The sequence below is a fragment of the Rossellomorea aquimaris genome, assembly GCF_008180865.1.
Lineage (GTDB): Bacteria > Bacillota > Bacilli > Bacillales > Bacillaceae_B > Rossellomorea > Rossellomorea yichunensis.
This window is the reverse complement of sequence record NZ_VTEX01000002.1, coordinates 1-56,758: the sequence shown is the minus strand read 5'-3', so window position 1 is coordinate 56,758 and position 56,758 is coordinate 1. Positions and strand designations below refer to the sequence as shown.

Sequence of the window (56,758 nt, the reverse complement as noted above, 5' to 3'; positions counted from 1 at the left end):
GAATGCAGACTGAGGTATACCCCAATCAGATAGAGTGCCACTAATGTGCCCATGGTGAGCATAGAGCCTTTCAATCCCAGCCCTTCGTCAGACAATGGGTGAGCCATGATGTTCCCTATAAGGAGGGCCATAACAAAATCAAGGAATCTTAACTGTGAAATCGATCTTTGTCCCATTAATTTAGCTATGATAATTAGAAAGATGAAGCCGAAAATAGCGCGCAAAATCCATTCCAGGCTAGTCAACGATTCCTGACTCATAAAGAAATCCAAACGAACACGTCCTCACTTCGATCAACTGCCAATTAGTATCTCCTAAAGATTCCTCCACAAAACAAAAAAGATGCCTACAAATGTAAGCATCTTTTGGATTTAAGCATTATATTGTTCAACGTTTTTATTGTGGGGTGAAACAGATTTCTTATTTACTAAGTATCCGATGAGTAAAACCCCAACCGTAAGACCGATTGTGATCAAATACGTAACAGGACCATGATGGATATTAAGTAAATGTAAGAATTTCTCGTCTCTAACAATCATTTCACCTGCTGTAAATGCTAGAATTCCTGCACCTAGATAGGCAATCCATCGATATTTTTCAAGTACTCTAACAATCGCCTTTGATCCAAATATCATAATCGGAATCGAGATGAATACTCCCAGGGCGATCATACCGATATGCCCATGTGCTGCACCGGCAACGGCCACCACATTATCAAGGCTCATGACGGCATCTGCGATAATGATGGTCGTGATCGCTTGTCTAAGTCCGGTATGAGATTTAATATTGGCTTCTTCTTCACCTTCAACCAGTACTTTATAGGCGATCCATAAAAGAAGGACCCCGCCGATCAGATGAACATAAGGAATTTTTAATAAGTACACAATAATGGCAGCAAAGAAAATGCGCAGGATGACAGCTCCTGCTGTTCCCCAGAAAATCGCTCTGTTTTGATGTTCTTTCGGTAACCCTCTCGTTGCCATAGCGATGACAATCGCGTTATCCCCGGATAGTATGATATCGATTGCAATGATTTTTAATAGTGCAATGATGGCTCCCGATGAAATGGCAAGTCCAAGTGGAAATAAGAAATCCATATTCAGTTCCTCCTTGATTCTACTAATCTATGAACGAAACACTAACTAATCTATAGTATCACAATTGATGGAATTTTGAACTGTTATTATTTCTAAGATAAATATTTCCAATTTGTGCTTGTACTATTTAATCAATGAAGGATAAGTACCTATAATGAAAGAAAAGCTCCATCTCATTTTTCTAGGAGATGGAGCACTTTCTTTTATTAAGATTGCGGGTAGGGAGGTGGATATGGGTAAGGGTACGGATATGGGTAAGGATAAGCTGGAACCGGTACAGGGTAAGGACCCGGTGAAGCTGCAGCCCCCACAGCTAAGCCAGTCACCGTTCCCGCCGCAAATCCAGGATAGTAGCCACCTCCGTGATAACCCCAGTTGCCTCCGTGATTCCAATTTCCTCCCTGGTTCCAACTTGTTCCGTGTCCCCATGTGGCGTGTACGTGTCCATTGCCCCAGCTCGCATGCCCTCCGCCTCCGTGTATGGGTCTGTACATACTGAATCGTTGATCAAACATCGCTCTCACCTTTCTCACTATAAGGAAGTTGCTTTATCATATGTGGATTGTTTAAAAGGGTTTAATAAGTTTTAGCTGGTAATACGACATAAGTCAATTCCATGAACTTTATAAACAATATACCCACAAAGTTCCTTTTGCCGTTTATTTACGATTTATTTTATTAAGTTTCTGAATTTTCTATAATGAAAGCGTTATCAATAATATTCAGAGGGGGAAATGGTTGATGAAAATGAAAACAGGTATCATGGCTATCATTTTATCAAGTTTACTAGTTGTCACCACGGCATGCGGAGGATCTAACACTGCAAGTAATTCTGAAAGTGATGGGGAATGGAATCCGTCTAAACCAATTGAAGTCGTTGCTCCAGCTGGTGCCGGCGGAGGTTGGGATACGACGGCCAGGACCGTTTCAAAGGTAATGGAAGAACAGAAAATCATTGAAGAGCGTATGGCTGTAGTCAATAAACCAGGGGGCGGGGGCTCTGTCGGCTGGTCATATATTGATAGTAAAAAAGGGGATAACCACACGATGTTCGTCACGTCTCCACCGATGTTCTTTGTTCCCCTAAATGGACAGTCGACATTGTCTCACAAAGACTTCACGCCTATAGCGGGGGTGATCGCTGACTATGCAGCCTTTGTTGTAGACGCCGATTCACCTTACGATACGATGAATGATCTTGTCGATGCATTAAAAAAGGATCCGACATCAGTATCCATTGTAGGGGTATCTTCACCGGGAAGCATGGATCACATGCAGTTCGTAAAAGCGGTTAAGGCAGCAGGGGTAGATGTTAAAAAGCTGAAATATGTTTCGGCTCAAGACGGATCTGGAATGAGCATGCTCCTCGGGGGAAAAGTGGATGTGTACTCGACGGGACTTGCGGAAGCTTCTGAACAAGCCCGTGCAGGCAAGGTGAAGGTTCTGGCGATTACAGCTCCCGAACGTTTGGAAGGAGATACGATTTCAGAGTTCCCGACGTTAAAAGAACAGGGGATTGATGATGAATTTGTTGTGTGGCGTGGATTCTTAGGACCAAAGGATATGGATCCCGATGCCGTTGCTTATTATGAGAAAGCGTTTAAAGACATGATCGAAACGGATCAGTGGAAGGAAATGCGGGATAAGTTTGGCTGGACTGACAACTACATGTCTTCAGAAGAGTTCAGTTCCTTCCTGGATGAAGAGTACAAAGAAATTGAAGCATTAATGGAGGAAATCGGCTTGAAAAAATAATGGGGTATGGAGCAGAAACATCTGCTCCTTCCATTTTGAATAGGAGTGAGTCACATGAGAACAAAACCAGATCGAATCATCTCAATACTTTTACTAGTTTTTGCCGGGATCTATTTAGCTCTCAGCTTTCAGCTTCCTGCATTTCCATACGCCATTATCGATAGTGACGTCCTTCCGAAAGGGCTTGGATTCCTGCTCATTATTTTAGCGGTTGTTTTGTTTTTCCAGGCGAAGGATGATACAGGAGAAGATAAAAAAAGACGATATGTCAAAAAAGAAGATGTCATCATTCTTTTATCGGTATTAGGAGCACTGCTCATATATATTTTTTTACTTGAACCGCTCGGATTTTTATTATCTACTGTTCTATTTTTGTTGGTCATCCCGTTTGTATTGGGCTTCAAAAAGAAACTCACAACGGTATTAGTGGCTTTTCTATTTTCAGGCATCATGTATTATTCATTTAACTATTTACTCAACATTACATTACCACAGGGGATTCTACCCTTTTAGGAGGTGACGGGCATGATTGAAAGTATATTATATGGATTTCAAGTAGCATTCACCCCGGAAAACTTATTTTTCGCATTTATTGGGGTGTTGGCTGGTACGATTATCGGGATGCTGCCTGGATTGGGTCCGATCAGCGCCATTGCGATCATGATTCCCCTGAGTTATGGGATGTCTCCGGCTTCCGCCTTGATCCTGATGGCAGGGGTTTATTATGGTGCCGTGTTTGGAGGCTCGACTTCTTCAATTCTATTAAATGCCCCTGGTATTTCAGGGACAGTGGCAACAGCTTTTGACGGATATCCCATGGCAAAGCAGGGGAAGGCAGGCAAAGCACTTGCCATTGCGGCCATATCATCTTTTGCAGGTGGAACGATAAGTGTAGTGGCACTTATGCTGGTCGCACCTTATATGGCTAAGCTTGCCATTACGTTTGGGCCAACTGAGTATTTCGCTCTAATGCTTCTGGGACTCACAGCGATTTCGAGTTTATCTGAAGGGTCCACCAATAAAGCATTGATTTCGGCGACGATTGGATTAATCATCGCAACTGTCGGGATTGATCAGCAAACAGGTACACAGCGTTTCACATTCGGGAACCCGGGTTTATTAGAGGGGATCGACTTTCTGATCATTGCTTTAGGATTATTTGCATTATCCGAGGTTTGTCAGTTAATTATCTCACGGAATGAAAATACGTTGAAAGGGAAGAAGGCTGTTGGCAGTTTAAAGCTTGAAAAGAAGGAATTGAAGGAGATGGCAGGACCGATTGGTCGTCATTCCGTCCTTGGTTTTATACTGGGAGTCCTGCCTGGAGCAGGAGCAACAATCGCTTCATTCCTTTCCTATATTTCAGAGAAACGTTTATCCAAAGATCCATCTTCTTTTGGAAAAGGGAATATCAAGGGACTGGCCGCGCCTGAAACGTCCAATAATGCAGCGACAAGCGGGGCATTCGTTCCCTTGTTAACATTAGGGATACCAGGGTCTGGAACCACTGCTGTACTACTTGGTGCCTTACTTGTTGTAGGGGTGCAGCCGGGGCCATTGATGCTTCAGGATCACCCGGACGTTTTCTGGGGAGTCATCGCAAGTATGTATATAGGGAATCTTTTTCTATTGATACTTAACTTACCGCTCATTCCTGTATTGGCAAAAATCTTATATATTCCGAAGCAGCTGTTGATCGCATTGATCATTGTATTCTGTTTAATAGGGGTATACGCAGTCAGCTTCAACACGTTCCATCTGTACTTGCTTGTAGGATTTGGCGTGTTAGGCTATTTGTTGAAAATGTTCAAATTCCCTGCGCCGCCATTTATTCTGGCGTTTATATTGGGGGGGATGATGGAGCAATCCTTCAGACAGGCGATGACGATCTCAAATGGATCTTACAGTGTGTTTTTTCAAAGTAATATCACCATCGGATTACTGATCGTTTCATTCCTTTCACTTGTTCTCCCTACTATTTTAGGGTTTGTGAGAAGAGGGAAGGCCACGGAAAGTCAGGATCTGAAGAAAGAAGCATAATCAATAGAACAGCAGTGAAGCCCCAATGCCTCACTGCTGTTCTATTATGCTTGAAGAAAATATTTTCTCTGAGGTCTCCCGACACCTCCATAGGTAAGCACCACTTTAATCTTCTTTTGGGAAACAAGATACTCCAGATAGCGCCTGGCCGTTGTACGGGTAACGCCGACTTCCCCTGCCATTTCCTCAGCAGTATAACCCAGGCTGTGATCGGTTTCTATCCGCTTGAGTATGGAATCCAATGTAATCGTATCGATCCCTTTCGGGGGTTGTTGAACGGTTTGAATGTTACTCGTGCTTTTCTTTCTAGTAAACAGGTTGTCCACTTCATGTTGATTTTCGACTTGAGAATCATTCATTCTCTCTTTATAGTGTTGATACTTTAGAAGAGTATCCTGAAATCGGTTAAAGATAATGGGCTTCAGGATATAATCGAATGCCCCGCCACGGATGGCATTGGAAATATGTTCGGTTTCCTTTGCTGCTGTGACCAGGATGACATCTGTACTTCGATAATGCTTTCTGATCTCCCAGAGAAATTCACTGCCGGTGCCATCAGGAAAGTACACGTCAAGTAAAATCAAATCAGGATTAACAACAGGTAAGACTTTCTTGGCTTCTGCGATGGTAGTGGCGATCCCGCCAACCTGAAATCTTTCCATTTGAGCGATGTACTGACTGTTAATCTCAGCTGTTTGAATATCATCTTCTATAATGAATACGTTCCACTTACGCAATACTTTCTCCCCCTAATGTTGCTTTGGAATACTAATCGTAAACAATGTGCCCCCAAGTTCACTATTTTCCACTGTCATGTAACCGTTCAGATGCTCCACACTTCGTTGCACCAGGTGAAGACCGATGCCTCTGTCTTTGCCGGCTTTTGTGGAATAGCCCCTTTCAAATATTGAGTCTATATCCTGGATTCCTGCACCGCTGTCTTCTATTTCAAAAATGAAATCATCACCTAAATCAGTCATAAACAATTGAACCAGCCTGTAATGCAATGGCTGGGACAAGACTTCTTCAAAGGCATTATCAAGAATGTTCCCAATGATGGTAATCAATTTTTCCTGCTGCACATCTATAAGTGGCATTGTAATTGAGCTATCAGGATGGATCGAGAACGAGACCTTCAACTCTTGAGACCGATTATACTTTCCAATGATCAGGCCTGCCAAGACAGGGTCAGGTACCGCTTTCAATAGAAATTGAATTAAGTCTTCATATCCAGAGGATTCCTCCTGTATGAGGGCTAATGCCTCTTCATGATGGTGAAGTTGAATGAGACCTGCAATCGTATTCAGTTTGTTTCTGTATTCATGTGTCTGTGAGCGCAATATGCCTGCATATTCTTGAACCTGAGAAAGTTCTTTAGTGAGCTGATCGATTTCATCTTTTCTCCTGAAACTGGCTACCACCCCGACGATTTCGTCCTCTTCAAATATAGGGAGCCTGTTGACGATGAGGTCATGATGATTTAATGAAATCTCATCATCGAGCTGGCTTTCTCGAGTTTCCAGGACATCCATCATTTTCGTATCGGGAATGACTTCTAGAATATGTCTCCCCCTATTGGAGGATTGATGATCAAGAGCCAGGATACTGTGGGCTTTAGCATTGATTTCCGTAATCGATCCATGTTGATCGATTGCAATGATTCCTTCCCGGACTGATTCGATGATGGCCCGCTTTTCCTTGAACTGCATGGCAATTTCAGCAGGTTCCAAACCGAAGATCGCCTTTTTGATTCCTTTCCCAATGAAAAATGAACCTATGATTCCAATTAATAGGATGACGGTGACGAGTATCAGTACCTTAGTACGATAGGGAATGACAATATCACGGATCCTGTCTTCAAGAAACCCGACTGACACTACCCCAATGATTTCGTTTTTGGAATTTCTTATGGGAACCTTTCCTCTAACAGATGGTCCTAATGATCCCTTTGCATGAGAAACATAAGATTCACCCCTTATTAAGGCTCTTTCGTTGTCTCCACCGACCATCTTTTTTCCGAGCCGTTCAGACATGGGATGAGAGTAGCGAACAGAGTCTCTATTGCCGACAACAATAAAGGTGGCCCCTGTTTCTTTTCGAATATCTTCTACCAGGGGCTGGATGATGTCTTCCGGCTGATTTGCATTAAAGGCCTCGATGACAGCCGGCATCTTGGATACAGATTGTGCCACTGCCAGTGCTTGTTTCCCTTTCAAGTCCGTTAATGTATCGGACAGCATCCTGAAAAAGATGAGTGATAAGGATAAAATCAATAATGAAAGAAGTGCTAATACAATAACGATAATCTTGGATTGAAGTGAGAACTTTTTCATTGCAGGTTCCTTCTTTTCGGAAAATTCTATTATTACTAGAATAAAAGAGTTGATCGGTTTGTACAAGGGGAGATGAGAATCTACTGTAGTTGAGTTTTAAACATACAACAAGTGGTATATGAAACATAGTACATGTAAGAGGAGGATTCAAACGTTTTGGCAAGCATCGTTACAATCGGAGCCATCATTTTCATCCTGGTAAACTTAATCTATTTCTTTAAAGATAAGCATTTCAAATACAGTTATTTTAGTACAACGCTTTTTTATAAGCTGTTTTTCGTACTTCTCAGTATCATGATCGCATTTGCTGTACTCTATTATGCCCTGTCGTTTGAGAATCCGATGCTGCGTGTCAGTTCACCCAGCGGCAAGCCGGTAGAGCATACGTTTCTCAATTATCTCTATTATAGCGGGGTGACGATCCTGTCTGTCGGGTACGGTGATTATATCCCGACAGGACATATACGATTCTTTGCACTGCTTGAAGCAGCCATAGGATTGCTGCTTCCGACAGCTTATTTCATGAAGGTTTTGGAGTCGAAGGGAAAAGAGAATAAGGAGAATGAATAGAAGAGAGGATCTGACTTTGGTGTGAGCGTATACTTCACAAATGTCAGGTTCTTTTTGTTCCTTGCCAGCTTCTTTCATCATGAATAGAATAGAGAGGAAATGAAGGGTTAAAAAGGAGTGGCCGTAATAAAGAAAATGAAGAAAATGATTTATATATTATTAGGTTTGTTATTTATGGGAATCGGGATTGTAGGCATCGTACTGCCTCTAATACCAACAACTCCACTTTTGTTGTTAGCATCCTTTTTCTTTGTAAGGGGATCCGAACGATTTGAGGTTTGGTTTAAAAGTACCAGTGTATATAAGAAGCATTTAGAAGGTTTTATTCGTCACCGATCCATGACACTGCGCCAGAAGGTTACGCTGCTGATTTTTTCAGACATCATGATTCTCATACCGTTGATTTTATCGGATAGTCTGATAGTGAAAGTAATCCTGAGTTTGATCATTGTGTATAAGTATTATTATTTTATATTTATGATAAGGACTGTAGCAGTTCGGGGGGATGGACAGTGATGTGGTCATGGAGACTAGTTAATTTATCTCCAAAAAATAGCGTGTACCAGGTACAAATGACATCCATTGTTACCTGGTACACGCTATGAGTCAACTCCATTACATCCACAAATTCGGCTTCACGACCATAAACCATAGCATAGCCAGTAGAAGGATTAGATAAATCCAAACGGTCCGATTCAATTTCCCCACCAGCCATTCCCGGTCAGCGTCATCTTCTCCAAATTTCCGTAGTGTCGGTGAGAACGCTCTTGCGAGAAAGAACAGGGAGCAGAACATAATGACAAGGGTCATGATGATCCATGGTGTACTCCACGTCCAAGGTCCGAGTAGCACCAGGAGGATTCCCGTTCCGACGAGCACATGTCCCGAATGCTTGGAAAGTTGGACCGTGAAGCGGAACGTGTCCAAGTACGATGGTAACACGGAATCAGAAGCGGTCCGTAGTTTTTTCATCATCGGCAATAGAACGAAAAATGGGCCTATGGAAGCCACGACGCTGATCACATGCAGGTATATGAGCGTTCTGTATAATAAATGCTCCATCCGTTGTACTCTATTCGTTCACTAATGTGAATTCGTGCACCCAGACTTTCATGCTCGGGTGCCATGGCATGCCTGGGTGATAAGAGAGGATGGCTTCTTTATATTCCTCAACAGTATTAAACCCTTCCTGCTTGGCATGATCATCTGTCAGCTCACCAAGTGATTGGGAGTAGACGCTTTCTACTATGTATTTCTTTCCTTGAAGCTCCATGATTTCTCCAATATCAGCGTATCGTCCGTTTCTGCGGGTCGCCGTTTTCTCACCCTTAATCACTTTCTCAACGTCCTCAGCTTTAGTTACCAGACGGTCGATCGTACACGTTTTTGGCGGTAGTTGTTGATTTGTCATTTTACAAAACCCCTTTCGACCTTTAACTATAGCATAGTCCGGGTTGGGGAAGATGGTGGATTACAAAAATTGTTTCACGATTCGAAGTTATTTCCTGGCAGGGAACTTTATGGGGTGCTATGATGGGTGAATACTAAATACAGAAAGAAGGCCTCAGGGAGAAGTGAAAAAGTGGCAAACGTATTTGATACTTGTGTTCATCATGTTGATTTGGGGCTTTAATGTTCCTGCACTAAAGGTTCTGGTGAGTGAATTTAAGCCTGTAACGATTACATCACTCCGCATCTTCACTGCAGGGATTACCGTATTTATCATTCTTGGTATTATGAGGAAAATAAGAAAACCAACGGCTAAAGAGTTATTGTTCATTATCTCGGGTGGCTTGTTGAATGTAGTCAGTCATCATTATTTTTTATCGGTTGGTTTAACAGGCACGTCATCGACAAACGGTGGTCTCATATTGGGAACCGGTCCGCTGTTGACTGCTTTAATGGCAACCATTATCCTGCGAAACCGGCCTACAGTGATTAAAATCCTCGGGTTTCTGTCTGGTAGTGTCGGGGTTGCGATCATTGTGTTATCAGGCGGAGAGGGATTAGCCGGACTAAAGACCGGGGATCTGTTTATCTTTATCTCGATTTTTTCACAGGCCTTAAGCTTCATTATCATCAGCCGGGCAGCCAAAACGTTGGACCCCCGATTACTTACGGGGTATATGCTGGTGTTTGGTTCCATTGTCTTGTTTGCGATCAGTCTGGTCACAGAGCCGGGGGCATTAAAAGAACTGGGGAGTGCCCCAAGCTCCATATGGCTTTTATTCTTTGCTTCTGCCATTTTAGCAACGGCAGTAGGGCACATGATTTACAACCATTCAATTGGAAAAATTGGAGCCGCCGAAACATCGATTTTCCTGAATCTCAATACCTTTTTCTCCCTCGTAGGAGCTGCCATTTTTCTTAATGAAACCGTGACGTTTTATCACCTGATCGGATTGGTGTTCATCGTGCTTGGAGTAGTGTGTGGATCCGGTACACTTGAAGAAATCGTCATTAGAAGAAAGCAAAAGAGATTCCTTGAAGGAAAACAGAGACATCTGATGTAGATGGCTCTGTTTTTTTTGTGAATCTTTTCAGCTTAATTAATGCGCATGCTCAGCATATCCTTCGCTTGTTAAGCTCATACTGTAATAAACGATTTTCAAGGGTGGTTACCAATGATATATATTTATAATGACTTTGGTGGAACTCATACAACTTCCCTGGCAGCTGCCTATCATCTGCGTCTCTTAAAACTTTCAGAACTGACAAAAAATGACATTCTTTCTGTTCCTTATTTCAACCAGCTAACAAAAAAAGAAGCGGGACAAATCCTCTATCGCGGGGTGGATGAAGAGAATAATCCCGTGTATACAATTGGAAGGAGATCTTCAAAGTATGTCGTTCCTGCACTAATTGATTTATGTACAATCCTGCTTAGAAGATATGGAGAAAAGGAGAAAGTCATCATTTCAAACACCTCGCCGACTGTTCCTCCCCTCATGACAGCCGGGGGATTCCTATCAAGGGAGCTGGGAATTGATTCGATAGGCGTTCCCCTTCTCGTGAAAGGGGCACAGCAATGCCACGATCTCATCTATCATCTCGTTGAGGAAACGAAACAAGTTTCCAAAGCTTCTCATGAGCAGGTAGTTGTGATGGAAAATAAAAAATATCAATATCAAATTGGAAAAAAGAATATATTATAGAAAAAATAAATAGTATAATAAGTAAATAATACTAGGTAAAAGGTTGGTCTAGGTGAAATTCAGGGCGAACCGGTTAGAATCATACATAAAGGTAATACTACAGTGAAAACGGAGGTGTCGACATTGGAAGGTAAACCATTTCACTATGATGGCAGTCACCATTTCGCAACAGGGGAAGCACAAGAAAACACTCCATTTGAATTAACAGATGAGATGAGAAGAAATATCGGGGGAAACCCTTTTGAAGCAGCAGGAGAAGATGAGTGAATAATCACTTGCCCTGCTCAAAACGGGATGTTGTCTATCAGACAGCATTCTTTTTTTTTGAAATGATCAAACATGGGATAATTCCTTCTTTTTCTCACAAGATAATAGAGTGAAAAATATGAGTGAAGGATGGATGAAGAATGGCAAAAGTACTATATATTACGGCACATCCCCATGATGATACTCAATCGTACAGCATGGCGGTAGCGAAAGCATTTATGGATACATACAAAGAAGTGAATCCTGACGATCAAGTGCTTCACATTGATTTGTACCGTGAACATATTCCCCATATTGATGCTGATGTGTTTAGTGGATGGGGAAAACTGCAAACTGGAAAAGGATTTGAGGAGCTTTCATCAGAAGAAAAGTCGAAAGTGAATCGTCTGAATGAGTTATCAGAACAATTTATTTCTGCAGATAAATATGTGTTCGTTACACCATTATGGAATTTCTCCTTTCCGCCGGTGATGAAAGCGTATATTGACTCTGTAGCGGTTGCCGGTAAATCGTTTAAGTATACGGAACAGGGACCGGTCGGATTACTGACAGATAAAAAAGCTATTCATATCCAGGCACGAGGCGGCATTTACTCAGAGGGACCTGCAGCCGGTATGGAAATGGGGAATCGTTATCTGGAAATCATCATGCAATTTTTCGGCGTACCTTCCTTCGAGGGGGTGTTTGTGGAGGGGCATGCGGCGATGCCTGATAAAGCCCAAGAGATCAAAGAGAATGCCATTGCAAGAGCGAAGGATGCCGCTCATACATTTTAAACAAAGGGAAGAGCCTGAACATATGCGTTCAGGCTCTCTTATTATACAATTGTAGGCTTCTCAATCTTATTTCCTTTCGGCTCAGGGACGAAGGCAAGAATCACAAGTCCTATGATAAAGAGGACGACGAGACTGAATACGCCGCTATTGGATTCACCTGTCACTTGGGCTGTGACGGCCACTAACAATGGTCCGAGGATTGAGGCGAATTTACCAAAGATATTATAGAAGCCAAAGAATTCATTGGCATTTTTCTTCGGAATTAATTTTGCAAAGTATGCCCGGCTCAATGCCTGGATGCCACCTTGGGAAGAAGCGACGAGCATAGCAAGGATCCAGAAGTCCATTGTGGTCTCTAAGAAGTATGCATAAATGCAAACGATGATATAAACGAAAATCCCTACATACAACATCTTTTTCCCCGTGAATTTCTCTGCCAGCCTCCCGTAAAGAATAGCAAAAGGTCCAGCCACCACCTGAGTAACAAACAGGATGATCAAGAGATTAGTGGGTGTGATCCCGAGATCCGTTCCATAGGCAGTGGACATCGTAATGATGGTTCCGACTCCGTCGATATAAAAGAAATAAGCAAGAAGAAACAAAAATAGTGCACGATATTTCCTGATTTCTTTCATCGTTTTACCGAGACGTTTAAAGCTATTGGCAACGGGGTTCTTTTCACGCTCGATAAAGTAGCGCTGATGGACATTTTTTATTAAGGGGATGGCAAAGAGTCCCCACCATAAAGCAGTAATGATGAACGCGATTTTGCTGGCGATGGTAACGGAGAAAGGCAGTACCCCATTTTGAGATAATATGATGATGGCGATACTTATGATAAACGGAATCGTGCTCCCGATATACCCGAATCCAAATCCACGGGATGACACCCTGTTCATTCGCTCTTCTGTCGATACGTCGGTTAAAAAAGCATCATAGAAAACATTGGAACCAGCTGAACCGACCGCTGCCACTGTATAAAAAATTAACAGAAGCAGCCACTGATCACTTGGAACGAAAGCAAGCAGGGCAGTAAATGTAACACCGAGGACAAAGAAGAAGGTGAAAAATTTCTTCTTGTAGCCTTCATAATCGGCAATCGTTCCCAGAATCGGACCGATCATAGCGAGGATAAAGGTGGCAATCGCAATGGTGTACCCTAAATAAGCAGTTGAATTGGCGGCACTGACCCCTGCATTAGTAGCGGCAGCCTTATAAAAAAGCGGAAATACGGCTGTCGAAATGATAATGGAATACGCTGAGTTTGCCCAATCATAAAAGATCCAGCTGCTTTCTTCTTTTGAAAAACGCTTCATTGTTTTTCCCCCTAAGGAAACAAAATCTCTTCTTTATATATCCAGCAAATCATCAATCACTTTTCCATCTGTTGCACCAAGGCTAAGGCCGAGAAGGCGTGCCAGTGTTGGGCCTTCATCTACTAAATGCATAAAAGGAATTTCAACATGTGAACGGATCCCTTTCCCTGAAGCCATGAAGATAGTGGAGTAGTCTTCTTTTTCAGGAGAGTATCCATGAGATCCATACGTATAACGCTTTTCTTTCACATCCTCCGGGTTGATGGTGTGAATGAAGGATCCTTCTAACGTATCTTTAAAGTAAAAACCGTGTCGTGCTTCAAGCATAAACGAACAGTGTTCATCTGCTCCTTTTCTCCCGGCTTCTTCGCCAGTGAGTATGTCTTCAATTCCGTTAGAAGGGTTACTTTGGAGCTCGTAAACAAGGGATCTGACAACCTCCATCGTTTTCTCATCCTTTGTGTACACGTAAGCCGATCCATCACATCCTTTGCAATATGCTTTCCAATCGGTTACCTTTCCCCTGGCATTCACTGTGATTAACCCATTTTCCTTGAAAAGGACGTTCAATTGAATAGCCTTCGATTCATCCAGTGCACTATGATCTCCAAGAGCGACAATGGTTGACTTATCATAAATGCCGTTTTCCTTTAATGCCCGGATGATTTTCCCTAAACGGGCATCATGACGACGAATGGCAGCATGTGCTTCTTCTGAAGAAAAACCATGGTAATGACGTTGTGTATCAAGGTCGGTAAAGTGGACAAGCAATAGGCTGGGTTTCTTTTTGATTGTTTCTACCGTCGATTCCAGAACGAAGTCATCAAGCTCCGGTTGATTAAGACCATTACGGATATGACCAAAGAGACGGTTCATGTGTAATTGATAGAGAGGACTGCCATTGAAAAGGGAAACAAGAATTTGGTTATGCCATGAGCGATTGGCGAAAATCTCGGGCATATTATAATCAATATCCCCTTTGGCTGTAACAGGCCACAGAAGAGCTGCTGTGGTCATCCGGGCTTTCTTTGCTTCATCATATAAGGTGGTACCTTTAATAGCGCTTCGATGCCAATGCCAATCAGGAGAAACACGACCTGGCTGAAGGAGAGTATTGTTTACAACACCATGGCGATTAGGGTACTTACCGGTGACGATTGTTGCATGACAAGGGTATGTCACAGAAGGGTAAATGGTCTCGACATTTTTGCAGAAGGACCCGTAAGAAAGTAATTGTTGAAAGTGGGGAAGACCTTTTAGAATCGGGTAATCCAAAGCAGACAAGCAATCGAAAGAAATGACAATCAGGTGATCCGTAAGACGAGTCATAATGGCCTCCAGCTTTCGCGTAGGATTGTACTATATACCTATTAATATAGCAGAACATTCAGAATAAAAATATGAAATTTCGATTATGCTTGTTAATGAATCGTAAAGACGGAGATTTACATAAAAAAACAGAGATGGTAAAAACCTCCCTGCCTTTAGTTAAACTATCATTTAAATCTTCACTTTTTCTCCGATTCGACTATCTTGCTTCACATCCAGGCTACCTGAATATTCAACCGTATCGATGTCACAATTCTCCCCGATTACAACATTTTTACCGCGAACCAGTTTAGCCTTTGTGTTCTCAAGATACACCTCGTCACCTTCGATCAGATATGAAAATAAGTAATCTTCCTTTTGGAGAAAGAAGTTAACCACTTGTTTAATCAGTCCATTAGAGTTATGGTGTTTCACCGAAATCGTTTCGCCACCGATTTCTTTAATGGAGGATTCGTGATTGATTTCGATTTGAATCCGGTCAGCGTTGAGCAGTCCCTCGATATGAACCGAGCCGGAAGATGAGAAGGTTTCGACTTCACAATCCTTTTCAACTCTTAAAGAGCCGCTTGCTTTAATCGAACCCCCTTGAATCTTTCCTCCAACCTTACATGAACCGCTCACCTTGAAAGTCTTAAAGATAAGGTCTTTCAATACTTTGCTTGAACCGCTTGTGTTCATTTCAGCAGCCATCACCGAGCCTTCATACTTGGAGCTTCCACTTGTAGTAATCGTTTCTGCTTTTGTATCACCTTTAATGGTAGAAGAACCGCTCGTTTTAATGTATCCAGCTTTTACGTCACCTGAAATCGTCCCGGAACCTGAAATTTTAAGCTCGTGGCAGTCGATGTCGCCTGCGATTTTTCCGCTTCCACTTATCTTTACTGCATCAAATTTTCCTCCACCGGACGTACCGGATCCACTGATCTTCAAATCATGCAGTTCTTTCTTTTCCATTGTATTCATTCATTTCTCCTCCAATTCAGGGACGTTAGATCCCTTTTGTATTCGTCAACGTGATTTTCAATTCTTCCATCATCTGTTGTAGATCGAATCTCAATACGGTCCGTGTTAAATGGTCAACAAGCAAATCGGAATGTAGCGGAAGGAGCATCCATACATACTCCTCTTCTTTACGAAGACCAACAAGTTCAAGGGAAGAATCTTTTAGTGGAGTGAACTTCTCATGAAGAAAAAGAAATAAGGTTTGCAGTTCTTCACTTGGGACCTGTATTCTTTTCGCCTTCTCAATGATCAACATATTTAATAAATCAGGAAACTCAAATCCCTTTCTTACCGGTAGAAGTGTTGTGCAGAAGGATAAGGTATGTTCCGACAGAATGTTGTACGAAGGTAATTCATCTGCACTAATTTCAATCTTAGTTGGATTTGGTGAAAAGAAATCGGATAGTTCATCCAGTGAATAGTCATCTTTCATCTCTTTGATTGTATCGATACGTGAGAGCATTTTTTCCCTGGGAAAGAACGTTTCCTGACCAGTGAAGCTGGATTTCTTAATAAACCAACTCTCCGGAATAATGTTCTTTCGCTTCCAACGGTAAAGCTGGCCATACGAAATTCCGGTCAGTTCCAATACTTCCTTCTTAGATATAAGATCTGCCTCCAATGAGGGATCACCTCTTCTCTGTAACAAAACATTGTTACGTTACTTGATGAATAGTTTAACAGAACAATGTTACGTTAGTAAAGATGAATTTGTAAAATTTTCAAAAAAGATCTCACTCCAAACCATCCAATAAATGTTTAATTATGAGCATCTAGGGTACAAAACAAACAGAAATGTTTTACATAGTAAACATTAATAACCGTTGAGAGGGATGAAAAAATGGGAGACGATCGTCGTACGAAAGTGAATGAAAAGAGCAAGGATGAACAGCTTGAACAGTATCGCGTGGAGGACGAAGGTAAGCATCTTACAACCAATCAAGGATTGAAGGTATCAGAAGATGAGTTTTCATTGAAGGCAGGAGAACGGGGACCTACCTTAATGGAGGATTTCCACTTCCGGGAGAAGATGACTCACTTCGACCATGAGCGCATACCAGAACGGATTGTTCATGCACGAGGCTTCGCTGCACACGGAGAATTCGAACTTTATGACTCTATGAAAGAATACACCCGGGCTGAATTTCTTCAGGACACTTCAAAGAAAACCCCTGTCTTTGTACGTTTTTCAACTGTTGCCGGATCCAAAGGTTCTGCGGAAACAGTGCGTGATGCACGTGGATTTGCTACGAAATTTTATACGGAAGAAGGAAACTATGATCTCGTCGGAAACAATATTCCGGTGTTTTTCATTCAAGATGCGATTAAATTCCCGGATCTTGTTCATGCACTTAAACCGGAACCACATAATGAAATGCCCCAAGCAGCTTCTGCCCACGATACGTTCTGGGACTTTGTAGCGAATAACCAGGAGTCCGCTCATATGGTCATGTGGGCGATGTCCGATCGGGCCATTCCACGCAGTCTGCGTATGATGGAAGGCTTCGGTGTCCATACATTCCGCCTTGTGAATGACGAAGGGAAGGCCCATTTTGTGAAGTTCCACTGGAAGCCGGTACTGGGAACTCACTCTCTCGTTTGGGATGAGGCTCAGAAAATCAACGGGAAAGACCCGGATTTCCACCGCCGTGATTTGTATGAATCCATCGAAAATGGTGATTATCCAGAGTACGAGCTGGGAGTTCAGCTCATTAAGGAAGAAGATGAGTTTAACTTTGACTTTGATGTTCTTGATCCTACCAAGCTATGGCCTGAAGAAGAAGTTCCTGTGAAAATCGTTGGGAAAATGACCCTTAATCGGAATGTGGACAATGTGTTTGCAGAAACGGAGCAAGCAGCTTTCCATCCTGGTTCAGTTGTTCCCGGGATTGACTTCTCAAATGATCCATTATTACAAGGACGCTTATTCTCCTATACTGATACACAATTGATCCGACTCGGTGGGCCAAACTTCCACGAGCTTCCTATTAACCGACCTGTGTGTCCATTCCACAATAATCAGCGTGATGGATATGGCCGTCAAACGATTAACAAGGGTCAGGTGAGCTACCATAACAACTCACTTGCTAAAAATACACCAGCCCCTGCGAGTCAGGAAGAAGGAGGCTACACTCATTACCAGGAGAAGATGGAAGGGCGTAAAGTCCGGGCAAGAAGTGAAAGCTTCAAAGATCACTTCTCACAGGCTACTCTTTTCTGGAATAGCATGAGTGATCCTGAGAAAGAGCATATCATTCAAGCCTTCAGTTTCGAGCTTGGAAAAGTGAAGAGCAAATCGGTTCAACAGCAGGTAGTCGACATGTTTGCCAATGTAAGTCTGGATCTGGCAAAAGGCTTTGCAGAAGCGATAAGCGCGAAAGTTCCTAGCGGAGAAGGTTCAAAAGTAACCAAATCCTCTCCAGCCTTAAGCCAGGAAAATACGATCAAGAAACCTGCTACCCGTAAAGTAGGGGTCATCGTAGGAAACGGCTTTAAAGGGGAAGAGGTGAAAATGGTACTATCCGCTCTTAAAGAAGATGGCATCCAGCCGGAAATCATCAGTGACAAGCTGGGGATGAGAAAAGGGAATGATGGTACGGAGCTTGAAGTGGACCATACCTTCTTAACCGGGGAATCTGTATTATTTGATAGCCTTTACGTAGTAGGCGGAGAAAATGTAGATAATAAATTCTCTCAAGATACAACCTATTTTGTCAAAGAAGCGTATTCTCACTTCAAACCGATCGGTGCAACGCATGAAGGGATACACTGGTTGGAACAAGCGGGTGTCAGCGGCTCTGGTGTGATAACTGGGGAAGACATGAAGTCATTTGCAAAAGAGTTCACAGTAGCCATTGCCGAACATCGTCATTGGGATCGAGAGTTAGTATAAGATTGATGAGTAATACTCTCTTTTCTATATGAGAAAGACCAGATCTGTTGTTCAGGTCTGGTCTTTTTCATATATACTTCAAGTAAAATCCCACTTTTTCATCGTCAATATCAATCACTTGATTCTCATCGTTGCACCTACTATACTCTTCAATCAACAGGCAAATCAGCATTTGAAAATGAAAAAATTCCCATAAGCAAAAATCTTGAAAGTCAAAAAAGGTCAAAGTATACTATCTGTATAAGGTCAAAGAAAGTCAAACTAAGTTTAATCGAATGTTAAACACATTGACCTTATCCACAATACAATCAAAAAATTTATATGAAACTCTACTACAGGAGGTCATGTTTAATGAAATGCCAAGTTTGTCAACACAACCAAGCAACAGTTGAAGTCTATAAGCAAGTGAATGGTCACAAGTCCAGTATGAAGATGTGTTCAGCTTGCTTTCAAAAGCAGCAAACACCTTCTGGAATACATGGAGGATTTCCCCTTGATGAGTTGTTTAAAGGGATGAGCATGGGTGGAAACTCAAATCATGGCTTCCACAATCAGCAATCATCTCCACAAACCCAAGGTGGAAATGGAGGAAATGGCGTTCTTGATCAGTATGGACGCAATGTGACAGGGGCAGCCAAAGCTGGATTGATTGATCCTGTTATCGGCCGGGACAAAGAAGTGGACCGCGTCATTGAAATTTTAAATCGCCGTAATAAGAATAACCCGGTACTCATCGGTGAGCCCGGGGTGGGTAAAACGGCTATCGCTGAAGGGTTGGCCCTTAAAATCGTAGCAGGTGATGTGCCATCCAAATTATTAAATAAAGAAGTGTATGTAATGGATGTTGCTTCACTAACTGCCGGTACAGGGGTTCGCGGTTCTTTTGAAGAACGTTTAAAAGCCATCATCAGCGAACTTCAGAATAGAAAGAACGTGATGTTATTTATTGATGAGATTCATCAATTAGTTGGGGCGGGTTCCGCAGAAGGCTCCATGGACGCAGGAAACATTCTAAAACCTGCTTTAGCCCGGGGTGATTTGCAAGTAATCGGGGCTACGACATTGAAGGAGTACCGCCAAATTGAAAAAGACGCAGCACTTGAGCGTCGTTTCCAGCCAGTCTTGGTCAATGAGCCGACAACTGAAGAAGCTATTGAGATCCTTAGAGGATTAAAAGACAAATATGAAAACTATCATGGAGTCGAGTTTACAGACGAGGCAATTGAGGATTGTGTAAAACTATCCCATCGATATATTCAGGATCGATTCTTACCGGATAAGGCCATTGATTTAATGGATGAAGCAGGTTCTAAAGTCAATCTGCAGTCAGAGGGGAAAGACAAGACTGCCCTTCTTAAAAAATTGAACGATGTAAGAGAGAAGAAGGATCTGGCAACAAAAGAAGAGAACTATGAACAAGCTGCCATCCTTCGCGATCAAGAAGCAGAATTAGAAAGACAAGTTAGTGAAGGTGGGTCAGACTCTAAAGCACTTGTAGAAAGAGAACTGATCCAGACGATCGTTGAATCGAAAACGGGTATTCCTGTCGGGAAGCTGCAAAGCGATGATCGTAAGCGAATGAAAGCACTGGAAGAAAACCTGGCGGGTAAAGTAATCGGACAGGAAGAAGCAGTAAAGAAAGTAGCGAAAGCGATCCGCCGCAGCCGTGCAGGATTGAAAGCGAAGCATCGTCCAATCGGCACTTTCCTCTTTGTAGGACCAACAGGTGTAGGTAAAACAGAATTAACGAAAACACTGGCAGAAGAGTTATTCGGATCTAAGGATTCGATGCTTCGATTAGACATGAGTGAGTATATGGAAAAACACTCTGTTTCAAAACTGATCGGTTCACCTCCAGGTTATGTAGGCCATGAGGAATCCGGTCAATTGACTGAAAAGGTAAGAAGAAACCCTTATTCAATCATTCTCCTGGATGAAATCGAGAAAGCCCATCCGGATGTTCAGCATATGTTCCTGCAAATTCTTGAAGATGGACGTCTCACCGACAGTCAAGGTAGAACGGTCAGCTTTAAAGAGACTGTGATCATCATGACAAGTAACGCAGGTGTGACGGACAAGAAGGAAGCAGTGGTCGGTTTTAACACAGGTGGCACAGATGCTATTAAAGAAACGACTATTCTTCAATCACTGGGTGCCTACTTTAAGCCTGAGTTCCTGAACCGTTTTGACAGCATCATTGAATTTGAATCTCTTGACAAAGGAGAGCTTCTTCAAATTCTTGACCTTATGCTCGACGAGTTGAAGGTTGAACTTAAAGAACAGGGGATTACTGTAACCATCGACGAAGATGCGAAGAGTAAACTCGTTGAACTGGGATATCATCCTGAATTCGGTGCACGCCCATTACGTCGTGTGATCCAGGAAAGAGTGGAAGATAAAATTGCTGATTTACTTCTTGATGAAGACGGCATAACGAACGTAGTCATTTCACTCGAAAACGACGAGATCATTGTTAAATAGGAAAAGAAGCATCCTTTGATGGGTGCTTCTTTTTTCTATTCTTTCCTCTTTAAAAAAGCGATATATGCTGCCATAGCGAAATAAACACCCAAAACCAAGACAATAAAAACAGGTGTAGAATAAGAAATCATAGAAACACCCTCACTTTAAATCATGGTACGATGGATGGAATATCAATAAAAGGATAGCGATAATTGGAATGGATAATATGATGGCAAGTAATGGCCTTTTATGGTGCAATCCTAATATTGAAAACATGATGACATTGAAAATTGCAGACCATCCTAAATTCCAGCCATTTTCATAAAGGAACAGTCCTTTTTTATGAAAAAGGTATTCCAATAACGTGAAGTAAGCAATCCAGCAGGCAAGATACAGCCATTTCTTTTTTCTATATGGAAAATAACGAAGAAAGATCATGATGACGACAGGAATGATAAAGAAAGTGAAAACGAGATCAATAAACGTATGATTTAGCCAATCTACTGTCACAGCTTTATATTCCCAAAGTGTGTGGTTATAAAAGATCAAGTTATAGGAGAGATTGCAAATAATATAATATTGAACTGTTGGATAATACTCTCTCCAGCGTTTCCAATCAATAAAGAGCTTGGCGAAAATCAGATAAACAACCACTACCAGAATTAGATACATATTAAGTACAATCCTTGTTTTTGTTACTCAGTATGGACGTAACGTAAATAGAATAGACATTCTGGACAGATAAAGTGCCTGATTCACATTGAATCAGGCACTTTAATTGAAGTATTTATTCCAATTCTGACAGTACTCTATCAATCGCCTGGGCAACACCATGATCTGTATTGATGCCAGTGACCCAGTCAGCGGCTTCTTTCACTGCTTCCTGTGCGTTCCCCATCGCAACTCCGAAACCAGCTTCACGAATCATGGCTATATCATTCATACTGTCCCCGACCGCCATGACTTGTTCCATGGACAGGTCCAGCCATTTGCAAACCTTCACCAAAGCCGCTGCCTTATTGACCCCTGCAGGATTGATTTCGATATTCGTCGGCGAAGAATTTGTGATTTCCAGTGCTTCATTTTTCACCAGCTCGTCCATCATGACTTTGCGGACGTCATCATCCTGAATATCGAATCCAAACTTCAGCCAGTTATAGGTATCGATTTCCTGATCAAAAGGCTTATTCGTATTGAAAAGTCCTTGGGAAGTGGAAGACCAGAAGTATACATCATGCTCTTCTTTTAATTTCCAAAGCTGTTTCACAAGATCAAGATCAAGTGGGATGCTGTCTACCAGATTGTATTCATGATCGTAAATTTCCCCGCCATTCACGGTCACCAGATAAGATGAACGCCCAAGCTCATCTGAAATGTCGCGGCATGTGAAAAGGGAGCGGCCAGTACTTAACACCACATGAATACCTTTCTCCTTTGCACGCTGAATGGCTTGTGCGTTTTCAGGAGATACTTCTCCTTCGTGATTGACCAGTGTTCCATCCATATCCAAGGCAATTAATCTTATATCCATTATACCTATCACGTCCTTCTATTCATTCATATCCAGTGTAATATAATTTGAGCTAATCTTCTAGGAAGCCGACTTGATGAAGGTATTATTTCCTAAGTACTGTACTTCATATTACAATAGAAAAGAGTATCTATTTGAGAGGAAGAGAACAATGGAGTCTACATATGAAAAGGGTAAGTGGAAGCAGCTTATTACTTTAATAAAGGAAACCGATCCACCGAAAACCCTGTTTGGCATTTCTTTATTCTTGAGCCTGCTTACAACGATTGCGGGACTTGCTATACCTTTATTAACAAGTAAGTTGATCGATGACTTCAGTTTAGATTCGTTAAGCAAAGGGGTCATCATAGGGATGATCGCTGCCTTTTTTGTTCAAGCGATTGCGGGAGGAGTGTCTGTTTACATATTGGCGAGGGTCGGGCAGCACGTGATCGCTTCATTGAGAGAGAAGCTTTGGAGAAAATTGCTGGTTCTGCCCGTTCCTTATTATGATTCGCATGAAACGGGTGACTCGGTCAGCCGTATGACCAGTGATACGGGAGTGATCAAAAACTTGATAACCGAGCATCTGACAGGCTTTATTACAGGGATCATTTCTGTAATAGGTGCCATCATCGTGCTGTTTTATTTAGATTGGCCTCTTACCTTGGTGATGTTTTCAATCATTCCACTATCACTATTATTTCTTATCCCGATTGGCAAAAAGATGGCTGATATCTCAAGGGGATTGCAAACCGAGACTGCAAGTTTCTCGGCTATCTTAACGAGAGTCCTTTCGGAAATCCGTCTGGTGAAGTCATCCAATGCGGAGGAGATTGAATTTCAAAAAGGTCAAACAGGAATCAAGAAGCTTTATGTCCTCGGATTAAAGGAAGGAATCATACAAGCGTTAATGTCGCCGGTCGTTTCTTCTTTAATTATCATCGTTCTTGTCCTAATCATTGGGTTCGGCGGTATTCGAGTGACCTCTGGAGCCATGACGGCCGGGGAGCTTGTTGCTTTCTTTATCTACCTCTTTCAGATTATCATGCCGATCACCCAGATCATCGTGTTTGTAACTCAATTCCAGAAAACTGTGGGAGCAACAGAGAAAGTGTTATCGATTCTCAATTTAGAGGAAGAAAACCTTGAGGATGGAAGGTCCGTCCCTCAAACAGATCGTGCCCTGGTCCTTGATGGCGTGACGTTTGGGTATGAAGAGGGGGAGAAGGTGTTAAAGGATGTGACGATAAGGGCTGAAAAAGGGAAAGTGACGGCCATCGTTGGTCCGAGTGGAAGTGGGAAAACGACACTTTTTTCATTGATAGAGCAGTTCTATAAGCCCCAGCAAGGAGCCATTCTCTTGGGAGAAGATACAATCAGCTCATACTCGCTAAAATCATGGCGGGAACTTCTTGGCTACGTCTCCCAGGAGAGTCCGATCTATTCAGGCACGATAGGGGACAATATCTCTTACGGGCTCGATGGGGATATATCAGAGGAAAAGATGATTGCCGCTTCAAAAATGGCGTATGCCCATGAATTTATTAAGGAACTCCCTAACGGTTATCAAACAGAAGTAGGAGAAAGAGGAATCAAGCTTTCAGGAGGACAGCGACAACGACTTGCCATTGCAAGAGCCCTATTGAGGGACCCTGATATCCTCATGCTGGATGAAGCCACTTCAAGCCTTGATAGTCAATCAGAAATTGTCGTTCAGGAAGCCCTAAAGAACTTAATGAAGGGACGAACCACCCTTGTGATTGCCCATCGCTTATCCACCATCGTGGATGCCGATCAAATTGTCTTTTTAGAAAAAGGAAAGGTGACTGGAGTCGGGACACATGAGGAATTGTTTACATCCCATGCTTTATACCGCGACTTTGCGAGACAGCAGTTAAGGATAGGGGAGCATCCTGATGCGGGAAGTGAATTAACATGAAACCTTTTACTGAACGAGTTGTGAGAATCATACAGAGCATCCCTTCTGGAAAAGTGATGACGTACGGTCAAATCGCTTCATTTGCAGGCAGTCCAAGAGCTGCCAGGCAGGTCGTACGGATTCTTCATTCCATGAGTGAAAAGTATAAACTTCCCTGGCACCGGGTTTTGAATAGCAAGGGGGAAATTGGATTCGGGGATGAAGAGCAAGCGATGAACCAAAGGCTATGTTTGGAAGCAGAAGGGGTTCATTTCATAGGGAAGAATCGGATTAGGTTAGAGGAGTTTCGGTATGAGCCCGAACCGGAGTGGGACATTTAATGATAATGGTGTTAAATTCCAATAATTTCAAAATGATTGATAAATTACTCCTTAGCTCAAAATTGCATAGCAAAAGCTAATTTCTACTGGTTCAGGTTAACGGTACCGGCCGATTCCATTATGGGATCTCTATGTCTAAATCTTAACCAGGTTTCAATCAAGAAAGCCGAAAACAATGACAAATAAAGATGTAAGGGCTATGAATCCGATGATCACGTATCCGATGATCCGGATTCCCAATGGCAGACTCCCAGTTTCGGGTTTACTCATGGGGGCTCCTTCGATTTTTGACATATGGTCAGTCACATCATTAAACGGTTTTTTAAGATTTGTCATAGTATCCCTCCTTTCTATATTTTACCATAAAAAAGGTAACCTAAATTTAAGGTTACCTTTTTTTTTTTAATTCAGCTGTCCATTCCTAAGTCTTTTCAGCCAACGTTTTTGTCGGGAGCTGATAAAGAAGTAACCAACTAGACTTAATCCAGATACCACGAAACTACCTTGCCAAATGAGGTTCACATCCAACCCCAATCCTGTGAAGGCACCAACGCCACCGAAGAGCAAAAGGATGAAAGCCTGCTTCTTTTGGTTTTCAAATACTGCGAACTGAAACTCATTTTGCTGATGATGGTCCTTTTGTTCAAGCGCTTTTTCTGGTACATCCAACAACTGCCGGACTTTCTGAACAGTCTGAAAGAGTGGTTGGGCACTGACCCATTTCATAAGGAGCTCCCATTTGTTTGTGTTACTGTCCTTTACCCAATCCATGAAAGCGGGTTTGACGACATCGAGGATTTCTTCATCGGGACTCAATGTATGAACAAGTCCTTCTATAGTTGCAAAAGACCGGCCTAAAAAGATGAAACGGGTAGGCACTTGTACAGGTAATGATTTCACCATATCATTTATTTCTTTCTTCACGGTTAGCAGATCCATCTGTTTGAACTGCTCCATATCGAGTGTGACAAATTCCTTCAGCACGGGTTCGATCGTTTTCGGACTTGCATCAGGAAGCAAGAAACCTAATTGAGCCAGCGCTTCTGCTGCTTTCCGGAAGTTCTTTAGTAGGATTCCTTCCAGAAGATCTTGAAAGTGAGTGGAATCTCTCTTGGAAATTTCCCCGATCATTCCGTAATCCAGGAGAACGAAGGTACCATCCGGCTGAAGAAGTATATTCCCTGCATGTGGGTCGGCATGGAAAATTCCCGGCTCGAGCCATTGGGGAAGGAAGAGGCGAAACAATTCCTGAGCTAGCTTCTGCCCGTCCAATCCATACGACTCAAATGCTTTTTTGTCATTTAATCGAACGCCATCCACCCACTCCATCACCAATACTTTATCTGTGCAAAGTTCAGGATACATAGCAGGAATCTTCACGTTAGAATGGTCCTTGAATCGTTGTTTGAACGAAATAGCGGTGTGCATTTCTTTTGAAAAGTCGAGCTCTTGTTCGATGACTTGCTTTAATTCCTGATAAAGCATCTTGAAATCAATGAACCCTTTGGGAACTGGAGCGAATCGTCGAGCGAACCAAATAATGATGGAAAGGGAACGGAAATCCGTCTTCACCAGGGAAGGAATCTCAGGGCGCTGCACCTTTATAGCCGCTTGGGTACCATCTAACAGAGTCGCTTTGTAAACTTCTCCTATTGAAGCTGAAGCAACAGCTTCATGGTCGATGGCCTGTACCTTGGTAGTCACAGAGCTGTTCCATTCACGTTCCAGAACCTTTTCAATCTCCTTCCATGGTGAAGGAGGAACGTGATCGACCAAATCCTGTATTTGATTGATAAATCCTCTCGGAAGCAAATCCTCACGTATACTAAGGAGCTGTCCAACCTTGATCAAAACGCCATTTAACTCAAATAAAGTTTCTTTAAACTCTTTTCCAATGCGTTCCCAGAGCTTCTCTTTCTCCCATTGGGACTTACCGCGGATACGGTACCAATAGACTCTCACCACGATGGAAAGCGCCAGTGATAATACCTTCCACATTCTCCAAAGCTTCTTCTCTGATTTCATCGTTTCATCCCCCGTAACTGGACTGTCTAGTTCTATTATGTAATACGGATAAAGAAGAAGAAAGTTTCTCTGCCTTATCATCAAAAAAATTCATTTTCCGCTGGATTTTCATGGTAATATATACACAATTCAATATATTGAATAATATCAGTAAAAAGTTTCTAACGATACCAAGGGATGTGAATCACAGAACAAGCGGGATTTTAAACAATTTATCTTGAAGAAATAACCAGTTAGTAGCTGAAAGGAATTCACCCCAAAAAGTTAAATCACAAAGAAGTGAATGAAATTATAAAATGTTTTTTCCCGTTTTTGACACCTTTGTGAACTGCTTAAAAGCCTATTGCAATAAGGATGGAGAAGGGGTATATTATAAGTGTAAAGAACATGTGAAACATTTCACAAATAAAACAGCTATCATATCAAAACCATCACAAACTTTGATCAACTGTTTTTTTAACCACAATTGTGAAATATTTCACAATACAAATCCAAAAGGAGATGATCCATCATGAGATGGTGGGAAAATCAAAAGGTGAGCATGGTTTGGACAGTGATTAGAATTTGGTTGGGCGTTCAGTGGCTGGAAGCAGGGTGGCATAAGGTGAACGATGGTTTTGATGCAAGCGGCTTCTTGCAAGGAGCATTGGCTAAGGCGACAGGAGATCATCCAGCCGTTCAAGGGTGGTACGCAGAATTTCTAAAAGGGTTCGCTATTCCCAATGTAGATTTATTCAACATCTTGATTCCTTGGGGAGAAGTGCTGGTGGGAGTTGGCTTGATTGTCGGATTCATGACAATACCGGCACTACTCGCAGGTGCATTCATGAACTTAAACTTCTTATTAGCGGGAACAGTGAGCACGAATCCCGTTCTCTATACAGTTGCCATCATCCTTCTTTTTGCCGGCAGAGGGGCTTTCTGTTGGGGAGCTGACCGTTGGGTGATACCATACCTGAAACATATGGTTCTTCCTAAAGGCAAACAGCATAAAAAGCCGATCGTGGTGTGATAGTACGTATAATTAAAACCACCCATGCTGGTCTCTCATGGGTGGCTTCTTAATGAATTCCTCTTGACCTAGCTTTTTTACCTACCGGGATTGCTCTATTGGTTTTTCTTCACTCGTGCACGCTGGTTGGCAGCATTGGCGCGAGCTTGTGCTTCCATATCAGCCTGGTCGGCAAGTTCACGTGAGAACTCTTCGTCAACACCGTCAGATTTGAGCTGAGCGGGTGTTTGAGGCAAGCTGTTTTTATTTCCTCGTTTACTATTTCCGCGTGATCTGCCCAATATGAACATCCCCTTTTCAGTTGGTTAAAAAATAAAGGTACAGACTAAGGAGTCTGTACCTTTATTCTTCTTCAAAGTAAGGGGTTTTAGTTAGGTAATAATTGTCTATCTATGGGCTTTGGAACTGAAGCCGCCTGCACGATCGGCTGCTTTGAATTCTCGTGAATACGTTACTTCCTGCGCACTGGATAGAACCGATTTGTTTTTGTCTTTCTTTTTCTTATTATCCATTCGTATGTACATCCCTTCTTTTCAAGATTAATACTATTTTTGCCTTGAAAAGAAAGGGGCATACCTGTGATTTAATGATAAATGTCAATCAGTGCACTTTTTAATTCAGGGTATTCAAATTGAAAACCGTTTTCTGAAAGGACACTCGGAAGTACTTTTTGGCCTTCTAGCACTAAGGCGCACATTTCACCCATTGCTACTTTTAAAGCAAGGGATGGGACAGGGATCCAGTGTGGCCTGCCAAGCACCGCCCCGAGGGTTTTCCCAAAATCTTTCATGGAAACGGGAGAAGGTGATGTCACATTTACCGGTCCCGAGATGGATTCTGTTTCAGCAATGAAATGCACAGCTCTTGCGATGTCTTTTATATGGACCCACGACATCCATTGGTCCCCGGATCCAACCGTTCCTCCCACGAACATTTTATATGGAAGAGCGATTCGGGGGAGGGCGCCTTCGTCTTTCCCGAGAATAATACCAAAGCGTGCATATGAAACCCGGATGCCCAGCTGATTCGCTTTGCTCGCTTCTTTTTCCCATATTTGAACGGTTTCTCCTAAAAAGTTGTCCGCCGTTTCCGTTGAGGCTTCCGTATACGTATTCGTTTTGGAAGAAGGATAGTAGCCGATTGCACTTGCGCTAATAAGACACGCGGGTTTTTCTTTCAGTGCTTTAATAATATTCATTACCTCTTGGGTTGAGTTGATTCGGCTATTGATGATTCGTTTCTTACGCTCATCCGTCCAACGGCCGCTGTTGATGGATTCCCCTGCAAGGTTAATGAAGGCTTGGATTCCTTCGAGCTCCTCTTCGGGTTTCGCACCGTCAGATAGCCATTTTACATAGGTAACACCTGAACGATTGTCGTATTTATCCGGATTTCGGGTAAGTATCATTACTTCGTGATGGTGTTCAAGAAGTTCCTCCGTCAAAGCCTGACCGACAAAACCCGTACCACCTGTTATAGCGATCTTCATCATCATCCCTCCAATATACTTATTATTTTACCTATCTACAGAATAAAAAACATATGCTGAATGTGTTAGGATTACTATGAGGTGGAAAAAATGGGTAAGATTACGAAAATAACGAAGCAAGTAAAGAACGATGAGCGTTACAATTTATTTATAGATGGAAAATATTCTTTCAGTGTCGATGAAGCAGTATTGGCGAAGTTCCAGCTCAGAAAAGGCTTGGAAGTCGATGAGCTTGAGATTTCCGAGCTTCAGTACGAAGACGATGTGAAAAAAGCATTCAATAAAGCCATCCAGTATTTAGCCTATCGAATGCGTACGGAAAAAGAAATCAGGGACCATTTACAAGAAGGTGATCCTGAAGATGGCGTCATACAGGAAGTGATTCATAAATTAAATGAAATTAAATACATCAATGATTTAGAATTCGCTCAAGCATTTGTCGGGACTCACATGAATACCTCCGATAAGGGGCCGACCTGGATTCGGGGGGAATTAAGAAGAAAAGGGGTGGATGACCCTTATATCGAAGAGGCTCTTGCTGTATTCACAGAAGAGAAGCAGGTCGATAAAGCGGTCGGTCTCACCGAAAAACTTCTTCAAAAATACCGGAAAGATTCAAAGATGATCGCCAAGCAAAAAATTGAGCAGAATTTGATGCGAAAAGGATATCCGGGTTCTGTCATGAAAATTGTCTGGGAGACAGTAGAATCTGATCGGGATGATGATGAAAAATGGGATGCCGTCTATCACCAAGGGTTAAAGGCTCATAGAAAGCTGAGTTCAAAGTATGAGGGATACGAGTATGTCCAGAAAATGAAACAGACCTTGTATCGAAAAGGTTTCTCTATGGAGGACATCGATAGACTTTTGGAAGAATTAAAAGAAAATGAAGAATGATTTGATGTTTTCAAGATAGATTGAATTATAGGGGTATGACAAGGGGGAGTTCGTGTGGAGATTTTCACGCTTCTGTTTGCTGGTTTAACACTTCTGCTGCTCATCGGTACGACAAAAAAATTCAAGCTTTACACAGGTGGAATTGTCGTGGTGGCGGCAGCACTATTTATCATTGGTGAAATCATCATTAAAGTCCAAACCGGATTCTATACACTGGGGAAACAAGAATGGTATAACCAAGGGTACGCCGAAACCATGGGGAAATGGGTGATGCCATTTTTTCTCTTGGGGGTGGCAATTTTCCTCATTCTCGTGAACATCCGGATAATCCAGCAGTTTCTCAAAAGAAAAGACGGTATCCGCTGGGTGTGGATGGCATTTGTCGTTGTTATTGATGCCTTCGCTGTATTTTTGGTGCCTGTTCTATTATTTGTGGTGGCCTTTATGTTCTTCCCGTTTGCTCCATAATTGAGAAGGCAGTCTTCCTTTAGGGAAGGCTGCCTATTTAGGTTTATTTTTTTGATTCAATGACGATTTCGTCTTTTTCTTTGTATTCATTCACAATCAATTCCGCAACATCTTTAGGAGAGCGAAGTCTTGATGGATCACTGATATGGTCACTGTTCTCCCAAAATGGGGTATCCATTCCACCCATATATGCATTCACGATGCGAAGATTCGAGTCCTCGTACTCCTTCTGTAAACTTTCACCAAATCCTCTGAGGGCAAACTTGCTCGCTACATACAATGATTCGTTCATTTTACCTCTAAGGCCAGCTGTTGAAATGATGTTAATGATGGTGCTATTTTGTTCCAGTTGATTTAGAAGTGCCTTGGTAAGTCGAATGGGGCCAAGTGCATTTGTTTCAAACATGCTTACTAATTCCTCATCGCCTGAATCCTTGAAGGGACCGAAATAGCCTACTCCTGCGTTATGTATGAGTAATTCAACAGTATGATCATGTAGATGATTTTTGCCGAATTGTTGAATGTCATGAGTTGAACGGATATCCAATGTGGTAAATGAAACCTGTCCGCCTAAGCTTTCAATTTCTGTTGCAGCTTCTTTTAAGCGGTCTTCCGTTCGGCCAAGAAGCAAGATATGATATCCTTGCTGGCTAAGCAGTTTTCCTAATTCTTTTCCAAGGCCGGAGCCTCCGCCTGTGATGATGGCTGTTTTCATGATGGTGTCATCCTTTCTGGTGAATTTGGTTAGATGATTGTCTTGGAATAAGGGGCCGTCTTATGCTTGTCGGGGCTGACCAAGCCGCTTCCGCTTTTCTTATTGTATCATTTTCTCTATACTACTATTAGTAGAGGTGATGAAGAATGGAACAAGAGAGAAGATATAGTGAGATGACGGAGCATGAGTTGAAGCAGGAAATTGCTTCGTTGAAAGAAAAGGCAAGAAAAGCTGAACAGTTGGGGATTGTGAATGAGTTCGCCGTTTTGGAGCGGAAGGCTCTTATGGCACAGGCTTATTTAATGGATCCCGATAGCTACAAGCCAGGTGGCATCTACGCGATAGAAGGGGATCCCGGTACATATTTCAAAGTGGACTATCTAAACGGGGTATTTGCCTGGGGATATCGCCTGGGAGGAGACGGAAAAGAAGAAGCACTGCCGATTTCGCTGTTAGCAGGGGAAAAGAAATAATGAAGAGGTCCGTCATGGGGACGGACCTCGGAAACAGTCTAGGAACGCTTGCGTGTCTGGTTCTCTAGAATGATTAAGTCTTGAGTTTGTGTGGTTTGTCCATTAGCTTGGGAATGGGCATGCTTTGGATTGTAGAATGCCTTGTTAAATGGACTACTGTACTTATTTCGGTAGAAGTTGTTTTTCATGTTTGCCATCGTAACTACCCCCTAAACAAATTTCACTTCATTAAAGTGAGTCGTGATCTCTTTCTCCAGAAGCTTTCATACGTTCTTGAGGATGGGTATTGATGGTGCCGTTAGCCCTTTTAGATGCAAATTCCGCTTTAGCTCTTGGTTCACCTTCGAATTTATTGTTATTCATGTTAGGGAACCCTGTCGATTTATTTCGCATAAAGTGCCTCCTAAAAGGTGAATTTTCTGACTCATACCGTGAAGAAGCAAAGATTCACAACTAAGCTTAACCACGTACTAATAGTATGGGTGAAATGGTGTACATTATCATAAAAGCGGGAACTAAATATATGGAAAAGGAGGAGACAAAATGGAGTCAACATTCCACGAATTAACACAATTGTTAATTGAAAAAAACAATAAACTTTCGTATGAAAAAGCGAGAACCTGGATCGAACTTGTATGGGAGGATTTCGAAGCTACATATGCAAAAGCAGGTTACGATTATAAAGGGAAAGCAGTAACGGAAAAAGTCGTTCGCCAATGGGTAAATACATACGGAGAACAAATCCACGAATTTGCTGCACAAAACCCTAAATACAAACACCTGATCGACGATACAGAAGGTGATGATTTAGTGCATTAAAGTGATGAGGGACGGACCTTGAAAAGGTCCGTCCCTCACTGCTTTAATCGATTAAAATGTCGATGTCGACTTTTGAGCGGAGTTTTTCTTCGCTGAAGACCCATCCTGTGTAGGAGCTGACGATGGTCAGATCTTTGTCGAGCTGTACCAGGGCGACAAATGGATAGTGTCCGTTATTTCTGTAGCGAAGATCGATGAAGCGAACTTCAAAATGATCTTCGTATTCATCCACTTCCCAGCGGAAAACAGGCGAAAAGGAAAGAAAAGCGGCCAGATTTTTATCTTTTTTAGCGGCATTGATTACTGAATTCTCTGGTATCGGTATCCGTTCAAATTTATCAAAAATCGTAATCGACCGTCTGAATGCCCGGGCGACATAGTAATGCTCCTTGGTTACGATCGCAAGTCGCCATTGGAAAAACCGGATCGTCGGAGAAACGATTATTTTCTCCGCTTTAGGGATTCTTCGCTTAACAGCATTTTTTACGGCTTTTTGAACCTGGAATCTTAATACATAATAAGCAAAAATCACAATGTACATGACCAAAAAGGTTTTTCCGGGCGGTAATCCGATGCCCCAAAGAATCAATCCTCCAATATGAATCCCGAAAATAATCGGGTCAAACGTGTTAATGACCCCTAAAGCGACCCATTTCGACGAGATCGGCCTGATGGCTTGTGTCCCATAGGCGTTGAAAATGTCGACAAATACATGGAGGAATACGGCCACAAATGTCCAAATCCATAAATGAAGCAAATCTGCCCCCGGGAAAAAAGGATAAAGACAAGCGACAATTAAAAGCGGCCACAGAAATAAAGCTGGAATGCTGTGGGTGATGCCTCGGTGATGACGTATATAAACGGCATTATTGCGTAATTTCAAAACGGTATCAATGTCTGGTATTTGAGAGCCGATGACTGCTGCAACGAGCACACTTTGAGAAGTGGCTGCACTTTCAGCAACAACGGGATCCAGGGTGGCTAAGCCCCCAAGAGCGAAACCCATGACGATATGAGTGCCTGTATCCAAAAAAAGTCCTCCCTTGGCTCGCATTTCTTTGTTTTCTTTATGACTTGTATTCATTTTTGAACATGATATGGTTAAAAGGAGTTTATTTCAATGAAAAACACTTTACACATTTACTTAGAATATGAAATAAAACAAAACTTCAAACCTCAATATAAGCAGATTATGAATAACATCGTCGAGACATTACCACAATACGACGCCTGTAATATCCAATGGGAAAAGTCTGATGCCGGCTCTAATCGTTACATCGAACGGTTTATTGTGCCAACAGAATCCCATTTCCATGTTTTGAAACGTTTACGAACTTCCCGTCGTCATTTATTATTTGGATTATTGGACGAATGTATTTGTGGAGGGTTAAAAGAAATAAACCTTGTTGGCTTAAAAACATAGCCTTAATTATTTATTCCCTATTCAATGTAACATTTAACATCCTGGAGGTACAAAATTGACTGAAGAATCTTTGAAACATTTACAAACCATCAACCGTGAGGAATTTCAGAAAGATTTACTATCATGGTTTTCAAGGGAACAGCGCGATCTTCCATGGAGGAAGGATCAAGATCCATATAAAGTGTGGGTATCAGAAATCATGCTTCAACAAACAAGAGTGGATACGGTCATACCTTATTTTAACCGATTCATCGAGAAATTTCCTACCATAGATGCTCTTGCTACAGCAGACGAAGAAGATGTGCTGAAAGCATGGGAAGGTCTCGGCTACTATTCGAGAGTCAGAAACCTTCAATCTGCTGTAAAAGAAGTGAGTGAAAAGTATGAAGGAATCGTCCCGGATACACCGAAAGAAATATCGTCATTAAAAGGTGTGGGACCATACACTGCGGGGGCGATTTTGAGTATTGCCTACAGCAAACCGGAGCCTGCTGTCGACGGAAATGTCATGCGGGTATTTTCAAGGATCCTCTCTATCTGGCTGGATATTGCCAAACCTGCTTCACGCAAGGTATTTGAACAAGCAGTCAGAAATTTGATTTCTGAAGAGAATCCATCGTATTTCAATCAAGCATTGATGGAGCTTGGGGCACTGATTTGCACACCGACATCACCATCCTGCTTACTATGTCCTGTCCGGGAGCACTGTCAGGCATTTGAAGAAGGAGTGCAAACAGAACTTCCAATTAAATCGAAAAAGAAATCTGCACGTAAGCTGAATATGGCGGCAGCCGTTCTGTTTACGGAAGATGATCGAGTGGTTATCCACAAACGCCCGAGTAAAGGACTGCTTGCTAACTTATGGGAATTCCCTAATTTTGAAGTGGGAAGTAAAAGCGGCGGACGAAAGCAATTGCTTGATCAAATGGAGGAAGAATACAAGGTAGATTGCTCATTGAAAGCAGGGGTTGTCACGAAAATCCAGCATATATTCTCACACATTGTTTGGGATATTGAAGTATATGTTGGTTCTATCGACAGTACTACTCTTGATGCCAGCGGTCTGATTGCCGTAACGACTGAAGAATTAGAGAAGTATGCCTTTCCTGTTTCCCACCAGAAAATCTGGAAGGAGACAGGTGAAGGGATACTACAGAAATAAAAAAAGAGCAGCCGGGAAGGTTGCTCTTTGTCTATTGCCATTTCAATCGTAACTAACCTTTGTGCCATGTGTATAATCGGCTTCGCCTCGCTTCAATCCGCCTCGGTTTTCAATTTCTTCAACAATTTCTCTGTGAATCGATTGTCCTTCTGCGTTCAAATAGGGTACTATTTGTTGTAGTGAATGATGAAAGAAGGCAAGCTCGCTTTTCTCCCATTCATTTTTAGGAATCATTGAAAGCTCTGTCATATCTCTACCTACATACATAACTCATTCCTCCATTCAACTGACGTGCTCTTATTAGTGTGCATGTTCAAGGCCTGATTATGCTTTACACCGAATGGAAAATGAAATTGAAAGGATGATCAACATGAGTCAAAAAGTAGCATTAGTCACAGGGAGCAGCCGCGGACTTGGGCGGGAAATTGCGATTCAACTAGCAGAAAAAGGATACGATATCGTCATTAATTACGCACGAAGCAAAAAAGGTGCACTCGAAACGGCTGAACAGGTCGAAAAGTTGGGACGAAAAGCATTTGTCGTAAGGGCAAATGTAGGAGACGTCGATAAAATCAAATCGATGTTCGAACAGATCAAAGAAGAGTTCGGCCGCTTGGATGTGTTGGTAAGTAACGCAGCATCCGGGGTTCTTCGCCCGGTCATGGAACTTGAGGAATCTCATTGGGATTGGACGATGAACATTAACAGCAAGGCACTACTATTCTGTGCCCAGGAAGCGGCAAAATTAATGGATAAAGGCGGACGCATTGTAAGCATAAGCTCATTGGGATCCATCCGTTATTTAGACAATTATACAACTGTGGGAGTATCCAAAGCTGCAGTTGAAGCATTAACGCGTTATCTTGCAGTTGAGCTTGCACCGCGTGACATAATCGTAAATGCAGTTTCCGGTGGTGCGATCGATACAGATGCACTCAAGCATTTCCCTAATCGTGAAGAGCTCCTGGAAGATGCACGCAGTAAAACACCTGCAGGACGGATGGTGGAAATTGATGATCTTGTAAAGTCAGTGATGTTCCTCGTTTCAGACGATTCTTCCATGATCAGAGGTCAAACGATCATCGTCGATGGCGGTCGCTCTCTACTCGTTTAGTGGAATGTATTTCCTGAAAAATATCGAATAGTGAAATCCACGCTTGGTTATCTTAATAAGCGTGGAGGTGATTACAATGGCAAAACAACCAAACAAAACTCAAGCTGGTACAAGCGTTCAACATGTGAAACAACAAAACGCTCAAGCTGGTCAAGCTCAACAACAACAATACGGTACTGAGTTCGCTTCAGAAACAACAGCAGCACAACACGTGAAGCAACAAAACCAACAAGCAGAAGCTAACAAAGCGAAAGCTTCTGGTAAATACGGTCAACAACAACAATAATTGAATTGTTCTTGACGGAAAAAGCACCCATTAACTTGGGTGCTTTTTCGTTTTTGAGGGACGGACCTCTCAAATCGCTACATATAAAGGGACGGACCTCCCATGAATCCTATCATGTCAACGCCAATCAATCATCATCCTTTGAAAAATGGAGGTCCGTCCCTCCATCGACAAAACTGGTGGGATTGTGACAGAAGTTGTCAAAGGGTTTGGAGGGTGAAAGGAGAATGTTTAGGAGAGCTTGTTTAGGGGAGTGGTGGAAGTGATGCAGCAACGGTTTAATGAGTTGGTAACAGAGCAGTTGGAGACCATGGATAAGTTGTTATATCTTCAGTCTGAGATCGAACGTTGTCAAGAGCTTGAAGAGGAGCTGCTTCAGCTTCAAGAGATGACGAAGGTTGAGTCTATAAAGAGAGAGATTGCTTCAAAAAAGATGGAACTTAAAGAGATTCAAAACATGTTTCAAAAACAAACCGATGAAGTGATTCGCTCCTATCAAAAGGAACAAAACAGCGTTACAACATAAAAAGATATGAATGATAAATCCCATTTTTGAAAAGAAACCGGGCGATTCTTAAAGGATTTTTTCTTTAAGGATAGCCCTTTTGTTTTAAATTTTCTGAGGAAACGTTATAATGATAGAATAGATAAGTATATATAAGGGTAATTTTGAAATGAAAGAAGGGGATACGATGGCGGTTCCCACTGAAGGAAAATCAGTACAAATACATAGCTTTAAGCATGATGGCAACATTCACCGGATATGGAATGAGACGACGGTTCTTAAAGGAACAAGCAATCAGATAATCGGTGGAAATGATCGAACGATGGTGACGGAATCAGACGGAAGAACGTGGATGACCCGTGAACCGGCAATATGCTATTTTCATTCAGAGCTATGGTTTAACATTATTTGTATGATTCGTGAGGACGGTATTTATTATTATTGTAATTTAAGCTCACCATTTGTATATGACCATGAAGCGATCAAGTATATTGATTACGACTTGGATATTAAAGTGTTTCCTGATATGACATATACATTGCTGGATGAGGATGAGTATGAAGCTCATCGCAAGCTGTATGGTTACCCGGATGTGATCGACCACATCCTGAAGCGAAATGTCGACAAGCTTGTTCGCTGGATCCGACAAAGAAAAGGGCCATTTGCTCCTGACTTTATTGACATTTGGTACGAGCGTTATCTTACTCACAGGGGGTAACACAGCTGGAAAACTGTATAGGCATTAAAGGGCTGACCCAGTAAGGAGCAACCCTTTTCATTTCCTGAAAGGACTTGAAGAGGAACATTGCTGCGTTCCATACAGGGTCATCCCTTTTTATTGGGGGCAAAATAAATACTCACATCTTAGAAAGGAGTAATCACTTGGATAGTATCAAACGCTACCTTCAATTTGTAAAACCTTATCGGTGGCAAATTATTGGTACATTAATTATAGGTATTATTAAATTTACGATTCCCTTATTAATCCCGATTTTAATCAAGTATGTCATTGATGATATAGTAGGGGCTTCTGGCCTGTCTTCGGAAGAAAAGACAAATCAATTACTGATGATCATGGGGATCATGCTTGGCCTATTCTTACTGGTAAGACCACCTGTAGAGTATTATCGACAGTACTTTGCTCAGTGGACGGGAAACAAGATCTTGTATGACTTAAGGGACCATTTGTTTTCACATATACAACGACTCAGCTTTAAATATTACTCGAATACAAGAGCAGGGGAAGTCATTTCCAGGGTCATCAATGATGTAGAACAAACGAAGAATTTCGTAATCACCGGTCTGATGAACCTCTGGCTGGATGCCGCTACCATTGTCATTGCTCTATCCATCATGTTTACGATGGATGTTTCATTAACACTTGTTTCTTTAATAGCATTTCCTTTCTATGCTTTTTCTGTCCGTTATTTCTTTGGCAGACTTAGAGGGTTGACGAGAGACCGTTCTCAGGCACTCGCGGAGGTACAAAGCCATTTGCACGAGAGAGTTCAAGGGATGGCTGTCATCAAGAGTTTTGCCGTAGAAGACTATGAACAAAAACAGTTTCAAGATCAAAATAGCAATTTCTTAACGAAAGCCTTAAAGCAAACAAGCTGGAATGCGAAAGCGTTCGCTGTTGTGAATACCATTACGGATATATCTCCGTTAATCATCATCGGATATGCGGGGCTGCAAGTTATTAATGGAGATCTGACCATTGGGACAATGGCTGCCTTTATCGCATATATCGATCGTCTCTATGGTCCGCTTAGACGACTGGTGAATTCTTCTACAACCTTGACTCAATCGATCGCTTCCATGGACCGTGTATTTGAGTTCATGGATGAGAAGTATGATATTGATGATGAGCGAGGGGCGATTCCTTGTGAAAATGTACGCGGAGATATTCATTTTAAAAATGTTTCCTTTCGTTATGAATCTGAAGAGGAAGACGTTCTGCGTAAACTCAACCTTGATATTAAAACGGGTGAAACCGTCGCTCTGGTCGGCATGAGCGGTGGAGGAAAATCATCCTTCGTCAGTCTTATTCCCCGTTTTTATGATGTCACAGCTGGTGAAATTCTTTTAGATGGAACAGACATCAGAAGATTTCAGGTAAGGTCTTTGCGGGACAATATCGGAATGGTGCTTCAGGATAATATTCTCTTTAGTGAATCGGTCAAGATGAATATTAAATTCGGTAATCCTGATGCAACGGATGAAGAAGTAATAGAAGCTGCCAAGGCGGCAAATGCACATGATTTCATCATGAAATTACCTCAAGGCTATGACACCAAAGTAGGAGAAAGAGGTGTGAAACTATCCGGAGGACAGAAGCAGCGTGTCGCGATTGCCAGGGTGTTCCTTAAAAATCCACCGATTCTCATACTGGATGAAGCAACGTCAGCCCTTGATCTGGAAAGCGAACACCTGATCCAGGAATCTCTTGAAATCCTGGCAAAAGATCGAACGACCTTCATAGTGGCTCATCGATTATCAACGATCACTCATGCTGATAGAATCATTCATATGGAGCACGGAGAAGTTGTCGAAATGGGCACACATGAAGAGCTGATGGCAAAACAGGGTCATTACTATAAACTCTTCCAAGTACAGCAGCTCGATCAATAAACTAAGAAAGTCATGACTTATCACGATATACGTGATAAAAGTCATGATTTTTTTGTTTTCCTAAAAAAAATATCAAACTTATTTCAGGTGTTCGGTGAAAGAAGTAGGGCTAAATAACTTTATCTGGAAGGAATGAAAAGAATAATTGGACATATATTGAATTGAATTAGGAATGAAAGAGTAAATGGGTTTTGTGTAGAAAAATTCTGAAAATAGATTGCAACATTTGTAACATCTTGTATAATAAGAAACATATAAAATTTAGAAAATAAGGACTATTAAGAAAAGAGAGAAAGTTTCAAGAGGAGGATTTGAATGAGCGAAGCGCGTCCTTTACTAAAAGTGGAAGATTTGAGGACCTCCTTTTTTACTGATGACGGAGAAGTTCCTGCAGTCGATGGAGTTAGCTTTCATGTAAATGAAGGGGAGGTGCTCGGGATCGTTGGGGAGAGTGGTTGTGGTAAAAGTGTTACATCCCTATCCATAATGGGCCTGGTACCGAAACCACCGGGGAAAATAGTAGGTGGAAAGATTCTGTATAAAGATGAAGATCTGACACAAGCATCTGAAAAGCGAATGAGAGATATCCGGGGCAATGATATAGCGATGATCTTCCAAGAGCCAATGACATCTTTAAACCCTGTTTTTACTATAGGTGACCAATTAACGGAAGCAATAAGAATACATACGAAGGTTGGAAAGAAACAAGCAAGGGATAAAGCGATTGAAATTATGAGGATGGTCGGTTTACCGAGGTCTGAAGAGCTTATCAAGGAATACCCCCATCAGCTATCAGGCGGTATGAGACAAAGGGTCATGATTGCCATGGCCATGGTTTGTGATCCACGTGTGTTGATAGCAGACGAGCCGACAACCGCTCTTGATGTGACGATTCAGGCCCAAATTTTAAAATTGATGAAACGATTAAATAAAGAATTGAATACAGCGGTCCTCTTGATTACTCATGATTTAGGAGTAGTTGCTGAAACATGTGAACGGGTGGTCGTTATGTACTCAGGTAAAGTGGTGGAAGAGGGGAAAGTAGAAGAAATCTTTAAAAACCCTCAGCATCCTTACACGAAAGGCCTGATTCAATCCGTACCGGATATGAGAATCAAGCAGCAGCGACTGCACTCGATTCAGGGGAATGTTCCGAAACCGGGGTCCATTAAGACAGGATGCCGATTTGCAGCCCGCTGTGAATATGCCTTCGATCGCTGTTTAGTTGAAACACCGGAATTATATGAAACATCACAAGGACATTGCACACGATGCTTCCTGTTCGATGAAGTGGAGGAGGGAGTTTATGACGGAACCGTTGCTAAAGGTTGAGAATCTTAAGAAACACTTTCCAATTACAGGAGGAGTTCTTGGACGACCCGTCAGTTCGGTAAAAGCAGTAGACGGGGTATCTTTTACAGTGAATAAAGGAGAGACCCTAGGAATCGTAGGTGAAAGTGGATGTGGCAAATCTACGACTGGCAGAATGCTTATGAGACTCATCGATCCATCCGAAGGAAAAGTGACATTCGAAGATCGAGAGCTTACGAGTCTATCAAACTCAGAAATGAGGAAGATTCGCCGGGAGATGCAAATGGTCTTTCAGGATCCTTTTGCTTCCTTAAATCCAAGGCATACTGTTGAACAGATTCTCGAAGAACCATTGAAGGTCCATGGAATGGGTTCAGCAAAGGAAAGAAAAAAGAGGGTTCATGAACTACTTAATATTGTCGGGTTGAGCAGCTATCATGCGAAACGTTATCCACATCAATTCAGCGGTGGACAAAGACAACGTATCGGGATTGCAAGGGCTCTCATGACGAAGCCGAAGCTTATCATAGCCGATGAGCCTGTTTCAGCTCTTGACGTATCCATTCAATCCCAGGTCCTGAACCTGATGCAGGATTTGCAAAAAGAGTTCGGACTCACCTATATCTTCATTGCGCATGATTTAGGTGTAGTTAGACATATAAGTGACCGGGTAGGCGTGATGTACCTCGGAAAAATGGTAGAGCTGAGTAATAGTGAAACACTCTATGAAAAACCGCTTCATCCATACACCCAGGCACTTCTATCAGCGGTACCGGTACCGGATCCGGATTTCAAAAGGGAAACGATTCTCTTGCAAGGTGACATTCCCAGTCCGTCCAACCCGCCAAGTGGCTGTACATTTCACACCAGATGTCCACATGCAACGGAGATCTGCAAACAGAAAGTACCGGAATTCAAGGAACACCAACCAGGGCATTATGTAGCTTGTCATCTTTACTAGAAGACAAGTCTCATAAGTATATAAACATTATTCAGGAGGGGATTTAGTTGAGAAAAAAAAGCTGGTCAATTTTAATGCTGCTCATCCTACTCGTATCATCTGTTCTTTACGGATGTGGAGGGAATGAAAGCTCTTCAGGCGAAGGCAGCGACAGTAAAGATAGTGGCGATCCAAAAGTATTGATCTTTGGTCGCGGGGGGGACTCGGTAGCACTTGATCCTGCTGCGGTTACAGATGGAGAATCATTTAAAGTAACAAAGAATATCTTCGAAACTTTAGTTGAATTTGGTGAACAGGATACAGAACCAAATCCAGGATTAGCTGAAGAGTGGAAGGTATCTGAAGACGGTTTAACGTATACGTTCACACTTCGTGAAGGTGTTAAATTCCAAGATGGTACAGATTTCAATGCTGACGCAGTAGTGAAGAACTTTGAGCGTTGGATGAATGGTAATGAAGAAGCATTCTACTACTATAAATCTATGTTTGGTGGATTTAAAGGTGATGAAGGTCACGTTATCAATGAAGTAAAAGCGGTTGATGAGAATACAGTTGAGTTCGTTCTTAAGCGCCCTCAAGCTCCGTTCTTAAAGAACATTGCGATGAGTCCTTTTGCGATTGTAAGTCCTAAAGCTCTTGATGAGTTAGGTGATAAGTTAGGCGAAGCACCGACTGATGCAGGTACAGGTCCTTTCAAGTTCAAAGAATGGAAGCGTAATGACAAAATCGTTTTAGTTAAGAATGAAGACTACTGGAATAAAGATCTACCGAAATTAGATCAAGTTGTCTTCAAATCAATTCCTGAAAACTCTGCACGCCTTAACGCGCTGGTTTCTGGTGAAATCGATCTTGCAGATGGTATCAATCCAAGTGATGCTGCACAAGTTGAAGGGAACGACCAATTACAATTATTCGAACGTCCTTCTATGAACGTTGGATACTTAGGGTTAACTTCGACTCGTAAACCTTTTGATAATCCAAAAGTACGCCAGGCAATTAACTATGCAATCAACAAGCAGGAAATCATTGATGCATTCTTCGAAGGAAGAGCAGAAGTAGCGAAAAACCCAATGCCTCCAGTTATTGGCGGCTACAATGATGCACTTGAAGGATATGAATACAATCCTGAAAAAGCAAAAGAACTTCTTGCTGAAGCAGGACTTGAAGATGGATTTGAAATGGAATTATGGGCAATGCCTGTTCCACGTCCGTACATGCCGGATGGTCAAAAAGTAGCTGAAGCGATTCAGGCGGACCTTGAAGAAGTAGGGGTAAAAGCTAAAATCGTGTCTTACGAATGGGCAACCTACCTAGAGAAAGCCCGTAACGGAGAAGCGGATGCGTTCTTACTTGGATGGACTGGTGACAACGGTGATGCAGATAACTTCCTATATGTATTACTTGATAAAGACAATATCGGAAGTAATAACTACACGTACTACAGCAATGACGAGCTTCATGATTTATTAATTGCTGCTCAATCTGAAACAGATCAAGCAAAACGTGAAGAGATGTACAAACAGGCTCAGGAAATCATCCATGAAGATGCTCCTTGGGTACCTTTGGCTCACTCCACACCATTATTAGCTGGTAGTGCGGCTGTGAAGAACTTCCAACCGCATCCAACAGGATCTGACTTCTTAGGTGCAGTAGACATGGAATAGTCCTAATAAGATTCAACCTAGGGGAGATGACTTTAAGTCTCCCCTTTGTACATAGAAAAGCGGAGGCGGCTTGGTCAGAGGCGACAAGCATTTCAGGACGATCAGAAGAAGGCGTACTTTGCCTTCAGCTGATCGATCTGAAATGACCTCGAGCCTCGAGCCACCGCAGCTGGACAAGAAGAAAAGCGGAGGCGGCTTGGTCAGCCCCGACAAGCATATGGCGAGCTTGCACAAAAGGCGCTTTATGCCTTTGGGGCAAGATGGACTTATGACCTCGAGGGGCTAGCCGTCGTAGCTCGACAAGAAGAAAAGCGGAGGCGGCTTGGTCAGAGGAAACAAGCATGATATGAAAATGATTTAAGCAAGCTTCCATGAATACTAGAATCTCCTTTCAGAGAGGTGAACAAAATGTTTCAATACACCATTCGAAGATTACTTCAATTAATACCCGTATTATTAGGGATGACTTTTATTGTATTCTTTATCATTCGGGCGATACCTGGAGACCCTGCCCAAGTGATCCTGGGTCAACAGGCTTCAAAAGAAGCCATTGAACAGCTAAGAACACAGTTAGGTCTTGATAATGCCTGGTATGTTCAATATTTCGAGTACCTAAAAGGCCTTTTAACAGGTGATTTAGGCAGCTCTATTCGTACAAAAACAGAAGTTTCAAGTGAAATATGGCCATACTTGGCTGCAACAGCCGAATTGGCGATTGTAGCTATCATCATTGCCGTGGTCATTGGGGTGAATGCGGGTATCATCAGTGCCTGGTTCCAGAACTCATGGTTTGATTATACGGCCATGATACTGGCTTTGGTCGGGGTGTCTATGCCGATCTTCTGGCTTGGTTTGATGGAGCAGTGGATCTTTGGTATTCAACTTGACTGGCTTCCAACCACAGGAAGGGAAAACATTCGTAATCCGATCGATGCCATTACGAATCTCTATATTATAGATACCATCATACAAGGACGTTTCGATCAATTAGGTGAAGTGATGAGGCATCTGATCCTTCCGGGTATTGCACTTGCCACGATTCCTATGGCGATCATTGCCCGAATGACTCGTTCAAGTATGCTTGAGGTCATGCGTTCGGATTACATTCGAACTGCTCGTGCGAAGGGTCTGAAAATGTTCTGGGTTGTGTACAAGCATTCTCTTAAAAATGCCATCATTCCAGTATTGACGGTAATCGGTTTGCAAATGGGGCTCCTATTGGGTGGAGCGATATTGACAGAGACGATTTTTGGATGGCCTGGAATTGGTCGCTATATTTATGAAGCGATCGGCTTCCGTGATTATCCTGTTGTACAGTCAGGCATTCTCGTAGTGGCCACTATCTTTGTCACAATCAACTTAATCGTCGATTTACTATATGCTGCTGTCGATCCGCGCATTAAATACAACTAACATCAATAGAAGAAAGAGGTGAACTCTCATGGCAGAATTAGCAGAACCGCAAAAGGAGCTTCATCCTTCCCTGCAGGAGGAAACGGTTTCTCCCTGGAAGGAAGCGTGGAAAAGCTTTCGAAAAAACAAAATCGCTTTAGTTGGATTTTTTATCGTGCTATTCTTTGTCGTCTTAGCTATCGCCGCACCAGTCATTGCCCCACAAGGCATCAATGAACAAGATTTATCTAAAAGACTGCAGGCTCCATCTTCTGAACATTGGCTCGGGACAGATGACTTTGGACGGGATATATTATCCAGAATTATTTATGGGGCTCGAATTTCATTATGGGTAGGTTTCTTTGCAGTAATCGGTTCAGCAGTAGTAGGAAGTCTTCTGGGAATCGTGGCAGGTTATTATGGAAGATGGGTGGATACGATTATTTCGCGAATCTTTGATATCATGCTTGCATTTCCAAGTATCCTGTTAGCGATAGCTGTTGTAGCTGCTCTTGGGCCATCCCTGAGAAATGCTTTAATTGCCATTGCGATTATCAATATCCCTAACTTTGGGCGACTCATTAGGTCACGGGTGTTGAGTGTAAAACAGGAAGAGTATGTGATGGCTGCGAAAGCCATTGGGATGAAAGATAGTCGTATTCTATTGAGTCATATCCTTCCTAACAGTATGGCGCCGATCATTGTACAAGGAACTCTTGCCATTGCGACTGCTATAATCGAAGCCGCGGCACTTGGTTTCCTTGGTTTAGGAGCACAAGCCCCTCAGCCCGAATGGGGGAAAATGCTGGCTGATGCACGTACGTTCATGCTGCAAGCCCCGTGGACAATGATCTTCCCGGGACTTGCCATCATGCTGACGGTACTGGGATTCAACTTGATGGGGGACGGACTTCGGGATGCCCTTGATCCTAAAATGAAAAACTAAATAAAACAAAAAAACGGAGCAAAGGAAATCACATCCTTTGCTCTGTTTTTATTCCTCTTCTTCCCCGATCATCACTTCATTGTCTTCTTTATGATACGATTGGAAGCTTGTGATGAGTTTTTCCAGATGCTCTAAATGCTCATCGTATTCAAAGATAGCCGAGAAAATATGCAGCAGATGGAAATTATGAATATTATCATCTTTACTGTGCTGTTTTACTTCCTGGATCATGATATTCATCAGTTCTTTTCGATGCATGCACACATCCTGCTGGGCTTCTGACTCAGTATGGGGATGCATCTTACCCAGGAACTTCAATAGAAGCTGTTCGTGGTAAGTAAGGAGACAATCAAGCTGTCCCTTGATGACTCCACGTAATTCATCAGGTAACTGGAAAATTTCATTTTCATACCGGTTCAATCGCTTCAAGATGTCAAAGCTTCGATTCGTTGATGAAATCATTTGACGGAAAATGACAAGCTTACGACTTTTGACAATTGAATTTTTCTTGAAATAATCCCGTTCTTCTTTATAAAGAAGATACAATTGGTCGACCTTTATAAGCTTTTCTTTAATGCGCTCCAAGTCTTTTTTCAAGAGGTGGAACTCTGTTGCGTGCCTTGAACTTAATCGAATCCACTTTAAGATTTCTTCTGTAGAATCAGATATTTTATGGTAAAGCTTCGTTTCGTATTTTGGCGGCAGGAAGATCAAGTTAATAATGAACGATGAAAATACTCCAATCATGATGGTTGAGAAACGTATAAATGCAAATTGAATAAAATCCTGATCCGTCACTTCCATAATCGCGATCAACGTTACGAGGGCAAGGCCGATCGTGTTTTGCAGCTTTAATTTAAGAATGATGGCAATCGCTATGACAGCAGCGAGACCCACAATAAGAGGATTGCTGCCGAATAAAAGAACAAAAATAACGGCAATCCCGGCACCTATGAGGTTCGCTTGAATTTGTTCGATAATCGATAGATAAGACCGATAAATGGTGGGCTGGACGGCAAACACTGCCGCGATTCCAGCAAACACTGGAGACGGTATATTCAATAGCTGAGATACAAGTAAAGCTAATACAATCGCAATTCCCGTTTTAAGGATGCGAGCACCAAGTTTCATGGAATTAGGATCCTTTCTTGTGTAACTTTTTTATAAACAATACTGTACTATACATGTACTTACAAGCAATATCAATAGGGAAATTTAAATATGTTTCTACAAAATATGTACCTTTTTGATGAAGGGAATAAACAGATAGGGAAACGGAATTCCTCTGCCAAATGAATAGATATGCCAGGAAAGGAAGAGTTATTCATACCAAGTGAACCAAAAAGACTGCTCCGCCATGGTGAAATTCCGGTGGAGCAGTCTTTGACTGATTCTTATTCGATTATAATTGTGCAAATGCACGATCGACAGCTTCGATCGTTTCCTGTATATCTTGTTCAGTATGCGCAGTTGTAAGGAACCATGCCTCATATTTAGAAGGAGCAAGATTGATTCCTTGATTCAGCATCAGCTTAAAGAACCTGGCAAACATTTCCCCATCTGTTGCTTCCGCTTGATCATAGTTCTCCACTTTTTCTGTAGTGAAGTAAAGAGTGAGAGCTCCTTTCAATCTGTTAATGGAGATCGGTGTGTTATGTTTTTCAGCTGCAGTAAGGATCCCTTTTTCAAGCATTTCACCGAGTTTATCAAGCTTCTCATATACGCCTTCTTCTTTTAATACTTCAAGGCAGGCAATTCCTGAAAGGATGGAAGCGGGATTTCCTGCCATTGTACCTGCTTGATAGGCAGGTCCTAACGGGGCTACCTGTTCCATGATTTCTTTCTTGCCACCGTAAGCTCCGATTGGAAGACCGCCGCCGATGATTTTCCCCAGCGCCGTTAAGTCAGGCTTTACCTTTAGCATATCCTGAGCCCCGCCGTACATGAATCGGAATGCCGTGATGACTTCATCATAAATAACAAGGGAATCGGCATTATGAGCTATCTCATTCACTTGCTCAAGAAACCCTTCTTTAGGTTCTACAATTCCGAAGTTCCCTACGATAGGTTCCACGAGGACTGCTGCAATTTGATCTCCCCATTTTTCCATTGCTGCTTTAAAGGGCTCGATGTCGTTGAATGGAACCGTGATGACTTCCTGGGCGATACTTTTAGGAACACCGGCTGAATCAGGAGTTCCTAAAGTAGATGGTCCAGATCCAGCTGCAACCAGGACCAGATCTGAGTGACCGTGATAGCAGCCTGCGAATTTAATGACTTTGTCTTTCCCAGTGTAAGCTCTTGCAACACGAATCGTTGTCATAACCGCTTCAGTACCGGAGTTTACAAATCGAACCTTGTCCATGTAAGGCATTGCTTCTTTGATCATTTTGGCAAACTTCACTTCATGACGGGTAGGGGTTCCGTAAAGGACTCCGTTCTCCGCCGCTGTTTTGATCGCTTCTGTAATATGTGGGTGGGCGTGACCGGTAATGATAGGTCCATATGCTGCCAGATAATCGATGTATTTATTTCCGTCTACATCCCAGAAGTATGCGCCTTGACCTCTTTCCATTGCAACCGGGGAGCCTCCGCCCACTGCTTTGTATGAACGTGACGGGCTGTTCACTCCTCCTACGATATGTTCCAATGCTTCTGTATGTAAAGTTTCTGATTCAGTATATTTCATGTTTTCCTCCTATATATGTGTATTTAGCTATCTACTACTCTTCTATTGTAGTACGGTAATTTCCACTTTAGCAAATAGGGAATCATTGGGCACACTAATTTTCAAGCAGACTGTTCTAAGGGAAACAGATCTCTGTGGTACACTATTCTTTGTTTGTAAAAGAGGGACCGAAACTTTTTTGAAATTAGGAGGACGCAATATGAATGCAATCGAAGTACATCACTTGCGTAAGGAATTCAAGGCTTTTTCCAGTCGTTCCGGATTAAAAGGGGCATTCAGGGATTTGTTTACGCGTAATTATAAAATCGTTCCTGCGGTGAACGATATTTCATTCAATGTGAAGCAGGGTGAGATGGTCGGGTACATCGGTGAAAATGGAGCCGGAAAATCCACTACCATCAAGATGCTGACGGGGATCTTGACACCGACCGGGGGAGAGTTGCACGTCAATGGAATGAATCCTCATCGTGATCGGGAAAAATTCGTTCAGACGATCGGGGTCGTGTTTGGGCAGCGCTCCCAGCTCTGGTGGGACATTGCGGTTCAGGAATCCTTCCAGCTCTTAAAGAAAGTGTACAAAGTCCCCGATCAACAATATAAAGCACATATGGATCATGTGATTGAAACACTGGATATCGCGCCGCTACTGGACAAGCCGGTCCGTAAATTATCATTGGGGCAGCGAATGAGATGTGAATTGGCAGCGGCTCTTGTCCATAATCCGCCTTTACTGTTCTTGGATGAACCGACAATTGGATTGGATGTTCTGGTGAAACTGAAAATCCGCCAATTTTTAAAAGAAATAAACGAGAAGTACAATACTACGATTCTTCTAACCACCCATGATTTAACCGACATCGAAGCTCTTTGTGAACGGGTCGTGATGTTGGATGAAGGGAAAATCATTTATGACGGGGCTCTGAGTCAGCTCAAGGAAAATTGGGGAGATCAAAAGGAAGTCGTGTTTCAATTTCTGGACGAAACGTCTATGTCCGCTTTATCCGAAATTACTAAGAATCAAAACATCTCCTGGTCCTTTGATGAGAAAAAGCAGAGCTATTCAGCATTAATTGAAGCGGATGATGAAGTCATCTCACAACTGATAACGAAAATCGTTGCGAGTTTCAAAGTGAAAGACATGAAGATTGAAGAAACGACTACGGAGGAAATCATACGGAACATCTATGAAAAAGGGGCTGTGACGAGATGAGTGTGGGATTAGAAGCTACCGGTTCAGCTCCAGTGTGTCTGGGAGGGTATCATGGCTAAGTATATAGAAATGATTCGCATCCGCTTCCTCATGATGCTGGCGTACCGAACTAATTATTATAGTGGAATATTAATATACAGTATCAATATTGGAGCTTACTATTTCTTATGGCAGGCCATCTACGGAGGAAAAAGTGATATTGAAGGATTATCGATCATTCAAATGACGACCTATGTGGCCGTTTCATGGATGGCGAGGGCATTTTACTTTAATAATATCGACCGTGAAATCGCTCAGGAAATCAAGGAGGGGAAAGTGGCGGTTGAGTTTATCAGACCCTATAACTATCTGGGGATGAAGACGATGCAGGGACTCGGAGAGGGAGTCTTCAGACTGTTGTTTTTCTCGTTCCCGGGAATGATTATTGTCAGCCTCATCTTCCCGCTGCAATTCGGGACAGGGTTTGATACATTGGGCTTATTTGCGATTTCAATCGTGTTTAGCTTCATTATCAATACACAAATCAATTTACTGACGGGTATCACGACCTTTTTCTTATTTAATAATGATGGCCTCATCCGGGCGAAACGGGTGGTCATTGATTTGTTTTCCGGCTTATTGCTGCCGATTCATTTTTTTCCCATTTGGGCGCAAAATGTGATGGGATACTTACCGTTCCAGAGTATAAGTTATGTTCCCAGCATGATTTTTACCAATGGCTTTACGACTTCTGAATCATTCAACGCAATTCTTATGCAGGGCGTATGGTCATTGATTCTTCTCATACCAATTAAGATACTCTGGATCATGGCAAAAAAACAAATGATTATTCAAGGAGGGTGACGGATGTTTTATGTAAAGATGTTTTTCCAATATGTCGCCCAATATATGAAAATCAGGCTGCAATACAGGGCCGACCTGGTAGTAGAGATTCTTTCTGATTTACTGTTTCAGGCTGTTAACCTCGTATTTATCCTGGTCGTGTTTGGCCATACTCAGCTTCTGAGCGGATGGACAAGAGACGAAATTATTTTCATATATGGTTTCTTCCTGGTCCCGTTTGCACTATTCAGTTCGTTCTTCAACATTTGGGACTTTAACGACAGGTATGTGGTGAAAGGTGAGTTCGACCGGATCCTGACCCGTCCCATACACAGCTTGTTTCAAATTATCTTAGAGCGAATGGAACTGGAGTCGCTTTTCGGAGTGATAACGGGTCTCTCGGTTATGTTCTACGCCGGGGGAAGACTGGATATTACCTTTGAATGGTACGAACCCGTTTTATTTATCCTCTTTGTAATCGGGGGAGCTCTAGTGTATGCAGGAATCTTCATCGCTCTTGCAAGTATCGGATTCTGGTCGGATGCGAAAACGTCGATCATGCCGATGATGTACAATATCGGAAACTATGGAAGATACCCCGTGGATATCTATAATAATGTGATTCGTTTCGTGTTAACGTGGATTCTTCCATTCGCTTTTGTTGGAGTTTATCCATCTGCCTTTTTCCTGGAAAAGACGGAATGGTATCCATACTCGTTTCTGACTCCATTTGTGGGCATCGGATTTTTCATCTTCTCGATCGTGTTATGGAATGAAGGAGTGAAACGATACAGAGGTGCAGGTAACTAGAATGAATCTGAAGTATTAAGCGTACATATAGGAAGACAAGCAGAAAAAAGAGGGTATGTACATGCTTTATATCATTGGTTTTTTCATTCTGTTCTGCATGGTGATGAGTTTACGGGCCTTATTTTATCCTTCAAGGTGGAAAGAGCATCACGTTTCACTTCATCATTTTCTCTTTTTAGGAATGAGCTATATCACGATCATGATTGGATTCGGTCTTCTGTTCACACTCTTTGAGCTTGAAGGGATTCCGATTCTCGTTGAAGGAGGGGAACCCTTAACCGGGAACTTTCTAGATCATTTTTTCACTACGATGTATTTCAGTGGTATCACCCTTTTCTCGGTAGGATACGGGGATGTAACCCCTGTTGGTATCGGGAGGGGGATTGCCCTTATTGAGTCATGGCTCGGTTACACCATACCTGCCGCGTTTGTCGTGAAATCATTTTTAAACTACGAAAACAAGTAGCATATGGTTTGAGTTTTTCCCTCCTATTGGGTACGCTAAAGTTAGAAATAATCAATGGAGGGGAACATACATGACAGTGGGTCAAAAAGCACCGGAATTTGAATTACTTGCAAGTAATGGAGAAAAGGTGAAGCTTTCAGATTACAAGGGGAAAAACGTGGTCCTTTATTTCTATCCAAAGGACATGACCCCAGGTTGTACGACAGAAGCATGTGATTTCAGGGATCAGCATGAAAACTTTGAGAATCTCAATGCCGTTATCTTAGGGGTGAGTCCGGATCCCGTTGATAAGCACGAAAAGTTTGTAGACAAACATGGACTTCCTTTCCTTCTGCTTGTGGATGAAGATCATAAGGTGGCAGAGGAATACGGTGTGTGGAAGCTGAAGAAGAACTTCGGGAAAGAATATATGGGAATTGAACGTTCTACCTTTATTATCGATAAAGAAGGAAACCTGTCCAAGGAATGGAGGAAGGTGAAAGTGAAGGGACATGTGGAGGAAGCTCTTCAATACATTCAAGAGAACCTTTCCTGAACCTATTTTTTAGCCTATTTTAAGAAGCTTGAGGCTTTTGTCCATTCACAAGAGAGGTAAAGACATATAGTAAGAGTAGGGCAACCTCCTCAAATAAGTCAGTCTCATCCGTGTAAGGATCGACCAGGTCGATCCTCTTTTTTTATGCTTTTAAGGATGCTGAATATAGGGTGATGCGGTACAAATATGGTAAAATAGTGGGCAATAGGGATGGGAGGCAGCTACATGAAAATTATCTTCACATTTCAACCGAAGGAAGAGTTTGTCTCAGATTTAAAGAATAGCTTCCATGAGGTTGAATTTCTTTTTTATAAAAAAATCAAAGAAGCGGAAAATGAACTTCCAGAAGCAGAAGTGATTGTCACCATGGGGGAAGATTTAACCGACTATCACATTGAAAAGAGTACGAAATGCAAATGGATCATGGTCACCTCGGCAGGCCTTGAGAAGATGCCATTTAAAGCTATCAAAAAAAGAGGCATCCTGGTGACCAATGCAAGGGGAATCCATAGAATTCCTATGGCTGAGTTTACAATCGGATTGATGCTTCAGCATGCAAAACAGCTTCAAGCAGTATGGAAGCAGGAAGAGGATAGCGTGTGGAGCAGAAGACTTCCAACCTCAGAACTCCATGAAGCCTCACTCCTTATTCTGGGGGCAGGAGCCATTGGAGGAGAAATCGCACGATTGGCTAAAGCGTTTCACATGAAAGTGACGGGTGTGAACTCTTCCGGGTCTCCAGTAGAACATTTTGACAGCATTTTCACCCTGAAGACATTTCAGAAGGAGCTGGCAAATGCCGATTACATTCTATCCGTTCTGCCCAGTACTGAGAAAACGAAGCATCTCCTGCAGGTTGAGCACTTTGAACAAATGAAGGACACGGCTGTTTTCATCAATATTGGTCGTGGGGATCTCGTGGAGGAATCCGTTCTCCTTGAAGTAAGTGACAAGAAGTTAATTCAACATATGTACCTTGATGTATTTGAAAAGGAACCATTACCAGAAGATCACCCGTTCTGGAAGAATGAAGGCATAACGGTGACGCCTCATCTTTCAAGTATCACAAAAAAATACATGCCAAGAGCACTTGAAATATTTAAAAAGAATTTAACTACATATCGTAAGAATAGTGAAAACTATATCAACGTAATCGATGCAGAGAGGGGATATTAGGATGAAAATTTATACGAAAACCGGAGATAAGGGAACAACGTCATTGGTATATGGAACGAGAGTGTCAAAAAAAGATCAGCGGGTTGAGGCATACGGGACATGCGATGAAGCGAATTCGATGATTGGTTTAGGTCTAAGCTACATTAAATCAGAATACTTTGATGGAAAAGAAAAGTTTGAGGAGTTCTTTCATAAGGTGCAAACGATTCTCTTTCATGTTGGAGCGGAACTGGCTACGCCTGCAGGAAAAGAAGTGAAGTGGAAGCTTGAACAATCACATATCAAAGAACTGGAAGAGCAAATTGACTTTCTTGATGGTGCCCTTACGCCCCTTAGCAATTTCATCCTTCCAGGAGGTCAGCCTGCTGGAGCTGCACTGCATACGGCAAGAACAATCGTGAGAAGAGCCGAAAGAGAAGCGGTTGGAATTGATGAAGACATTAATCCGATGGTCCTTTCTTATCTGAACAGACTTTCTGACTATCTATTCGTGGCAGGACGCTATATAAACCAGCAGCTCGGGGAACAAGAGAAAAACTTACATGAGTAACTAGGGAGAAAGATTGACAAAAGGGACCGTAGATTAGTACACTATTTATAAAGATTATAAAATAATAATTCTTATGAAAAGAGGTGCATGACGATGTCTGAAGAAGGACAATTAAAGGAAGCGATTTCGACATTGAAGGAAACGGGAGTCCGTATTACTCCTCAACGTCATGCGATATTAGAGTATCTCATTGATTCAATGGCTCATCCAACTGCTGATGACATATATAAAGCACTCGAAGGAAAATTCCCGAACATGAGTGTAGCTACTGTTTATAACAACTTACGTGTATTCCGTGAAGTAGGCTTAGTGAAAGAGTTGACCTACGGTGATGCTTCCAGTCGCTTCGATTTTGTGACAACCGATCATTACCATGTCATCTGTGATGGCTGCGGGAAAATCGTTGACTTCCATTATCCTGGATTGGATGAAGTTGAACAATTGGCTTCCCATGTGACAGGTTTCAAGGTGAATAACCACCGAATGGAAATCTACGGAACATGTTCTGACTGCTCAATAAAGGAAACCCACTAGGTAAGGATGGTCCTAATATCAGGGCCATCCTATTTTTGATGCTAAAAAAAGACCTTCAGTAGAAGGTCTTTTCTCGTTTGGGTTATCTTTTCTTTTTATTATAGTCCTCATCAAACTCTTCGCCTTCCAAATTCGGATCAAGAGTCAATGGTTCATTACAATACATACACATATCTACCCGTCCAAGGACTTTTGTGACCTTCCCGCAATTAGGACATGTGACTTGAACAGCCTTAGTGGATAGCATCCCGATCCAGAAATAGACAACCGTGCTTCCAATGATCGCCAGAAAACCCAGCAGCATGAATGTTGTCATAACCCATGGATGTTCTCTAAAATATATACCTACGTACATAATGATAAATCCGATGAAAACCAAACTTAAGGCAAACGTACGGATTTTATTAATTTTACTCGAATACTTAGCCATTTGTTTGTCCCTCCTAAAAAAATACTATACCATAATTGTTGTAAGAAGAGGGATACGAAACCGTTTTGTCGAAAAATGACTATATTCAGAGAAGGAAATCGCCTTTGAATGTCGAAATAGTAACCAACCAATGAGTGATGTGGAGGAGTATGAAATGGAAGACATTTTACGACCGTTATACCAAGAGCGTACAAGTCACCCCAATACTTTAGGAGCACTTTTAATAGAACAAAGCAAGAAATCCAGTCCGTTGACGGATACTTTTGATATTGTCCTTTTTCTAGTGGTGAAAGAAGCTGAAGAGCCAGTATTCATTAAACACTATTCTTATAAAGAACAGAAGGCAGCCTTACATATCGTAACGGAAGCTAAGTTGAATGAGTGGATATTACTCGGGTCCAACCGCAAAGTGATCGATTGGTTATTTAATGGCAAGGTACTGTTCGATCGCAACGAATATATTCATAATCTTAAAACAGAGTTAAGAGATTTCCCGTTCTATGGTAGAAAGATAAAGATGGGGATGGAATTTGCCAAGCTGATTCGTCGTTACATGGACGGTAAAGAGTTCTTTGAAAGTAAGCATTATTTAGATGCCTATAATCACATCGTCCATTCCTTACACCATCTCGCCAGGCTTGCAGTTATCGAAAACGGATTTCATCCTGAGGTTACAGTATGGAACCAGGTAAAACAAATAGAGCCTGAAATCTACAAGTTGTATGAAGAACTCGTAACAAGTGATGAAGAGATCGATAAACGACTTGAACTGCTGTTTCTGGCAAGCGAGTTTCTCATTCACTCAAGAACGAAGGTTTCAACGGAACATCTATTAAGCGTACTGGACCAGAAAGAACATTGGACATTCCAGGACCTCCTCAATCATTCAGAGGCCAAACATTATTCAGTGGATTTAAGCATGCTCATTGAATATCTGACAGATAAAGGATTCGTTGAAATTGTAAATGTAGAGACAAAGGGACAGGGGATTTATCACCGTTATTATCGAGCAGTAAAATAATTATAGTGAAATATTAATTATTCGTTGACTTCAATATGAAACCTTGTTATATTAGTAAATGTCGCTGCTGAACGACGACAACGAGCGGTCAGTGGCGACTTAAAAGTCTTAAAAAGTTGTTGACATTAACTCCATAACTTGGTAAGATAAAAAAGTCGCTTAAACGAAGCGGTTGCACATTGAACCTTGAAAACTGAACAAAACAAGACAATACGTCAACGTTAATTCTAGATTTATTTTTAAAGAGCTATTCAAACTTTTATCGGAGAGTTTGATCCTGGCTCAGGACGAACGCTGGCGGCGTGCCTAATACATGCAAGTCGAGCGGATTGATGGGAGCTTGCTCCCATCAGTCAGCGGCGGACGGGTGAGTAACACGTGGGTAACCTGCCTGTAAGACTGGGATAACTCCGGGAAACCGGGGCTAATACCGGATAACTCATTTCCTCGCATG

General features: G+C 42.2%; 65 protein-coding genes and 1 rRNA gene (1 of these 66 cut by a window edge). 40 read left to right on the top strand and 26 right to left on the bottom strand.

Annotated features, from left to right (window positions below; all coding sequences use genetic code 11):
• From FZC88_RS07885 to FZC88_RS07875, 3 genes are all read right to left on the bottom strand, one after another.
• Positions 1–272 carry the 5' portion of a DUF421 domain-containing protein gene (locus FZC88_RS07885; RefSeq protein WP_148994352.1) on the bottom strand. Its footprint begins 433 nt before the window's first position, so the window shows 272 of its 705 coding nt (coding positions 1–272); its start codon is at positions 270–272; its stop codon lies off the left edge, out of view.
• 99 nt (positions 273–371) lie between these two features.
• Positions 372–1,097, bottom strand: coding sequence for a TerC family protein (locus FZC88_RS07880; protein ID WP_148968078.1), 726 nt, complete (start codon positions 1,095–1,097; stop codon positions 372–374).
• Between the two features lie 206 nt (positions 1,098–1,303).
• Entirely contained in the window at positions 1,304–1,612 is a 309-nt protein-coding gene (locus FZC88_RS07875) for a hypothetical protein (protein WP_148994351.1), read from the bottom strand.
• 232 nt (positions 1,613–1,844) lie between these two features.
• On the opposite strand from FZC88_RS07875, the gene FZC88_RS07870 reads away from it, so the two are divergent.
• The 3 genes from FZC88_RS07870 to FZC88_RS07860 are packed head-to-tail and all read left to right on the top strand — an operon-like array spanning position 1,845 to position 4,892.
• Entirely contained in the window at positions 1,845–2,852 is a 1,008-nt protein-coding gene (locus FZC88_RS07870) for a tripartite tricarboxylate transporter substrate binding protein (RefSeq protein WP_148995122.1), read from the top strand.
• A 54-nt stretch (positions 2,853–2,906) separates the two neighbouring features.
• Positions 2,907–3,365, top strand: coding sequence for a tripartite tricarboxylate transporter TctB family protein (locus FZC88_RS07865; protein ID WP_148994350.1), 459 nt, complete (start codon positions 2,907–2,909; stop codon positions 3,363–3,365).
• A gap of 12 nt (positions 3,366–3,377) precedes the next feature.
• Entirely contained in the window at positions 3,378–4,892 is a 1,515-nt protein-coding gene (locus FZC88_RS07860) for a tripartite tricarboxylate transporter permease (RefSeq protein ID WP_148968081.1), read from the top strand.
• Between the two features lie 44 nt (positions 4,893–4,936).
• On the opposite strand, the gene FZC88_RS07855 is transcribed toward FZC88_RS07860, so the two are convergent.
• Together FZC88_RS07855 and FZC88_RS07850 are read right to left on the bottom strand one after the other, a co-directional pair.
• Complete coding sequence (locus tag FZC88_RS07855) at positions 4,937–5,629, bottom strand: response regulator (RefSeq protein ID WP_148994349.1); 693 nt, start codon at positions 5,627–5,629, stop codon at positions 4,937–4,939.
• A gap of 12 nt (positions 5,630–5,641) precedes the next feature.
• Entirely contained in the window at positions 5,642–7,225 is a 1,584-nt protein-coding gene (locus FZC88_RS07850; RefSeq protein WP_148994348.1) for an ATP-binding protein, read from the bottom strand.
• Positions 7,226–7,381: 156 nt separating this feature from the next.
• Here FZC88_RS07850 and FZC88_RS07845 point away from each other — a divergent pair, with 156 nt between their 5' ends.
• Together FZC88_RS07845 and FZC88_RS07840 are read left to right on the top strand one after the other, a co-directional pair.
• Positions 7,382–7,795 carry a potassium channel family protein gene (locus tag FZC88_RS07845; protein WP_148968084.1) on the top strand — a complete coding sequence of 138 codons (414 nt, stop codon included), beginning with the start codon at positions 7,382–7,384 and terminating at the stop codon, positions 7,793–7,795.
• A gap of 117 nt (positions 7,796–7,912) precedes the next feature.
• Positions 7,913–8,311 (top strand): YbaN family protein, encoded by a 399-nt coding sequence (locus tag FZC88_RS07840; RefSeq protein ID WP_262371793.1) that lies wholly within the window; start codon positions 7,913–7,915, stop codon positions 8,309–8,311.
• A 99-nt stretch (positions 8,312–8,410) separates the two neighbouring features.
• On the opposite strand, the gene FZC88_RS07835 is transcribed toward FZC88_RS07840, so the two are convergent.
• On the bottom strand, positions 8,411–8,857 hold the full coding sequence (locus FZC88_RS07835) for a hypothetical protein (protein ID WP_148994347.1): 447 nt from the start codon (positions 8,855–8,857) through the stop codon (positions 8,411–8,413).
• Between the two features lie 10 nt (positions 8,858–8,867).
• Entirely contained in the window at positions 8,868–9,206 is a 339-nt protein-coding gene (locus FZC88_RS07830; protein ID WP_148968086.1) for an ASCH domain-containing protein, read from the bottom strand.
• A 163-nt stretch (positions 9,207–9,369) separates the two neighbouring features.
• On the opposite strand from FZC88_RS07830, the gene FZC88_RS07825 reads away from it, so the two are divergent.
• From FZC88_RS07825 to FZC88_RS07815, 4 genes are all read left to right on the top strand, one after another.
• Complete coding sequence (locus FZC88_RS07825) at positions 9,370–10,308, top strand: DMT family transporter (RefSeq protein ID WP_148994346.1); 939 nt, start codon at positions 9,370–9,372, stop codon at positions 10,306–10,308.
• 111 nt (positions 10,309–10,419) lie between these two features.
• Positions 10,420–10,950, top strand: coding sequence for a DUF3189 family protein (locus FZC88_RS07820; RefSeq protein WP_148994345.1), 531 nt, complete (start codon positions 10,420–10,422; stop codon positions 10,948–10,950).
• 123 nt (positions 10,951–11,073) lie between these two features.
• Entirely contained in the window at positions 11,074–11,217 is a 144-nt protein-coding gene (locus FZC88_RS23940; protein ID WP_187443545.1) for a hypothetical protein, read from the top strand.
• Between the two features lie 140 nt (positions 11,218–11,357).
• Entirely contained in the window at positions 11,358–11,993 is a 636-nt protein-coding gene (locus FZC88_RS07815; protein ID WP_148994344.1) for an FMN-dependent NADH-azoreductase, read from the top strand.
• A gap of 41 nt (positions 11,994–12,034) precedes the next feature.
• On the opposite strand, the gene FZC88_RS07810 is transcribed toward FZC88_RS07815, so the two are convergent.
• The 4 genes from FZC88_RS07810 to FZC88_RS07795 all read right to left on the bottom strand — a co-directional run bounded on the left by FZC88_RS07810 (position 12,035) and on the right by FZC88_RS07795 (position 16,262).
• Positions 12,035–13,309: an MFS transporter gene (locus FZC88_RS07810; protein ID WP_148994343.1), complete on the bottom strand. Its 1,275-nt coding sequence runs from the start codon at positions 13,307–13,309 to the stop codon at positions 12,035–12,037.
• A 33-nt stretch (positions 13,310–13,342) separates the two neighbouring features.
• Positions 13,343–14,641, bottom strand: a complete 1,299-nt coding sequence (locus FZC88_RS07805) for an alkaline phosphatase family protein (protein ID WP_148994342.1) — start codon at positions 14,639–14,641, stop codon at positions 13,343–13,345.
• 168 nt (positions 14,642–14,809) lie between these two features.
• The gene (locus FZC88_RS07800; protein WP_148994341.1) at positions 14,810–15,601 is read right to left on the bottom strand and encodes a polymer-forming cytoskeletal protein; all 792 of its coding nucleotides are present in this window, start codon (positions 15,599–15,601) and stop codon (positions 14,810–14,812) included.
• A gap of 25 nt (positions 15,602–15,626) precedes the next feature.
• On the bottom strand, positions 15,627–16,262 hold the full coding sequence (locus tag FZC88_RS07795; RefSeq protein WP_148994340.1) for a DUF4004 family protein: 636 nt from the start codon (positions 16,260–16,262) through the stop codon (positions 15,627–15,629).
• Between the two features lie 219 nt (positions 16,263–16,481).
• On the opposite strand from FZC88_RS07795, the gene FZC88_RS07790 reads away from it, so the two are divergent.
• On the top strand, positions 16,482–18,533 hold the full coding sequence (locus FZC88_RS07790) for a catalase (RefSeq protein ID WP_148994339.1): 2,052 nt from the start codon (positions 16,482–16,484) through the stop codon (positions 18,531–18,533).
• A gap of 351 nt (positions 18,534–18,884) precedes the next feature.
• Complete coding sequence (locus tag FZC88_RS07785; RefSeq protein WP_148994338.1) at positions 18,885–21,014, top strand: ATP-dependent Clp protease ATP-binding subunit; 2,130 nt, start codon at positions 18,885–18,887, stop codon at positions 21,012–21,014.
• A 141-nt stretch (positions 21,015–21,155) separates the two neighbouring features.
• On the opposite strand, the gene FZC88_RS07780 is transcribed toward FZC88_RS07785, so the two are convergent.
• Entirely contained in the window at positions 21,156–21,668 is a 513-nt protein-coding gene (locus FZC88_RS07780; protein WP_148968096.1) for a CBO0543 family protein, read from the bottom strand.
• Between the two features lie 115 nt (positions 21,669–21,783).
• Positions 21,784–22,527, bottom strand: a complete 744-nt coding sequence (locus tag FZC88_RS07775; RefSeq protein ID WP_148994337.1) for a Cof-type HAD-IIB family hydrolase — start codon at positions 22,525–22,527, stop codon at positions 21,784–21,786.
• A gap of 151 nt (positions 22,528–22,678) precedes the next feature.
• Between FZC88_RS07775 and FZC88_RS07770 the strand changes: the two genes are divergently transcribed.
• Together FZC88_RS07770 and FZC88_RS07765 are read left to right on the top strand one after the other, a co-directional pair.
• Positions 22,679–24,448, top strand: coding sequence for an ABC transporter ATP-binding protein (locus FZC88_RS07770; RefSeq protein ID WP_148995120.1), 1,770 nt, complete (start codon positions 22,679–22,681; stop codon positions 24,446–24,448).
• The gene (locus tag FZC88_RS07765) at positions 24,445–24,768 is read left to right on the top strand and encodes an MGMT family protein (protein ID WP_148968098.1); all 324 of its coding nucleotides are present in this window, start codon (positions 24,445–24,447) and stop codon (positions 24,766–24,768) included. The genes FZC88_RS07770 and FZC88_RS07765 overlap by 4 nt, the downstream gene beginning before the upstream one ends.
• Positions 24,769–24,921: 153 nt before the next feature.
• Here the strand turns inward: FZC88_RS07765 and FZC88_RS07760 are convergent, their stop codons facing one another.
• Both FZC88_RS07760 and FZC88_RS07755 read right to left on the bottom strand, forming a co-directional pair.
• Positions 24,922–25,104, bottom strand: a complete 183-nt coding sequence (locus FZC88_RS07760; RefSeq protein ID WP_148968099.1) for a hypothetical protein — start codon at positions 25,102–25,104, stop codon at positions 24,922–24,924.
• 66 nt (positions 25,105–25,170) lie between these two features.
• Positions 25,171–26,793 carry an ABC1 kinase family protein gene (locus tag FZC88_RS07755; protein WP_148994336.1) on the bottom strand — a complete coding sequence of 541 codons (1,623 nt, stop codon included), beginning with the start codon at positions 26,791–26,793 and terminating at the stop codon, positions 25,171–25,173.
• Positions 26,794–27,304: 511 nt separating this feature from the next.
• Between FZC88_RS07755 and FZC88_RS07750 the strand changes: the two genes are divergently transcribed.
• The gene (locus FZC88_RS07750) at positions 27,305–27,805 is read left to right on the top strand and encodes a DoxX family protein (RefSeq protein WP_148994335.1); all 501 of its coding nucleotides are present in this window, start codon (positions 27,305–27,307) and stop codon (positions 27,803–27,805) included.
• A gap of 95 nt (positions 27,806–27,900) precedes the next feature.
• Here the strand turns inward: FZC88_RS07750 and FZC88_RS07745 are convergent, their stop codons facing one another.
• From FZC88_RS07745 to FZC88_RS07735, 3 genes are all read right to left on the bottom strand, one after another.
• A complete protein-coding gene (locus tag FZC88_RS07745) occupies positions 27,901–28,086 on the bottom strand; it encodes a YfhD family protein (protein ID WP_044339722.1) in 186 nt (61 codons plus the stop codon).
• A 105-nt stretch (positions 28,087–28,191) separates the two neighbouring features.
• A complete protein-coding gene (locus tag FZC88_RS07740) occupies positions 28,192–28,317 on the bottom strand; it encodes a YfhE family protein (RefSeq protein WP_079531092.1) in 126 nt (41 codons plus the stop codon).
• A 71-nt stretch (positions 28,318–28,388) separates the two neighbouring features.
• On the bottom strand, positions 28,389–29,294 hold the full coding sequence (locus FZC88_RS07735) for a TIGR01777 family oxidoreductase (RefSeq protein WP_148994334.1): 906 nt from the start codon (positions 29,292–29,294) through the stop codon (positions 28,389–28,391).
• A 90-nt stretch (positions 29,295–29,384) separates the two neighbouring features.
• On the opposite strand from FZC88_RS07735, the gene recX reads away from it, so the two are divergent.
• Positions 29,385–30,191, top strand: a complete 807-nt coding sequence (gene recX, locus FZC88_RS07730; RefSeq protein ID WP_148994333.1) for a recombination regulator RecX — start codon at positions 29,385–29,387, stop codon at positions 30,189–30,191.
• 54 nt (positions 30,192–30,245) lie between these two features.
• Positions 30,246–30,659 (top strand): hypothetical protein, encoded by a 414-nt coding sequence (locus tag FZC88_RS07725; RefSeq protein WP_148994332.1) that lies wholly within the window; start codon positions 30,246–30,248, stop codon positions 30,657–30,659.
• Positions 30,660–30,702: 43 nt separating this feature from the next.
• Here FZC88_RS07725 and FZC88_RS07720 read toward each other — a convergent pair whose 3' ends face one another.
• Positions 30,703–31,374 (bottom strand): SDR family NAD(P)-dependent oxidoreductase, encoded by a 672-nt coding sequence (locus tag FZC88_RS07720; RefSeq protein WP_148994331.1) that lies wholly within the window; start codon positions 31,372–31,374, stop codon positions 30,703–30,705.
• Positions 31,375–31,520: 146 nt separating this feature from the next.
• Between FZC88_RS07720 and FZC88_RS07715 the strand changes: the two genes are divergently transcribed.
• Complete coding sequence (locus FZC88_RS07715; protein ID WP_148968106.1) at positions 31,521–31,847, top strand: YfhH family protein; 327 nt, start codon at positions 31,521–31,523, stop codon at positions 31,845–31,847.
• Between the two features lie 38 nt (positions 31,848–31,885).
• Here the strand turns inward: FZC88_RS07715 and FZC88_RS07710 are convergent, their stop codons facing one another.
• Positions 31,886–32,044: a YpzG family protein gene (locus FZC88_RS07710; protein ID WP_082051311.1), complete on the bottom strand. Its 159-nt coding sequence runs from the start codon at positions 32,042–32,044 to the stop codon at positions 31,886–31,888.
• A 31-nt stretch (positions 32,045–32,075) separates the two neighbouring features.
• On the bottom strand, positions 32,076–32,240 hold the full coding sequence (locus FZC88_RS07705) for a small, acid-soluble spore protein K (RefSeq protein WP_148994330.1): 165 nt from the start codon (positions 32,238–32,240) through the stop codon (positions 32,076–32,078).
• Positions 32,241–32,390: 150 nt separating this feature from the next.
• On the opposite strand from FZC88_RS07705, the gene FZC88_RS07700 reads away from it, so the two are divergent.
• Positions 32,391–32,666 (top strand): YfhJ family protein, encoded by a 276-nt coding sequence (locus FZC88_RS07700; protein ID WP_148994329.1) that lies wholly within the window; start codon positions 32,391–32,393, stop codon positions 32,664–32,666.
• A gap of 43 nt (positions 32,667–32,709) precedes the next feature.
• On the opposite strand, the gene FZC88_RS07695 is transcribed toward FZC88_RS07700, so the two are convergent.
• The gene (locus tag FZC88_RS07695) at positions 32,710–33,696 is read right to left on the bottom strand and encodes a metal-dependent hydrolase (protein WP_148994328.1); all 987 of its coding nucleotides are present in this window, start codon (positions 33,694–33,696) and stop codon (positions 32,710–32,712) included.
• Between the two features lie 90 nt (positions 33,697–33,786).
• On the opposite strand from FZC88_RS07695, the gene FZC88_RS07690 reads away from it, so the two are divergent.
• Together FZC88_RS07690 and mutY are read left to right on the top strand one after the other, a co-directional pair.
• Complete coding sequence (locus tag FZC88_RS07690; RefSeq protein WP_148968109.1) at positions 33,787–34,089, top strand: hypothetical protein; 303 nt, start codon at positions 33,787–33,789, stop codon at positions 34,087–34,089.
• A 55-nt stretch (positions 34,090–34,144) separates the two neighbouring features.
• On the top strand, positions 34,145–35,251 hold the full coding sequence (gene mutY / locus FZC88_RS07685; RefSeq protein ID WP_148994327.1) for an A/G-specific adenine glycosylase: 1,107 nt from the start codon (positions 34,145–34,147) through the stop codon (positions 35,249–35,251).
• A gap of 42 nt (positions 35,252–35,293) precedes the next feature.
• Here the strand turns inward: mutY and FZC88_RS07680 are convergent, their stop codons facing one another.
• Positions 35,294–35,518 carry a hypothetical protein gene (locus FZC88_RS07680; RefSeq protein WP_148968111.1) on the bottom strand — a complete coding sequence of 75 codons (225 nt, stop codon included), beginning with the start codon at positions 35,516–35,518 and terminating at the stop codon, positions 35,294–35,296.
• 103 nt (positions 35,519–35,621) lie between these two features.
• On the opposite strand from FZC88_RS07680, the gene fabL reads away from it, so the two are divergent.
• From fabL to nikC, 10 genes are all read left to right on the top strand, one after another.
• On the top strand, positions 35,622–36,365 hold the full coding sequence (gene fabL / locus FZC88_RS07675) for an enoyl-[acyl-carrier-protein] reductase FabL (protein WP_148994326.1): 744 nt from the start codon (positions 35,622–35,624) through the stop codon (positions 36,363–36,365).
• A gap of 76 nt (positions 36,366–36,441) precedes the next feature.
• The gene (locus FZC88_RS07670; protein ID WP_113970044.1) at positions 36,442–36,651 is read left to right on the top strand and encodes a gamma-type small acid-soluble spore protein; all 210 of its coding nucleotides are present in this window, start codon (positions 36,442–36,444) and stop codon (positions 36,649–36,651) included.
• A 265-nt stretch (positions 36,652–36,916) separates the two neighbouring features.
• Positions 36,917–37,177 carry a YgaB family protein gene (locus tag FZC88_RS07665; RefSeq protein WP_148968224.1) on the top strand — a complete coding sequence of 87 codons (261 nt, stop codon included), beginning with the start codon at positions 36,917–36,919 and terminating at the stop codon, positions 37,175–37,177.
• A gap of 166 nt (positions 37,178–37,343) precedes the next feature.
• Positions 37,344–37,874, top strand: coding sequence for a nucleoside tri-diphosphate phosphatase (gene ntdP, locus FZC88_RS07660; RefSeq protein WP_113970149.1), 531 nt, complete (start codon positions 37,344–37,346; stop codon positions 37,872–37,874).
• Between the two features lie 164 nt (positions 37,875–38,038).
• Positions 38,039–39,787, top strand: coding sequence for an ABC transporter ATP-binding protein (locus tag FZC88_RS07655; RefSeq protein ID WP_148994325.1), 1,749 nt, complete (start codon positions 38,039–38,041; stop codon positions 39,785–39,787).
• 315 nt (positions 39,788–40,102) lie between these two features.
• A complete protein-coding gene (locus FZC88_RS07650; RefSeq protein WP_148994324.1) occupies positions 40,103–41,119 on the top strand; it encodes an ABC transporter ATP-binding protein in 1,017 nt (338 codons plus the stop codon).
• On the top strand, positions 41,094–42,059 hold the full coding sequence (locus FZC88_RS07645; RefSeq protein WP_148994323.1) for an ABC transporter ATP-binding protein: 966 nt from the start codon (positions 41,094–41,096) through the stop codon (positions 42,057–42,059). Before FZC88_RS07650 ends, FZC88_RS07645 begins: the two co-directional genes overlap by 26 nt.
• A gap of 74 nt (positions 42,060–42,133) precedes the next feature.
• Entirely contained in the window at positions 42,134–43,723 is a 1,590-nt protein-coding gene (locus tag FZC88_RS07640) for an ABC transporter substrate-binding protein (protein ID WP_148968225.1), read from the top strand.
• Positions 43,724–44,131: 408 nt separating this feature from the next.
• Positions 44,132–45,136 carry an ABC transporter permease gene (locus FZC88_RS07635; RefSeq protein WP_148968116.1) on the top strand — a complete coding sequence of 335 codons (1,005 nt, stop codon included), beginning with the start codon at positions 44,132–44,134 and terminating at the stop codon, positions 45,134–45,136.
• Between the two features lie 28 nt (positions 45,137–45,164).
• Entirely contained in the window at positions 45,165–46,061 is an 897-nt protein-coding gene (gene nikC, locus FZC88_RS07630) for a nickel transporter permease (protein ID WP_044339707.1), read from the top strand.
• Between the two features lie 48 nt (positions 46,062–46,109).
• Here the strand turns inward: nikC and FZC88_RS07625 are convergent, their stop codons facing one another.
• Positions 46,110–47,192 carry an FUSC family protein gene (locus tag FZC88_RS07625; protein ID WP_148968117.1) on the bottom strand — a complete coding sequence of 361 codons (1,083 nt, stop codon included), beginning with the start codon at positions 47,190–47,192 and terminating at the stop codon, positions 46,110–46,112.
• Positions 47,193–47,463: 271 nt separating this feature from the next.
• Positions 47,464–48,750 (bottom strand): glutamate-1-semialdehyde 2,1-aminomutase, encoded by a 1,287-nt coding sequence (locus tag FZC88_RS07620; protein ID WP_148968118.1) that lies wholly within the window; start codon positions 48,748–48,750, stop codon positions 47,464–47,466.
• 199 nt (positions 48,751–48,949) lie between these two features.
• On the opposite strand from FZC88_RS07620, the gene FZC88_RS07615 reads away from it, so the two are divergent.
• The 8 genes from FZC88_RS07615 to perR all read left to right on the top strand — a co-directional run bounded on the left by FZC88_RS07615 (position 48,950) and on the right by perR (position 54,853).
• Entirely contained in the window at positions 48,950–49,960 is a 1,011-nt protein-coding gene (locus FZC88_RS07615) for an ABC transporter ATP-binding protein (RefSeq protein ID WP_148994322.1), read from the top strand.
• Between the two features lie 51 nt (positions 49,961–50,011).
• On the top strand, positions 50,012–50,803 hold the full coding sequence (locus FZC88_RS07610; RefSeq protein WP_148994321.1) for an ABC transporter permease: 792 nt from the start codon (positions 50,012–50,014) through the stop codon (positions 50,801–50,803).
• A gap of 3 nt (positions 50,804–50,806) precedes the next feature.
• Complete coding sequence (locus FZC88_RS07605) at positions 50,807–51,592, top strand: ABC transporter permease (RefSeq protein ID WP_148994320.1); 786 nt, start codon at positions 50,807–50,809, stop codon at positions 51,590–51,592.
• A gap of 61 nt (positions 51,593–51,653) precedes the next feature.
• Positions 51,654–52,058 carry an ion channel gene (locus FZC88_RS07600; RefSeq protein WP_148968122.1) on the top strand — a complete coding sequence of 135 codons (405 nt, stop codon included), beginning with the start codon at positions 51,654–51,656 and terminating at the stop codon, positions 52,056–52,058.
• 70 nt (positions 52,059–52,128) lie between these two features.
• Positions 52,129–52,593 carry a thioredoxin-dependent thiol peroxidase gene (bcp, locus tag FZC88_RS07595; RefSeq protein WP_148994319.1) on the top strand — a complete coding sequence of 155 codons (465 nt, stop codon included), beginning with the start codon at positions 52,129–52,131 and terminating at the stop codon, positions 52,591–52,593.
• 225 nt (positions 52,594–52,818) lie between these two features.
• The gene (locus FZC88_RS07590; protein ID WP_148994318.1) at positions 52,819–53,769 is read left to right on the top strand and encodes a D-2-hydroxyacid dehydrogenase; all 951 of its coding nucleotides are present in this window, start codon (positions 52,819–52,821) and stop codon (positions 53,767–53,769) included.
• A gap of 1 nt (position 53,770) precedes the next feature.
• Positions 53,771–54,319 (top strand): cob(I)yrinic acid a,c-diamide adenosyltransferase, encoded by a 549-nt coding sequence (locus FZC88_RS07585; RefSeq protein ID WP_148968125.1) that lies wholly within the window; start codon positions 53,771–53,773, stop codon positions 54,317–54,319.
• Positions 54,320–54,412: 93 nt separating this feature from the next.
• Complete coding sequence (gene perR, locus FZC88_RS07580) at positions 54,413–54,853, top strand: peroxide-responsive transcriptional repressor PerR (protein ID WP_397540941.1); 441 nt, start codon at positions 54,413–54,415, stop codon at positions 54,851–54,853.
• Between the two features lie 82 nt (positions 54,854–54,935).
• On the opposite strand, the gene FZC88_RS07575 is transcribed toward perR, so the two are convergent.
• Positions 54,936–55,283 carry a YgzB family protein gene (locus tag FZC88_RS07575; RefSeq protein WP_148968126.1) on the bottom strand — a complete coding sequence of 116 codons (348 nt, stop codon included), beginning with the start codon at positions 55,281–55,283 and terminating at the stop codon, positions 54,936–54,938.
• A 154-nt stretch (positions 55,284–55,437) separates the two neighbouring features.
• Here FZC88_RS07575 and FZC88_RS07570 point away from each other — a divergent pair, with 154 nt between their 5' ends.
• Positions 55,438–56,304 (top strand): nucleotidyltransferase-like protein, encoded by an 867-nt coding sequence (locus FZC88_RS07570; protein WP_148968127.1) that lies wholly within the window; start codon positions 55,438–55,440, stop codon positions 56,302–56,304.
• Positions 56,305–56,563: 259 nt separating this feature from the next.
• A 16S ribosomal RNA gene (locus tag FZC88_RS07565) occupies positions 56,564–56,758 on the top strand; the annotation flags it as partial.

Bases quoted from the DNA above. Each gene is read 5' to 3' on its own strand.
- FZC88_RS07880 (WP_148968078.1), bottom strand. From the start codon at position 1,097: ATGGATTTCTTATTTCCACTTGGACTTGCCATTTCATCGGGAGCCATC.
- FZC88_RS07875 (WP_148994351.1), bottom strand. From the start codon at position 1,612: ATGTTTGATCAACGATTCAGTATGTACAGACCCATACACGGAGGCGGA.
- FZC88_RS07870 (WP_148995122.1), top strand. From the start codon at position 1,845: ATGAAAACAGGTATCATGGCTATCATTTTATCAAGTTTACTAGTTGTC.
- FZC88_RS07865 (WP_148994350.1), top strand. From the start codon at position 2,907: ATGAGAACAAAACCAGATCGAATCATCTCAATACTTTTACTAGTTTTT.
- FZC88_RS07860 (WP_148968081.1), top strand. From the start codon at position 3,378: ATGATTGAAAGTATATTATATGGATTTCAAGTAGCATTCACCCCGGAA.
- FZC88_RS07850 (WP_148994348.1), bottom strand. From the start codon at position 7,225: ATGAAAAAGTTCTCACTTCAATCCAAGATTATCGTTATTGTATTAGCA.
- FZC88_RS07835 (WP_148994347.1), bottom strand. From the start codon at position 8,857: ATGGAGCATTTATTATACAGAACGCTCATATACCTGCATGTGATCAGC.
- FZC88_RS07830 (WP_148968086.1), bottom strand. From the start codon at position 9,206: ATGACAAATCAACAACTACCGCCAAAAACGTGTACGATCGACCGTCTG.
- FZC88_RS07820 (WP_148994345.1), top strand. From the start codon at position 10,420: ATGATATATATTTATAATGACTTTGGTGGAACTCATACAACTTCCCTG.
- FZC88_RS07815 (WP_148994344.1), top strand. From the start codon at position 11,358: ATGGCAAAAGTACTATATATTACGGCACATCCCCATGATGATACTCAA.
- FZC88_RS07810 (WP_148994343.1), bottom strand. From the start codon at position 13,309: ATGAAGCGTTTTTCAAAAGAAGAAAGCAGCTGGATCTTTTATGATTGG.
- FZC88_RS07800 (WP_148994341.1), bottom strand. From the start codon at position 15,601: ATGAATACAATGGAAAAGAAAGAACTGCATGATTTGAAGATCAGTGGA.
- FZC88_RS07790 (WP_148994339.1), top strand. From the start codon at position 16,482: ATGGGAGACGATCGTCGTACGAAAGTGAATGAAAAGAGCAAGGATGAA.
- FZC88_RS07785 (WP_148994338.1), top strand. From the start codon at position 18,885: ATGAAATGCCAAGTTTGTCAACACAACCAAGCAACAGTTGAAGTCTAT.
- FZC88_RS07780 (WP_148968096.1), bottom strand. From the start codon at position 21,668: ATGTATCTAATTCTGGTAGTGGTTGTTTATCTGATTTTCGCCAAGCTC.
- FZC88_RS07775 (WP_148994337.1), bottom strand. From the start codon at position 22,527: ATGGATATAAGATTAATTGCCTTGGATATGGATGGAACACTGGTCAAT.
- FZC88_RS07770 (WP_148995120.1), top strand. From the start codon at position 22,679: ATGGAGTCTACATATGAAAAGGGTAAGTGGAAGCAGCTTATTACTTTA.
- FZC88_RS07765 (WP_148968098.1), top strand. From the start codon at position 24,445: ATGAAACCTTTTACTGAACGAGTTGTGAGAATCATACAGAGCATCCCT.
- FZC88_RS07760 (WP_148968099.1), bottom strand. From the start codon at position 25,104: ATGACAAATCTTAAAAAACCGTTTAATGATGTGACTGACCATATGTCA.
- FZC88_RS07755 (WP_148994336.1), bottom strand. From the start codon at position 26,793: ATGAAATCAGAGAAGAAGCTTTGGAGAATGTGGAAGGTATTATCACTG.
- FZC88_RS07750 (WP_148994335.1), top strand. From the start codon at position 27,305: ATGAGATGGTGGGAAAATCAAAAGGTGAGCATGGTTTGGACAGTGATT.
- FZC88_RS07740 (WP_079531092.1), bottom strand. From the start codon at position 28,317: ATGGATAATAAGAAAAAGAAAGACAAAAACAAATCGGTTCTATCCAGT.
- FZC88_RS07735 (WP_148994334.1), bottom strand. From the start codon at position 29,294: ATGAAGATCGCTATAACAGGTGGTACGGGTTTTGTCGGTCAGGCTTTG.
- recX (WP_148994333.1), top strand. From the start codon at position 29,385: ATGGGTAAGATTACGAAAATAACGAAGCAAGTAAAGAACGATGAGCGT.
- FZC88_RS07720 (WP_148994331.1), bottom strand. From the start codon at position 31,374: ATGAAAACAGCCATCATCACAGGCGGAGGCTCCGGCCTTGGAAAAGAA.
- FZC88_RS07715 (WP_148968106.1), top strand. From the start codon at position 31,521: ATGGAACAAGAGAGAAGATATAGTGAGATGACGGAGCATGAGTTGAAG.
- FZC88_RS07710 (WP_082051311.1), bottom strand. From the start codon at position 32,044: ATGGCAAACATGAAAAACAACTTCTACCGAAATAAGTACAGTAGTCCA.
- FZC88_RS07705 (WP_148994330.1), bottom strand. From the start codon at position 32,240: ATGCGAAATAAATCGACAGGGTTCCCTAACATGAATAACAATAAATTC.
- FZC88_RS07700 (WP_148994329.1), top strand. From the start codon at position 32,391: ATGGAGTCAACATTCCACGAATTAACACAATTGTTAATTGAAAAAAAC.
- FZC88_RS07690 (WP_148968109.1), top strand. From the start codon at position 33,787: ATGAAAAACACTTTACACATTTACTTAGAATATGAAATAAAACAAAAC.
- FZC88_RS07680 (WP_148968111.1), bottom strand. From the start codon at position 35,518: ATGTATGTAGGTAGAGATATGACAGAGCTTTCAATGATTCCTAAAAAT.
- fabL (WP_148994326.1), top strand. From the start codon at position 35,622: ATGAGTCAAAAAGTAGCATTAGTCACAGGGAGCAGCCGCGGACTTGGG.
- FZC88_RS07670 (WP_113970044.1), top strand. From the start codon at position 36,442: ATGGCAAAACAACCAAACAAAACTCAAGCTGGTACAAGCGTTCAACAT.
- FZC88_RS07665 (WP_148968224.1), top strand. From the start codon at position 36,917: ATGCAGCAACGGTTTAATGAGTTGGTAACAGAGCAGTTGGAGACCATG.
- ntdP (WP_113970149.1), top strand. From the start codon at position 37,344: ATGGCGGTTCCCACTGAAGGAAAATCAGTACAAATACATAGCTTTAAG.
- FZC88_RS07650 (WP_148994324.1), top strand. From the start codon at position 40,103: ATGAGCGAAGCGCGTCCTTTACTAAAAGTGGAAGATTTGAGGACCTCC.
- FZC88_RS07645 (WP_148994323.1), top strand. From the start codon at position 41,094: ATGACGGAACCGTTGCTAAAGGTTGAGAATCTTAAGAAACACTTTCCA.
- FZC88_RS07640 (WP_148968225.1), top strand. From the start codon at position 42,134: ATGCTGCTCATCCTACTCGTATCATCTGTTCTTTACGGATGTGGAGGG.
- FZC88_RS07635 (WP_148968116.1), top strand. From the start codon at position 44,132: ATGTTTCAATACACCATTCGAAGATTACTTCAATTAATACCCGTATTA.
- nikC (WP_044339707.1), top strand. From the start codon at position 45,165: ATGGCAGAATTAGCAGAACCGCAAAAGGAGCTTCATCCTTCCCTGCAG.
- FZC88_RS07625 (WP_148968117.1), bottom strand. From the start codon at position 47,192: ATGAAACTTGGTGCTCGCATCCTTAAAACGGGAATTGCGATTGTATTA.
- FZC88_RS07620 (WP_148968118.1), bottom strand. From the start codon at position 48,750: ATGAAATATACTGAATCAGAAACTTTACATACAGAAGCATTGGAACAT.
- FZC88_RS07615 (WP_148994322.1), top strand. From the start codon at position 48,950: ATGAATGCAATCGAAGTACATCACTTGCGTAAGGAATTCAAGGCTTTT.
- FZC88_RS07610 (WP_148994321.1), top strand. From the start codon at position 50,012: ATGGCTAAGTATATAGAAATGATTCGCATCCGCTTCCTCATGATGCTG.
- FZC88_RS07605 (WP_148994320.1), top strand. From the start codon at position 50,807: ATGTTTTATGTAAAGATGTTTTTCCAATATGTCGCCCAATATATGAAA.
- FZC88_RS07600 (WP_148968122.1), top strand. From the start codon at position 51,654: ATGCTTTATATCATTGGTTTTTTCATTCTGTTCTGCATGGTGATGAGT.
- bcp (WP_148994319.1), top strand. From the start codon at position 52,129: ATGACAGTGGGTCAAAAAGCACCGGAATTTGAATTACTTGCAAGTAAT.
- FZC88_RS07590 (WP_148994318.1), top strand. From the start codon at position 52,819: ATGAAAATTATCTTCACATTTCAACCGAAGGAAGAGTTTGTCTCAGAT.
- FZC88_RS07585 (WP_148968125.1), top strand. From the start codon at position 53,771: ATGAAAATTTATACGAAAACCGGAGATAAGGGAACAACGTCATTGGTA.
- perR (WP_397540941.1), top strand. From the start codon at position 54,413: ATGTCTGAAGAAGGACAATTAAAGGAAGCGATTTCGACATTGAAGGAA.
- FZC88_RS07575 (WP_148968126.1), bottom strand. From the start codon at position 55,283: ATGGCTAAGTATTCGAGTAAAATTAATAAAATCCGTACGTTTGCCTTA.
- FZC88_RS07570 (WP_148968127.1), top strand. From the start codon at position 55,438: ATGGAAGACATTTTACGACCGTTATACCAAGAGCGTACAAGTCACCCC.